The following is a 57671-nucleotide window of genomic DNA, read 5'->3' on the forward strand; positions in this document are numbered from 1 at the left end:
AACTATATGCAGGATATCCCCGTGTACCTGATTACCCATGAACAGCCGGGATTAATGGGGGCGGGAGCTTACCTGCGGCAGGTGCTGGGCAACGCGCTGTAAGTGAGTCTGCTCGTTGAACGCAATCAGGCAATCGCCTAATACGGCCCGCTTGCCTGATTGCATCATTGTTGGTTATGCCAGAATGCGAGTGCGGATGACATCGGCGATGCTGGGTTCCTCATTGCTGCCAATCACCAGATCGGCACGCGCTTTGATTTCGTCAGCGCTGTTGCCCATGGCGACTCCTAATCCTACGCCTTCCAGCATGCTGATATCGTTAAAGTTATCGCCGAATGCTACGACATCTTTCATGCTGATGCCCTGCTCGCCAAGCCATTGCTGAAGCAGTTTGCCTTTGCTGTTGCCGGTTTGAGCAATATCAACCTGATCTTGCCACGACCACTCGCAGGCCAGTCCGAGCTGCTTTTCTACCTCTGCGGCAAAATGATTCAGCGTGGGGACATCGGCGTGCGTGGTCGCGAATTTCCAGATAGCGTGCGATGCTTCCGTTTGACGCACCAGATTTTCCACCTGTACAAAGCGAGGGCGCTGCTGTTCCGGTAGGTTAGCGGCCCATGCCTGCGTGCGCACTACGTGTCCGGTAGGGTACTGATAATACATGTCGTCATCGGCATACATCAGTCCGTGAATATCAAATTCTTCTAGCAGCGTGATGACATTTTTTGCCTGTTCAACAGAGAGCGGATTGGTGTGCGATGCCTGGCCTTTCTGGTAATCATAGACATAGGTGCCGTTACAGCAGATAGCGGGCGTATCCAACTGCAATCCCTGATAAAAAGGGTGAATGGCAGAGTGGTGGCGCCCGGTGACGATCATCACTTTGATACCTTGCTGGCGGGCCAGCGCGAGTGCGCTAATCGATTCGGGCAGGATTTTTTTCTGTTGATTCAGCAGCGTACCATCAAGATCAAGTGCAATTACTCGGTAGGTCATAGTTGTCTCGCAAATAAAAATGTGAGTATCAAATAAGTCTTACGATAAAGGACGCGGCGAAAAATAGACAGACAACAACGAGATAAAAGTGCCTGAGGTCCATTTGATGACGAAAGGTGCCGTGCGCCGGCGAGAAATCAAGCTAAACGGACAATTTGGCAATGCCGTTGTCGATTTTCTATGCTTTCAACGGTTTATCATCTATTTTTTAAGCAGTTGACCAAAACGCGGCTTTACAATGTGCGATGGACTGTTTATAGTGCGCGTCATTGCGGAGGAGTGGCCGAGTGGTTGAAGGCACCGGTCTTGAAAACCGGCGACGCGAAAGTGTTCTAGAGTTCGAATCTCTACTCCTCCGCCAAAAAATTCAACGGGTTAGCTTAGGCTAGCCCGTTTTCGTTTTTGGTTGCTGGCATTGTGTTGGTATACCTTACTACGAAAATTGCATCACTATTCAGAAGGTTCTGGCGCTGACTAATCTAACATTGGGCCAATTTTGTCTTTCTGACGTATGCAATCCCCCTTGTCTTTTTGTTTTGTGGCCATTGAATAACTGTCTATCTCTGTTGCTCCCTTCATCGTCAAATATCGCCTTCGCTTTAATTCTGCATAAATGACATATCAATTCTTGCACCTGCTCAATCTCGACCTTTCTGCGAGCGTTGCCGCACGCGCCAGTTTTAAACCAGTTTCGCATATGGGAAAACGTCGAGTCGTTATTATTGGCCGCTAACTAAATTCAATGGGCTATTAAATTTAATGGCTCTTATAAATCCAGGGGCTAATTATGCCAGGTCACGTTACACCAAATGATTTACCACCGATTAATGAATTAGATGAGTACACTTCCCATATTCCCGAACTCCAAACCGATACGTCTGTTTTAGCGGGAAGCGGTGGCCCCGCAAATTTTCAGGCGAGTGCGTTAGCGAACCGAACAAAATATTTAAAACGTACTCTGGATTCAGTGAGTCAGGAATTAATTGAAATCGATCAATCGATAGCCGCAGCACAGCAATCAGCTGACGTGGCGAAACAGGGGGCTGACGCATCTATGAAAGTAGCAGCGAATGGTGCAGATATTGTTGACCCTGCTGTATTTCGCGCAAGTATTGGCCTGAGCAATGCAATGCTGCGGGGGGATCTCGGCTGGGGGAGCCAGGCGAAGAACATCGGGAACAATGTTAATCTGTTCGACTACTTCACTCGCGACAGACCTGCGGACGTTTACTGGGTTAACCAGACCGGAATCAACCGCCCACCAGATTTCGCTGACTGTGTATTGCTATGGAACCCTATCGAGCATGCTGATTTTTACGGTTGTTTGCTGGCTATCGGTTTTACTACTCACGGTGCAAAGACGGCAACGATTGGTGTCGCTAATGGTGTGTGGGAAACGTCATGGAATGTCGGCTGGGACGCCCGAAACTTGTCTCCCGTTACAGCAAACACAAATCAGGTCATCCATGCATTAAAAGTCTATATGGCTAATTGGGCATCATTGATTTTGATGCCCGAAGCTCCTGGTCAGCCCAGCTATTTACAAGGCAATGATTTCGATGGTTTAACGCGCTGGACTCTCGGCTATCAGGATATAAACACGAATCATCTTACGTTGCGCAACAACAAAGCGGGGGTTGCGATGACGATGCACTCCGATCGGAACATCTACATGTCGTGTGATGATTTCGTGCTGACAGATGCGAAAGGGTTTGTGAGGAATACCGCGGCTGAACCTGCTCTTGCCAACATCAGCGCAGTGCTGAATTACTATGCGTCCGAACAAAGCATGGGATCTACCAGAGATGACGCTGGGAACGTGTGGCGGACACATATATCAGCGCGCCATCGTGGCGGTAATGGTAATCAAGAGCCGACAGCCGACAGCCAGAATTTTGGTTTTGCTATTGTCGACGACAATATGACATCAGCGTATTACCAGATAAACGTAGTCAAACAGGTTAACGGCGTCTGGCAGCAAGCCGTTGGACTGTACCACACGGGTAACACAACCGCGGACGCCAATGGGTTTATTAAGGTCGCTTCGCCAGTGGTGAAGTTGTTCGGTGCTGGAATGTCTGAGCTCAATACAGAGAGTGAAGGAGTAGTAACTGCGCGAATAGATCGAGGTGTGTACCGGATTTCGGGCTGTCTCGGCCTTAATGCCGATCTGGCTTGGGGAGGACTTGAAGGGGGAATTGTTGGTCCGCGTTGTCGCAACGGGCTTGAACGCCTGTGGATTGATTATGACGTTGAGCAGGACGGATCTATCGTTATCCGCACGTATCACCGCACGCACCCGAATGCGATGCCGTTCGCACGCAACGCACGTGACGGCTATGTTGAGGGCGATCCGATTGATATCCCAACTGATACATTCCTGAGTATCCGCGTACAAATGCCTGCACGCGAGGCCACGCATTACGCGCCGATCGTGGAGCCTTCGGTCAGGCACAGTAATGTGTATTGCAACACCGTATCTCCTATCCAATGAGACCTAATGGGCCGCTTCATGCGGCCTTTTCATTTCTGGCGTTCAGGTGAGCAGAAATTCTTTCGCGTGCCGTTTGCGTAATCTGATCTATCGCTTTCACCGCCTATTCATGACTACCGCATCATCAGTGTCCGTTAGCTAAATCAATCATTACTTAAATCAGCCATTGCTTAAATCAATAGTAGCCTTGCGCTGTCTCTGTAGAATAGAGTGATTGGTCATTTATGGTATACCGTGCGTCAGGTTGAGCAAGTTCGTTATCCGTTCAATGAACCGCTTTTGAGCCTTCCTGAGCCGCCACATTCGCGTGAAATAAGGAGAATACGATGCAGCAAGTTGTTTATGTCGCCAGCCCGGAAAGCCAGCAGATCCACGTTTGGCAACTCGGTGCTCAGGGTAATCTGACATTATTGCAAACCGTTGATGTTCCAGGGCAAGTTCAGCCGATGGTGATCGCACCGAATAAGCGTCATCTGTATGTCGGGGTACGTCCTGATTTCAGGGTTCTGAGCTATCGTATTGATGAACAGGGTAAATTAACTCAAGCGGGTGTGGCGTCTTTACCGGGTAGCCCGACGCACCTGTCTACCGATAACGACGGACGTTTCCTGTTCAGCGCGTCTTACAGCGGCGCTTGTGTTAGCGTTAGCCCGATTGGTGCAGATGGCATCGTCGGCGAGCCGATTCAGCAACTGGACGGACTGGAAGGGTGCCACTCTACCAATATTGATCCAACGAATACTGTCGTGTGGGCACCTTGCCTGAAAGAAGACCGTATTCGTCTGTACGACCTCAGCGCTGATGGCAAACTGAGCGTGCATCGTCAGGCTGAAATGACGACGGTATCTGGCGCGGGTCCACGCCATATGGCTTTCCACCCCAATCAGCGTTTTGCCTATTGTGTCAATGAACTGGACAGCTCGGTGGATGTGTACCAGTTGGATGCAGCTAGCGGCGAATTGCAGAAAGTGCAAACGCTGGATGCCATGCCAGCAGGTTTCAGCGACACGCGCTGGGCGGCAGATATTCACATTACGCCGAATGGCCGTTTCCTGTATATCAGCGATCGTACTGCCAGCCTGCTGAGCGTTTTCCAGGTGTCTGAAGACGGCAGTACGTTAACGCTGACCGGTCATCAGCCGACCGAAACGCAGCCACGCGGTTTCAATATCGATCATACCGGTGAGTTCCTGATTTCAGCAGGCCAAAAATCTCAGCACATCGAGGTATATCACATCGACCAGAACACGGGCGATCTGCAACCTCTGGCGCGTTACGCTGTCGGTCAGGGACCAATGTGGGTGTCGGTGCTGGCGCTGGACTAAGCCAGACACAACATTGAGATTAAGCCCTGCATTGAATCCGCAGGGCTTTTTTTTCGATTAACCCCGGTATTCGATAATCGACAAACCTGCGTTGTAGTCTGTGCTGTAGATGATGCCGTCGGCATCAACAAACACATCGCAAGACTGGATAATCTGCGGCCTGCCGGGACGTTTATCGACCATTGTGGCTGGCGCAGCAGGCACCAGCGCACCGGTTTCTTTCGGCTGGTACGGATTACTGATGTCGTAAGCCCGCACTCCCGCATTTTGATACGTGGCGAAAATCAGTGACGAACTGATGAAGCTGCCCGGCCGGTTTTCATGCAGGTTATGTGGGCCAAAGTGTGCGCCTTTCTTCACATAATCCGCCTCTTTTGGCTGCGGGAAGGTGGCGATGCTCACCGGATTACTCGGATCACGAATATCGAACACCCAAATCAACTTCTCGCCATCTTCCTGATTATCCAAAACGGCTTCATCCAACACGATCAGCAGATCGCGGTCCGGCAACGGCAGCGCCGTGTGTGTACCGCCGCCAAACGGCGGGCTCCAGTTGCGGTGGCTGATGAGCTGTGGATTAGTGCGATCGCTCACGTCCAGCAGGGTCAGCCCGCCATCGCGCCAGCTCCCATAGGCGGTATCACCGCTGATGATGGCATGATGCAACGCGTAACGCTTACCTTCCGGCCAGCTTGCGCGTTCTCCACCGGCGGTGTGCATGCCGGGTAGCCAGTAGCGGCCCGCAACTTCCGGACGCTGTGGATCGGCCAGATCGATAGTCAGAAAGATGTAGTCGCTGTAGCCATCGAGCAGGGCGGAGACATAGGCCCAGCGCCCGCCCACGTACCAGATACGGTGAATACCGATGCCGTCCAGCGGCAGGAAGCTGATTTCGCGCGGTTTATCCGGCGTTGAAATATCGAAAATTCGTAATCCGGCGCTCCAGCTTTTGCCCTGCTGTTTGGTACTGACCGTGTCGGCGACGGAACGGGTGTAATAGACCTTTTCTTCGGCGAAGCTGGCTTCGGCAAACAAATCGCGTGCGTTAACGACAAGCAGCAGGTCATCGTGCGTTTGCAGGTGGATATTCCAGGTACCGGGCGGGGCAGCAATAAACCCCGCCGGCTTGGGATTTTTGGCATCGCGCACATCCACAATCGACACGCCTTGTGAAACCATATGCCCGATGTAAGCGTAGCCGCGATGAACCATCACCTGCACGCCGTCGGGTCTGCCGCCCTGATCGCTGTGTCCAATCAGCCGCATATTGCGGCTGTAATCGGGGGTGGGCAGAGGAGTCGATGCCATAACGTTATCTCCGTATTATTTCGCCTGTTTGGCTTCCAGTGTAGCAAACCACGGTGCGATAAAATCATCCGTGTGGCCCCAGCCTGGGATGATTTTCGCCAATCCGGCGACGTTGACCGCACCCGCCTGGCTGGCTAACAGCGCCTGCGGAATCGCAGCGGCGCGGAACTCGTAGGTTGCTGGCGTTGGTTCACCAGCTATCTTGTTGGCAACCAAACGCAGGTTAACTTTACCGATCAGTTTTGGATCGACGGCCACGCTGACTTTCCACGGGCTGCTCGCTTCGCGCATCAGCTGTAAATCCTGATTGGAGATGTCGATGCTGTACAGTTTAATTTCAGTCCGACCGTTTTCTTTCAATGCCTTATAAGCGCCCTGGCTGAAGGCATCCCACGATCCCCAGATTGCATCGATTTTGCCTTTCGGGTATTTCGCCAGCACCGCGCCGACTTTGTTGGCGGTATCTCCCTGTACGTCGGAGGACACGGCGCCAATCGATTCCAGTTCCTTGATGCCGGGGTTAGCTTTCAGGATCTGCTGATAGGCGAGCTGGCGGCGTTCCATCGGCGGGAAGCCTGCAACCCACAGCTTGATGATATTGGCGCTACCGTTGAAATCTTTCACCAGTTGGCCGAGTGATTCGTTAGTCAGTGAAGCGTCATCCTGTTGGGTGACGGTCACGCCTGGAATTTCGCCGTTTACGGCGGTATCAAATACCGAGACGGCAATGCCGCTGTCGACGATACGCTTAATCAAATCGGTAGAGTAGGGATCGCGGCCCTGCGACAGGATGATGCCGTCATATTTCTGGCTGATGGCCTGATTCACGAAATCCTGAAAGCGGGCATCGTCGCCGTTGCTCAGGAAGGTGCTGACCTTGAAGCCCAGCTTTTTGCCTTCTTCGAGTACGCCGGAAACAAACTGCGTGGTGTTGTCGTCCGATCCCAGATTACGGATAACCGCGATGCGAACCGGGCCGTCATGATTGGCGATAGCCGCTGGAACGGGAGCAATGGTGGCGTTCTGATTGGCCAGTGCCGGTAATGCGGTCAGTAAGCTCAGTGCAAGCAGGGCAGGCGTAAATTTCTTCATTATCAGCTCCATGGCGTTTTATAAAGGGATCTTGTGTTGACGATAGTGTGTTGTGTTGATGGCAGTATTGTTATGTTTTCTGCGTCACTACTTTATAGCTGTCTTTATGTCTGGATGTCTATTTAAAAATAATACTGCATCATAGCCATTGAGCGATAGTCGGGAAAGCGGGGAGAGTTATGACGTTTGGATGTAAGTTATAACGATTTGTGCTGACTGCGGATAAAAGAAAAATGCCCGCGAGGCGGGCATTTGAGACTGTTGAAAAACCGATTTGTCGAACGAAAACGGGAGTAGCGGAATAGAAGAGTAAAGCGTTTGCGCCAGGGATGGCGCAATCCGAGCTTACATGGACGTACTCGCAGCGTCTTTACGATCTATCCGTTACTACCGCACTACGGACTTTGTGAATACGGTGAGATCAAAAGCGAATGAATTATTTCTTCGCTTCTTTCTCTTCCATTTCACGTGCCCAGCGTGGGTGGTGTTTACGCGCCCAGCGTTTGGAAACTTTGCCTTCAATCATCCCTTTGATTGACCCTTTGACCCAGAACGCCATGTACATATGGATCAGGATGGCGTGGATAAGGACGATAGCCGCAACCGCATGAAGCAGGATGGCATAGCGCACGACATCAATCGGGAACAGGTGGGCAAAATAAGGGCGCCACATGATAATCCCGGTGATCAGCAGCACCAGCGTCAACCCCATGATGCTCCAGAACATCATCTTCTGACCCGGGTTGTATTTACCCACTTCAGCGACTTCATGCTCATTGCCTTTTAATACCTCAACAATATTGAGGAACCACGGCAAATCGCGCTTTTTCGGGATGTTATGGCTAACAAACCGGAAGAACATTGGGATCAGGCAGATGACGATCAGCACGCCAAAAAACGGGTGCAAAATACGTCCCATTTGTGGCGTACCAAACGTCTGCGTCAGCCATTGCAGGGTTGGGAAAAACAAAGCAATACCCGAGAGCGCGACCAGGAAAAAGCTAATCACCACAATCCAGTGACAGATGCGATCGATGAACTTGGTGCGCAAAATCATTTGTGGTTTACTCATGTTTGTCTCCCCCTTCTTTGTCTTCTCCCTCGTGCTCATGCTCCATTTCCTCGGTGTTAGGACCGACACCGACGTAGTGGAACATTAACCCGGCGAACGTGGCGACAAACCCTAACGCGGACAGTGGTTTCAGAATGCCTTTCCACAGATTGACCGGCGTGGAAATCTGCGGGTTGTCTGGCAGATTGTGATAGAGCGATGGTCTATCTGCGTGGTGCAGAACATACATCACGTGCGTACCGCCCACGCCCTGCGGATCGTAGAGGCCTGCGTGCTCATAACCACGGCTTTTCAGATCGGCGATGCGCTCTTCTGCCAGATGCTTCATCTCTTCTTTCGTACCGAAACGGATGGCACCGGTTGGACAGGTTTTCACACAGGCTGGTTCTTGCCCCACGCTGACTCTGTCGACGCACAGCGTACATTTATAGACACGGTTATCTTCTTTATTCAGGCGTGGAATATTGAACGGGCAGCCAGCGATGCAATAGCCGCAGCCGATACAATGCTCGGACTGAAAATCAACGATCCCGTTGGCATACTGAATAACGGCACCGGCAGAAGGGCAGGCTTTCAGACAGCCCGGATCGCTACAGTGCATACAGCCATCTTTACGGATCAGCCATTCCAGACGATCGTTCTCTTCCACTTCGGAAAAGCGCATCAGCGTCCAGGATTTGGCGCTCAGATCCGCCGGGTTGTCATAAACCCCGAGGTTATGGCCGACTTCGTCACGAATGTCATTCCACTCTGAACAGGCCACCTGACAGCCTTTACAGCCGATGCAGGTGGTGACATCGATCAGTTTTGCCACTTCGCTTTTGTCATTACGCACATGCGGAGGCGGTGTAAAGCCGTTGGTGGCCGAGCGTTTAATAATATCTTGTGATTGCATTGACATAGTTGGCTACCCTTACACCTTCTCTACATTAACCAAAAACGCTTTGTATTCAGGCGTTTGTGAATTAGCGTCGCCGACGCTCGGGGTGAGTGTGTTAGCCAGGAACCCTTTACGTGTGGTTCCCTCAAAGCCCCAGTGGCAGGGGATTCCAACGGTTTCCACGCTGCGTCCGGCAATTTCCAGCGTTTTGATACGCTTGGTGACCACCGCCTTGGCTTTGATGTAGCCACGCTGGCAGGAGACTTTGATTTCATCGCCTGCTTTAATGCCTTTGCTCTTCGCCAGATTTTCACCGATCTCAACAAACTGTTCCGGCTGCACAATCGCGTTAAGACGTGCGTGTTTTGTCCAGTGACGGAACAATTCAGTAATCGAGTACGTTGTTGCCACGTAAGGGAAGTCCTTCGCGGTGCCCATGGTTTTCGCATCACGGGCAAACAAGCGCGCTACCGGGCTGGAAATCACCGACGGATGCAGCGGGTTAGTGCCGATAGGTGATTCGATTGGCTCGTAGTGCTCAGGGAACGGCCCGTCGACCAGTTTGTCTACGGAGAACAGACGTGCCAGACCTTCCGGCAGCATGATGAACGGCCCGGTGTCTTTGCCCGGCGGTACGGTTGCGGCGAAATCAGGCACATCAATGCCTTGCCATTTCTGACCGGTCCATTCCAGCAATTTACGCTTGCTGTCCCACGGTTTCCCTTGCAGGTCGGCGGAAGCACGGTTGTAGAGAATGCGGCGGTTTTGCGGCCAGCACCATGACCAGTTTGGCGTACAGCCCAGACCGGCATCTGCGTTGTCGCGTTTATCCATCTGGTTACCTGCTTCTGTCCAGCTACCGGCATAGATCCAGCAGAAGCTGGACGTGGTGCCGTCATCGCGCAGCTGTGAGAAATCGGCAAGCTGCTGACCTTTTTTCAGGATCAGTTTACCGCTGTCGTCATAGATATCGGCCAGCGCCACACCGTTGGCTTCGCGGGCGATCTCTTCCGGATGCGGATCTTCCGGGTCTTTATAGTTCCAGTTGATGTTCATCACCGGGTCGGGATAAGCACCGCCTTCTTCTCTATACAGCTCACGCAGGCGCATCAGCAGCTTACCGAGGATTTTACCGTCGTGACGGGCTTCTCCTGGTGGCTCAGCCGCCGCCCAGTGCCATTGCAGCCAGCGACCCGAGTTGGCGATAGACCCATTCTCTTCGGCAAAGCAGGAAGACGGCAGGCGGAAGACTTCAGTCTGGATAGACTTTGTATCCACATCGTTGAATTCGCCATAGTTCTGCCAGAACGTAGACGTTTCCGTGACCAGCGGATCGATGATGACCATATACTTGAGTTTGGAGAGCGCTTCTGTCGCTTTATTCTTGTTGGAGAACGCGGCAACGGGGTTAAAGCCCTGAACGATGTAGCCGTTCATTTTGCCTTCCACCATCAGCTCGGTTTGCACCATGACGTCGTAGCTACGATCCCACTTCGGCAGCCAGTCATAACCCCAGTTATTCGACGCTTGAGCATTATCGCCGTAGAAACTCTTCATCATGCTGATAAAGAATTTTGGCGTGTTCTTCCAATAGTTAACCTGGTCAGGCAGCAGCGCGGTCGGCGTGATTTGTCCCAGATAGGTTTTCAGATCCGTCTGCTTTTCTGACGGCAGCGGCATATAGCCCGGCAGATTTAATGACAGCAGGCCCAGATCGGTATAACCCTGAATATTCGAGTGGCCGCGCAGCGCATTGATACCGCCGCCAGCCATACCGATGTTACCAAGTAAAAGTTGGATCATTGCCGCTGAGCGAATGATCTGTGCACCGTTGGTGTGGTGCGTCCAGCCTAAGGCGTACATGAACGTCGCCGTTTTGTTCGGCACACAGGTTTCGGCCAGCGTGCGGCAAATCTCTTCATAATCTTTGGCTGAGGTACCGCACAGGGATGTCACCATTTCTGGCGTATAGCGGGAAACGTGTTTTTTCAGCAGGTTCCACACGCAGCGCGGGTGAGATAGCGTGGTGTCGCGTTTGGCAAAGCCAGATTCATCAAGCTCATACTGCCAACTGGATTTATCATATTGACGTTTTTGTTCGTCGTAACCGCTGAACAAACCTTCGTCAAAGCTGAAATCTTCTCGTACGATCAGGCTGGCGCTGGTGTAGGACACCACATACTCATGATGAATTTTATCGTTTGTAATGAGGTAGTTAACGATACCTAACAGAAAGGCGGCGTCTGAACCTGCGCGAATGGGCGCGTAGAGATCGGCAACGGCCGCGGAGCGGTTAAAACGCGGATCGACAACGATCAGTTTTGCATTATTGTGCGTTTTCGCTTCAACGGCCCATTTGAAACCGACCGGGTGGGCTTCTGCCGGGTTGCCGCCCATGACGATGATGACGTTGGCGTTTTTGATATCAACCCAGTTGTTGGTCATGGCGCCACGGCCGAATGTCGGTGCCAGCGCGGCGACGGTTGGCCCGTGACACAGGCGAGCCTGGCAGTCGATGGCGACCATGCCGAGAGAGCGGGCAAATTTCTGGTCGAGAATACCGGTTTCGTTGCTGGCAGCAGAAGAGCACAGCATACCGGTAGTCAGCCAGCGGTTGACGGTTTCGCCTTTGGCGTTGGTACGTTCGAAGTTGGCGTCACGGTCAGCTTTCATCAGGCGCGCAATGCGTTCGATCGCGTCGTCCCAGCTGATTCGTTGCCATTTGTCTGAGCCTGGCGCGCGGTATTCTGGGTAGAGCAGGCGGTTTTCGCTGTGGATGTAGTCGACCAGACCCGCACCTTTCGGGCAAAGGGAGCCGCGGCTGACTGGGTGGTCCGCATCACCTTCGATATGGAAAACGGAAGGTTTTGCATTCTTGGCGCCATCTCCCAAGCTGTACATGAGCACACCGCAGCCGACCGAACAGTATGTGCAGTTGTTACGCGTCTCTTTTGCGCGTAACAGCTTATATTGACGTACTGATGCCATTGCTTCCGTGGGTGTAAAGCCCAATACCGCGAGAGTGGTTCCAGCCATCCCCCCCGCGCAAACTTTAAAGAAACCTCTTCTATTTAGTTGCATTAGTTTCCCTGTGTAATTATGTGTCATTTTTGTTGCGAGCAATTTAACAACACACAAGTTGTGGGCTTTGCGCGAAATCAAAATTTAAGTATTTAAACCCCCATTACACCTATAAAGAGGTATATTTTTTATTCGTTATATATTGTAATGCATAACGGTTTTGTTATTTCATGGTTACAAACTATGCGGAGCCGCGTGTCAGTCGGAAAGGAATAAACGGGGATTTGTGGAGAAATTGTTGCAAAAAAAAGCCGGATAAGAATCCGGCTTGATGTGATGATTATTTGACCTGCATACCCGGCTGGGCGCCGCTGTCTGGGCTTAGCAGGAAGATATCTTTCCCACCTGGCCCCGCAGCCATCACCATACCTTCCGATATACCGAAGCGCATTTTACGCGGTGCCAGATTGGCGACCATGACAGTTAAACGACCTTCCAGCTTCGCCGGATCGGGATAGGCTTCACGGATGCCTGAGAAGACCTGACGGGTTTCACCGCCTAGATCCAACGTCAAACGTAATAGCTTATCAGAACCATCAACCAGTTCAGCCTGCTTAATCAAGGCGATACGCATATCGACTTTAGCAAAATCGTCAAAGTTAATGGTGTCCTGCACCGGATTATCCGCCAGCGGACCGGACACGACCTTTTGCGCGGTGACCATGTCTTCTTTAGACGCGTCAACCATCGCGTTGACTTTATCCAGATCGATGCGGTTAAACAGCGCTTTGAATGGGCTAACCTGATGGCTCAGCAGTGGGGCGGTGATCGCGTCCCAGCTCAGTTCCGTGTTCAAAAACGCTTCTGTGCGCTGTGCCAGCGATGGCAGTACCGGCTTCAGGTACGTCATCAGCACGCGGAACAGGTTGATGCCCATTGAGCAAATAGCCTGTAGGTCGGCATCCCGACCTTCTTCTTTCGCCACAACCCACGGCGCTTGTTCGTCGACATAGCGGTTGGCAATATCCGCTAGCGCCATGATCTCACGAATGGCACGGCCTGATTCACGGCTGCTATAGGCTTCCGCAATGCTGACGGCAGCGTCGGTGAAGGTTTTGTACAGCTCGGCGTCGGCCAGTTTGTCCGCCAGTTTGCCGTCAAAACGCTTGTTAATGAAACCGGCATTACGCGACGCCAGATTGACGACCTTGTTCACGATGTCAGCATTCACGCGCTGCACGAAATCTTCCAGATTAAGATCGATGTCATCAATGCGAGAAGACAGTTTTGCCGCATAGTAATAACGCAGGCAATCGGCATCCAGATGCTGCAGGTACGTGCCTGCTTTAATGAAGGTGCCGCGTGATTTAGACATCTTGGCACCATTGACCGTGACGTAACCGTGTACGAACAGGTTCGTCGGTTTACGGAAACCGCTGCCTTCCAACATCGCCGGCCAGAACAGGCTGTGGAAATAAACGATGTCTTTACCGATGAAGTGATACAAATCCGCGTCTGAGTCTTTCTTCCAGAAATCGTCAAAATTCAGATCGCCACGTCTGTCGCACAGATTCTTGAACGACCCCATGTAGCCGATTGGTGCATCCAGCCAGACATAAAAATATTTGCCCGGTGCATCAGGAATTTCAAAACCGAAATACGGTGCGTCGCGGGTAATGTCCCACTGTTGCAGACCAGAGTCGAACCACTCCTGCATCTTGTTGGCGACTTGCTCTTGCAATGCACCAGAGCGCGTCCAGGCTTGCAGCATCTCGCTGAACGCGGGCAAATCGAAGAAAAAGTGCTCAGTGTCACGCATCTCTGGCGTGGCGCCAGACACCACTGATTTTGGTTCGATCAACTCTGTTGGGCTGTAGGTCGCGCCGCAGACTTCGCAGTTATCGCCGTATTGGTCGGCAGCCTTACATTTCGGGCAGGTGCCTTTGACGAAACGATCCGGCAGGAACATGCCTTTCTCTGGGTCATACAGCTGAGAAATGGTGCGATTTTTAATAAAGCCGTTCTCTTTCAGCCGACCATAAATCAGACCTGACAGCTCGCGGTTCTCTTCGCTATGCGTGGAGTGATAGTTGTCATAGCTGATATTGAAGCCAGCAAAGTCTTGCTGATGCTCCTGACTCATCGCCGCAATCATCTCTTCCGGCGCAATACCCATCTGCTGTGCTTTCAGCATGATTGGTGTGCCGTGGGCGTCGTCCGCACAGATAAAGTGAACCTGGTTGCCGCGCATTCGCTGGTAACGAACCCAAATATCGGCCTGAACGTGTTCAAGCATATGACCGAGGTGGATTGAACCATTAGCGTAAGGCAGCGCGCACGTTACCAGGATTTTCTTTGCGACTTGAGTCATGAGGAACTTGCTTTCTTTTGTGAATAGAGGGAGATCGATGTTAACCGATAGCGCCTTGCTGCGTAAACCGCTGGCGTGAGTAAAACGGCAGGAAACCACATGGCAGATTTTAATTTGCGTAGCGTTTCCACGTTTTTGACGCCGAAGGGCGTCAGGCTTCCCTCGCTCTGGTATGCTATATACGGTCTCAACGGTCAAATATGAGAATTTCAAGGAGCCGGAATGAACGCGACAGTCCCCGAACAACGCCCAGAAGCACTACGTGCGATGGTCACCGGGGTTTTATCTACTTTTCAGCACCCGACACTGAAAAATAACCTGACGACACTCAATGCGCTGCGCCATTGTGCGCTGCTGGATAACGTGCTGCATATCGAACTGACGATGCCGTTTGTCTGGCTGAGCGGTTTGGCAGTATTAAAAGAAACGGTGAGCGATGAGTTATTACGTTTATCAGGCGCAAAGGCGGTCGAATGGCGCTTAACGCATGATATCGCTACGCTGCGTCGTGTTAACGATCAGGCCGGCGTGAAGGGTGTTAAAAACATCATTGCCGTCAGTTCCGGGAAAGGCGGGGTCGGCAAATCGAGCACGGCGGTCAACATGGCGCTGGCGCTGGCGGCTGAAGGCGCGAATGTGGGCATTCTGGATGCCGATATCTACGGCCCTTCTATTCCCACTATGCTGGGGTCGGCCAGTGAGCGGCCAACCTCGCCGGACGGTCAACACATGGCGCCGATTATCGCGCACGGTCTGGCAACCAACTCGATTGGTTATCTGGTCACGGACGATAACGCGATGGTGTGGCGTGGGCCAATGGCCAGCAAGGCGCTATTGCAACTATTGCAGGATACGCTTTGGCCGGATCTGGATTATCTGGTGTTAGATATGCCGCCGGGTACGGGCGATATTCAACTGACGCTGGCGCAGAATATTCCTGTCACCGGTGCCGTCGTCGTGACGACCCCGCAGGATATCGCGCTGATGGATGCCATGAAGGGCATCGCGATGTTTGAAAAAGTCAGCGTGCCAGTACTGGGCATTGTTGAGAATATGAGTGTACATATCTGTAGCAACTGTGGGCATCTGGAGCCGATCTTCGGTACGGGCGGCGCGCAGAAGCTGGCGGAGAAATACCACTGTTCCCTGTTAGGCCAGCTTCCGCTGCACATCTCCCTGCGTGAAGATCTTGACCGCGGTGAGCCGACGGTCGTCAGCCAGCCGGACAGTGAATTCACTTCTCTGTACCGTGAACTGGCGGGGCAGGTTGCCGCTCAGCTTTATTGGCAGGGTGACACGATTCCCGGCGAAATTTCTTTCCGCGCGCTGTAGTCCGCTATAAGGCCGGGCTCTGTCCCGGCTTGACCTGCGCCAGTCCTCGTTTCTCTGGGGCGCAATACGCGGAAAGGGTGGCGTGAAGGGGGCTAACTCCCTATAATTGCCGCGTTAAAGCGCCTGTTGGCGCATTCCCCTCTCTTTATTTATGTTAATCAGGTCGTTAATACCATGACTGATCAGTCTCACCAGTGTGTCATCATCGGGATCTCAGGAGCATCCGCTTCAGGTAAAAGTCTTATTTCCAGCACCTTGTATCGGGAATTACGCGATCAGGTCGGCGATCAGCATATCGGGGTGATATCTGAAGACAGCTATTATAAAGATCAAAGCCACCTGACGATGGAAGAGCGGGTAAAAACCAACTATGACCACCCAAGTTCGATGGATCACAGCCTGTTGCTGAAACATTTGCAGATGCTAAAAGCGGGTCAGGCGATTGAAGTTCCGCAGTACAGCTATGTTGAGCACACTCGCAAGCAGGAAACGGTGCATATCGAGCTGAAAAAGGTCATTATCCTGGAGGGTATCCTGTTGCTGACGGATGCACGCCTGCGCGATGAGATGAATTTCTCTATTTTTGTCGATACGCCGCTGGATATTTGCCTGTTGCGTCGTATGCGCCGCGACGTGAATGAGCGAGGTCGTTCAATGGATTCCGTGATGGAACAGTATCAGAAAACCGTGCGTCCGATGTTCCTGCAATTCATTGAGCCATCCAAGCAGTACGCCGATATTATCGTGCCGCGCGGTGGTAAAAACCGTATTGCGATTGATATTTTGAAAGCCAAGATAAGCCAGTTCTTTGAATAAGATGTCCTGAATCATTCAGGTTGCGTGAAGGCGGCAATCGAGCGACAAATCGGTCTAACCGATTTGAACAGCGCTAGCGCTGGCCCGAAGGGTGAACCTCATAAAATGAGGTTCATTCATCCCCAGGAGCTTACTCAGGTAAGTGACTGGGGTGAGTAAGGGCGGCCAACGCGCAAGCAGCTTGAAGTATGACGGAGATAGATGAGGTTTATCTGATAGATACCGGTGTGGAATGGAGAATAAGATGAGACTGTGTGACCGTGACATTGAAGCCTGGCTGGATGATGGCCGACTGGTGATTACGCCCCGTCCGCCAACCGAGAGGATCTCTGGCGCGACCGTTGATGTTCGCCTGGGAAATCAGTTTCGTGTCTTCCGCGGACACACCGCGCCTTTCATTGATTTAAGCGGACCGAAGGATGAGGTCAGTGCGGCGCTGGATCGCGTCATGAGTGATGAAATCAATTTACCAGAAGGTGAGGCGTTCTTCCTGCATCCGGGAGAGTTAGCGCTGGCGGTGACGTTTGAGTCAGTTACGCTGCCTGATGATTTGGTCGGCTGGCTGGATGGTCGTTCTTCGCTGGCACGCCTGGGATTGATGGTTCACGTCACCGCGCACCGCATTGATCCAGGTTGGCAAGGAAGAATTGTGTTGGAGTTCTATAATTCAGGTAAGTTGCCGCTGGCATTACGCCCCGGCATGATGATTGGCGCTCTGAGTTTTGAACCGCTTTCAGGGCCGGCGGCTCGTCCATACAACCGTCGTCAGGATGCCAAATATAAAGACCAACAGGGTGCGGTAGCGAGCCGGATCGATAAAGACTGAGCGTCTGGCGACAGGCTTGCAAGGTAAAAAGCAGGTGGCCGTGCGTTTCGCAATGAGGATGGCATGAGAAGATTTCTGACGACGCTGGCAATTCTGCTTGTTGTGCTGGTAGCAGGAATGACGGCTTTGGTCGTACTGGTTAATCCCAATGACTTCCGCGCCTACATGGTGAAGCAGGTTGAGGAACGTAGCGGCTATCGCCTCCAACTGGACGGCGATCTGCGCTGGCATGTTTGGCCGCAGCTGAGCATATTATCCGGCGGGATGTCGTTAAGCGCGCCAGGTTCCAGCGTACCTATTGTCAGCGCGGAGAACATGCGCCTTGATGTGCAACTGTGGCCGCTGTTGTCGCATAAGCTCGCGGTCAAGCAAGTGATGCTGAAAGGGGCGATTATTCGCCTGACGCCGGAAAGCGAAGCCAAACAGGCCAATAATGCCCCAATTGCTCCGGCGGGTTCGCAAGCCCCATCTGAAGAACGACGCTGGCGGCTGGATATCGATAAGATAAAAGTCGCCGATAGCCTGTTGGTTCTGCAACGCAGCAACAACGAACAAATTAATGTTCGTGATATTAATCTTGCTATGGAGCAGAGCAGTGATCGGCAGGTCAACATCGAATTATCAAGCCGCATCAATCGCGATCAGCGCGATATTGCTTTCTCTCTTGCCGCAGATGTCGATTTGCTGCATTTCCCTCAACAGATCAATGCCAATATCACCAAGCTGGACTACCAGCTTCAGGGCGCGGGCATTCCGGCAAGCGGTATCAGTGGAACGGGAAGCGTTCAGGCAAGTTATCAACAGCAGCCTGAAAAAATCACCTTTAGCCAGCTTTCACTTAATACCAATAATAGTCAGTTGTCGGGGGCGGGCAGCGTGACGCTGGGAGATATCCCACATTACGATTTGGATTTGTTGTCTGAGAAGCTGGATTTGGATTCCCTGCTGGGAATCGAGGTAGCAAAGGCCAACAACGTCTCCAAGGCACCCGTTAAATCATCAGCCCCCGTCATTTCCAATGAAAGTGGGTTAACCAAGCCAGAAGATAGCTTACAGGCATTCACGGCGCGTCTGTCGCTACAGGCTGCGACGATGATCTACCGTGGGCTTGATGTCCGCCAGTTTACGCTACGGGCAGAGAATCAGCCGGGACTGCTGGATATTACAACGTTGAGCGGCGAACTGGGCAGTGGGCATTTCTCATTACCCGCTAAAGTCGTGACGAAGCCATCAACTAACATCACGTTACGCCCAGAACTCAAGGATGTTGAACTGTCTCAACTGATGTCCGCGTTTGCGCAGCCCGCTGAGACAGTCAGCGGAAAATTCTCGATGGCAGGACAGTTCAGCGGCAACAGCTTTACGCTACCTGCGTTGCTCCAACAGTGGCAGGGAACGGCAACGCTGCAGGCCAATGGTGTCCGCCTACAGGGTTTGAATATTCAGCAAATGGTGCAGATGGCTGTCGCACGTAGTAATGGTAATGTGCGAGGGCAAGAGCGCTACGAGCGTTACACTGAGCTACAACAGCTGACGGGAAAAGCCCAGTTGAACGCGGGTAAGTTACGCCTTACCGATCTCAATGGCCGTTCAGAACTGTTGTCACTAAACGGTGTTGGGCAATTCGATTTGCCTGCTCAGACCTGTGATGTCAATTTGAATGTCTCTATCACTCAAGGATGGCAGGGCGATGAGCAGTTGGTCAGCGTGCTGAGAAACACGGCGATCCCGTTACGCGTCTATGGCGAGTGGGATAAATTAAATTATCAGCTACAGGTAGATCAACTGCTGCGTAAACGCCTACAGGACGAGCTGAAGAAGCGCCTGAATGACTGGGCCAGCCAAAATCAGCAAAGCCAAAAGGGTAAAGACCTGAAGCAACTCCTCGATCGTCTTTAATTTTCTAAATACGCCGTTTTAGCTGGTTTGCTGACACCTGTCAGCAAACCAGCAGCCTTTCCCTAACGTTTTCCCCTGGTTTGTCATCCTTCTCCAGACCGGCTTTGTGCTCGGTGTCTCTTTTTTAATGTTACATGTTAATATTTTTCTCTTTTTTTATTTTCTAAAGCAGTAAACTTCGCTCCCTATTTTCGGTGCGGCGTTACTCCGCTGCCGGGGAATGTCTGTCAGATAATTTATTACTCAGGTATCAAAACACACTATGCTCGAACTTTTGATTGGTGTTGCTGTAACGATTCTGGTCGGTCGTTACATTATAAAAGGGTACTCCGCGACTGGCGTGTTGCTGGTGGGAGGCCTATTACTATTGGCAATCAGTGCCATGCTGGGAAAAAACGTATTGCCAGCCAGCGCGAAAGCGACAGGCTGGAGCGCAACGGATATTGTTGAATACGTAAAAATTTTGCTGATGAGCCGCGGTGGCGATCTCGGCATGATGATTATGGTGCTGTGTGGTTTTGCCGCTTATATGACGCATATCGGTGCCAATGATGTCGTCGTCAAACTGGTTTCCCGTCCGCTGAAAATGATCAACTCGCCTTATTTACTGATGATTGCGGCCTATTTTGTCGCCTGTCTGATGTCGCTGGCGGTGTCATCGGCAACCGGGCTGGGGGTGCTGTTAATGGCTACGTTATTCCCCGTTATGGTGAACGTCGGGATTAGCCGCGGAGCTGCTGCCGCAATCTGCGCATCTCCCGTGGCGCTAATCCTGTCGCCGACGTCGGGCGACGTAGTGCTAGCTGCTCAGGCATCGCAGATGAAATTAGTGGATTTCGCCTTTAAGGCCACGCTACCTATTTCTATCATGGCGATCGTGTGTATGGCCGTCGCGCATTTCTTCTGGCAGCGCTATCTGGACAACAAAGCGAATGTCAGCCATGAGATTCTGGACGTCAGTGAAATCAAGACCGATGCCCCGCGTTTTTACGCCATTCTGCCGTTTACGCCGATCATTGGTGTACTGGTATTTGATGGTAAATGGGGGCCGGAACTCCACATCATCACCGTGCTGGTGATCTGTATGGTGCTGGCTGCGGTGCTGGAATTTGTCCGCTCGTTCAATGCACAAAAGGTGTTTGACGGGCTGGATGTGGCTTATCGTGGTATGGCCGATGCCTTCTCTAGCGTTGTCATTCTGCTGGTCGCGGCCGGTGTCTTTGCTCAGGGACTTGGCACTATTGGCTTTATCAGCGGCCTGATTGGCCTTGCGCAGTCATTTGGCAGCGGCGGGCTGGTGATTATGCTGGTGCTGGTTGCGATCACGATGCTGGCTGCGATGACGACCGGTTCAGGCAATGCACCGTTCTATGCGTTTGTTGAGCTGATTCCGAAGCTGGCGTCGCAAATGGGCATCAATCCAGCCTATCTGGCCATTCCGATGCTTCAGGCTTCCAATCTGGGCCGTACCATTTCTCCGGTATCCGGTGTGGTGGTTGCTGTTGCCGGGATGGCAAAAATATCCCCGTTTGAGGTGGTGAAGCGTACATCGGTTCCTGTTCTGGTTGGGCTGATAGTGGTGGTTATCGCCACCGAGATCATGGTGCCTGCCTGATAGGTAATAGAAAACAGCCCCTACCGAACGGAAAGGGGCTGTTGATAAACGCGGTATTTTACGCCGCTATCACACTTCAAAATCAGTCTGTGGTTCGTCGTTTGGGGTGATGTGAACCTCCACGATCCGATGGCTTTCCACCGCCAGGATAGTGAACTGATAACCATCGATTGATAGTGTATCGCCCACCTGTGGAACCCGCTGCGCGTGCTCCATCAATAGTCCCGCCAACGTATAGTATTCGCGCTTTTCATCCAGCATCAGCGGAACATACATCGTCAGGTCTTCCAACGGAATATAGCCATTTGCGGTCCAACTGCCGTCGTCATTCTGCTGAATACTGTGGCGTGCATCGCGATCTTCTCCTTCGCGCGGCAGGTTGCCCGCGATGGTTTCCATCACGTCACTTAATGTAACAATCCCTTCCATCGAACCAAATTCATCAACGACGAACGCAAAATGTGTTCTTCCTTCTCTAAACTGTTCTAAAGCCTGCAAAAGCGAAAGCTGTTCGGGAAAAACCAGCGGCTGACGAATCAGAATGCGCAAGTTAAACGGCTCGCGGTTCAACTGCTGCTGGAGTAAATCAGCAACATATACGATCCCCAATGGCTCGTCAGAGGTACTGCTGTCGGTTACCACGAGCCGGGAGTGCTGGTTGGTTGTTAGCAGTTTAGCGAGCGCATCCTGTGTAATATTCAGCTCAACCGGTTCGATATCATGCCGCGACGTCATAATGCTGCTGATGGTTCGCTGTGCCAGTCCCAATACCCGCTTGATCATCCGGCGTTCCTGAAGGTTGAACACCTCCTGGCCTGCCCGGGTGTTGTCGGCAATCATGGATGAGGTTTGGTTGTCTAGCTCAGCTTCTTCGTGGTTGCCGCGCAAAATACGCAAAACGACCTCTGCGGTACGCTGGCGTAGTGGAACCGAAGAGGAAAGGAAGCGTCGACGGTTAAACATGGAAACCTGATTCAACATCTCAATCAGCACCGAGAAGCCTATTGCCGCGTAGAGATAACCTTTAGGGATGTGGTAACCAAAGGCGTCTGCGACCAGACTGAAACCAATCATCAGCAGGAAGCTAAGACACAGGATGACGATGGTCGGGTGTTCCGCGACAAAACGGGTCAGCGGTTTGCTGGCCAGCAGCATCAGGAAGATGGCAATGGTCACGGCGGACATCATGACCAGCAGATGATCGGTCATACCGACGGCAGTAATCACCGAGTCCAGTGAGAATATCGCATCCAGTACCACGATCTGTGCCACTACCGGCCAGAATCGGGCTCCTTTACGCTGGGCCTGCTGTTCTTCATCCTTACCTTCGAGGCGTTCATTGAGCTCCATCGTGGCTTTAAAGAGCAGGAATAGCCCGCCAATCAGCATGATGACATCACGAGCGCTGAATGTGTGCCCAAGGAGCGTAAAGAGGGGGGTAGTCAAAGACACCAGCCAGGAAATGGACGCCAACAGACACAGGCGCATAATCAGGGCAAGCAACAGACCGACGACTCTGGCTTTATCGCGTTGTTCTTTTGGTAGTTTCTCAGCCAGAATGGCGATGAAGATAAGATTATCAATGCCCAGAACCAGTTCCAGGACAACCAGCGTGGCCAACCCGGCCCATATCGTTGGATCAGCGATCCACTCCATATCTATTTTTTCACCTTTAAATGAAGATAACTTCGATAGCGTATCAGGGCAGACACAGATGAACCAGAATTTGCAGGGATATTCTTTTCTTTGCTGAGGCCAGCAGTGCCGTTGGTAGCCTGTCTATCCGCGTTTTCTCTCACTTTTATATGGCAGTTGACCTATATGAATGTTGTGTGACGAGTTGTTTAAAACAGCGTGAAAAAGCAGCGATAAGCAAGATTTTCAGAATTATGAGCGGGATAGGAAGCGTTAGTGTTTGATAGTGTTGGTAGACAACGCATAGAATACGTGTGCCGATTTAACAGGATTTTTACGACAGGGAGGCTCAGGTTTTTGCTATGATTTTTATCCGCAGCTTACCGCCTCCTGCCAAAAAGGTTTCTTTAGGCGGCGAGGTATCGGGGAAAGCGAAGTGCGTAGTCTTATTCTGAAAAGCTCGTCCTGGAACATCTTACCCTTGTACTCTTCGCTTCGTCGTCAATACTATTGGGGTGAAAAATTGGCTTTGTCGACTTGGCTATATTTTTATAAATAAACATATTGATGAGTAATATTTTGTTAGCAATGTCAGTTGGCTAGCAAATTTATGAAGTATTTACATAAAAGCAGAGGGCTTACGGAGCCGGATATGTAGCCACAGGATGGTGTTCCGTACGTTGTTTGACAGCGCATTGGTTGCTATAAGCCAAGGGCGGTAGCGTGTCTGATGCAAAACATTCACATAACGGGTTGATGATGGTGCAAAAATGCAAGAATTCATGGCGGTTTTCCTGTGTGCGTTTATTGCGTTGTTTCTGGCTAGAAAAGTAGCAATAAAAGTCGGGCTGGTGGATAAACCTAATGAGCGCAAGAGACACCGTGGTCATATTCCACTTGTTGGCGGTGTTTCTATCTATATGGCCCTGTGGGTTATGTATATTTTTGATCCCGCATGGCTCCCCGATTTCTCTCTTTACATGGTTTGTGCAACGGCATTATTAGTGGTTGGTGTTTTGGACGATCGTTTTGATCTTCCCGTTCTTCCTCGCGTTGGCTTACAGGCACTTGTCGCAGGTTTGATGATGTACTCTGGTCTATACCTTATCAGCCTTGGCAATGTGTTGTTTGGCTATGAGCTATTTTTGGGGATCTTTGGTTACACGGTTACTCTATTTGCGGTATGGGGTGCGATTAATGCTTTCAATATGGTTGATGGCATTGATGGCTTACTCGGTGCGCTTTCTTGCGTTACGTTTGGTGCGCTAGCGGTTGTTTTCTACCTCGGCGGGCGTCACGAATTAGCTCAGTGGAGCCTGTGCCTGCTAGCCGCGACACTGCCTTACATCCTATTGAATCTTGGTGTTCCATGGGGGGTAAAGTTTAAAGTGTTTATGGGGGATGCCGGAAGTACGCTCATCGGCTTCACCGTTATCTGGCTGCTCGTTTTGGCAACGCAAGGCAAAGAGGCCATCATCCACCCAGTGACGGCACTGTGGCTAATTGCGGTTCCTCTAATGGATATGGTGACGATCATGGTGCGCCGTATTCGCAGAGGTGATAGCCCCTTTAAGCCGGATCGTGAACATTTGCATCACATTTTGATGCGTGCAGGGCTGAGTTCTCGGCAGTCTTTGCTGGCAATTGTTTTGGCTGCTTTGTTTCTTGCCGCCGTGGGCATTGTTGGCGAGCTTGGCGGTGTGACGGAATCCATCATGCTGAGCGCGTTTCTGGTGATTTTTGTTGGCTATTTTTGGTCAATTACCCGAATATGGCGTCTACTGACGTGGTTCCGGCGTAGTAGTCATGGACACGTTGCTGTTGCAGAGAAAATGGAGCAACGGCGCTGATGCAATGAATTGGCTGTTTTTTACGTCCCACTCTGCGGGTTTATTCGAATAAAAGTCCTCTATAATAACGAGTTATTTTGTAGGGATTTGCGCGACATTTAATCATAAGCGATGGCATAAACAGGATGATAAAGCACAAGTTAAAATTGATACCCGTAGTGGTGTCCATAGCCCTGCTTAGTGGCTGCACTCTAATTCCCGGTAGCCATTTATCCACTGGTGGTAAAGAGGTTATCGAGCAGCAAGACGCTGATTTTAATATTAATAAGTTAGTCAATGTTTACCCGATGACGCCTTATTTAATTGAAAAGATGCGGCCTAAGCCATTGATTGCGCAAAATAACCCTGCGTTGGAGCGTGAATTAGAAGGTTACGAATATCGCATTGGTATTGGCGATGTCATCATGGTGACTGTGTGGGATCACCCTGAATTAACCACGCCAGCAGGGACATATCGTACGGCAGCGGATACCGGTAACTGGGTGCATTCTGATGGTACGATCTTCTATCCTTATATCGGAAAGGTAAAGGTAGCGGGTAAAACGGTTAGCGAAGTGCGTGATGAAGTTATGGGGCGTTTAGCCACTTATATTGAGTCCCCTCAGGTTGATGTCAGTATTGCTGCTTTCCGTTCGCAGAAGGCGTATGTCTCTGGCGAGGTCAGCAAATCAGGTCAGCAGCCGATTACCAATGTGCCGCTTACTGTCCTTGATGCGATAAATAACGCCGGTGGGCTAACCGAAAATGCGGACTGGCGAAATATTGTTCTTACCCATGATGGTAAAGAACAGCGAATTTCTCTTCAGGCACTGATGCAAAATGGTGACCTTTCACAAAACCACCTCCTCTATCCTGGTGATATCCTCTACATTCCTCGCAATGATGACCTGAAAGTGTTCGTCATGGGTGAAGTTAACAAGCAAAGCACTCTCAAAATGGATCGCAGCGGTATGACGCTGACCGAAGCATTGGGCAATGCAGAAGGCATGGATCAAACTCTGTCTGATGCAACAGGTGTATTTGTTATTCGTCCATTAAGAGGGACTCAAGGGCCAAAAATGGCGAATATCTACCAGCTTAATGCAGCAGATGCTACAGCCATGGTGATGGGAACGGAGTTCCAGCTTCAGCCCTACGATATTGTATATGTGACGAGCGCGCCGATAGTTCGTTGGAATCGCCTGATATCTCAATTAGTTCCAACTATTTCCGCATTCAATCAGTTGACGGAAGGTGGTTTACGTGTTCGTACCTGGCCATAGAGATAATTATGTTTGATTCAATATTGGTTGTCTGTGTAGGCAATATCTGCCGTTCCCCGACAGGGGAGCGGTTATTAAAGCAGGCTCTGCCTGAGAAAAAAATCGTTTCTGCCGGATTAGGGGCATTAGTTGGGAAGCCTGCTGACGCTATGGCAACTGAAGTTGCAAACCGACATAACCTTTCTCTTGAAGGGCATCAGGCGCAGCAATTAACGTCGGCTTTATGTCGTCAGTTTGATCTTATTCTCGTGATGGAAAAAGAGCATATTGATGGCGTATGCCGTATCGCTCCTGAAGTGCGTGGTAAGACAATGTTATTTGGCCGCTGGTCGGAACAGCAGGAAATTGCTGATCCTTATCGTAAAAGTCGCGAGGCCTTTGAGTTTGTCTATTTGCAACTTGAGCAATCTGCCCAAAAATGGGCACAAGCATTAAGCCGTTAACAAGTCAGGGAAACCCATGGCAGAGAAAATTTCAGTAAAAACAGCCGAAACGAATTCGGATGAGATTGATTTAGGTCGTTTGTTGGGAACACTGCTGGATAATCGTTGGTTAATTATTGGTGTAACGGCGGTTTTCACTATTATAGGTATTCTTTATGCCACGTTTGCGACGCCGATTTATAAAGCAGATGCACTTGTTCAGGTAGAACAAAGTTCAGGTAATGCGCTGCTGAAAGATATTTCTAGCACCTTGCCTGATTCAAAACCGGAATCAGCTGCCGAAATCGAAATTATAAAATCACGAATGGTCGTCGGTAAAACCGTAGATGACTTGTCGCTGGATATTGTTGTACAACAGAAATATTTTCCTGTTTTTGGCAAAGGTTTTGCCCGCTTGATGGACGAGAAACCTGGAAGAATAGCGGTTTCTAAGCTGGAAGTGCCTAAGTCATGGCGAGATGAGGCCATTACGTTACGTATTATTGATGCACAAACGTATGAGATTGAAGCCGGCGATGCAGTAAAATTCGAAGGTAAAGTTGGACAAATAGCGAAGCACGATAATATTTCTTTATTGGTCAGTGATATTCAAGCAGAGGCTGGTACGGTTTTTCGCCTGCAAAAATTAAATTCACTTACTGCAATCAATAATGTATTAAGTACCTTTGTCGTTGCTGATAAAGGCAAGGATACAGGGGTATTAGCTCTCAGTTTTGAAGGCGAGAATCCCGAATTAACTAATAAAATATTAAATAGCATTAGTAATAATTATTTACAGCAAAACGTTGAGAGAAAATCAGAAGAGGCAGGGAAGAGCCTTGAGTTTCTTAAACAGCAGCTCCCGAATGTACGTTTAAATCTCGATGATGCTGACAATAAATTAAATGCCTATCGTCAGGAAAATGAATCCGTTGATTTGTCGCTAGAGGCGAAAGCGGTTCTGGATACGATGGTTGCTGTTGAATCACAGTTGAACGAGTTAACGTTTAAAGAAGCTGAAATATCAAAACTCTATACTAAAGAGCACCCGGCTTATCGTTCATTGATGGAAAAACGAAAAACGCTGGAAGATGAGCGTGAAAAGATTAATAAACGTGTTGCTGCTATGCCAAAAACACAGCAGGAAATATTACGTTTAATGCGTGATGTTAATGTAGGGCAAGAAGTATACATGCAACTGCTGAATAAACAGCAGGAACTGAGTATCAATAAAGCCAGTACTGTGGGTAATGTCCGTATCATTGATCCATCTGCTATTCAGTTAAGCCCGGTCAAACCTAAGAAAGCTCTGGTTGTATTACTGGCAATGTTGTTGGGTGGGATGATATCAACAGCGTTTGTTGTGCTCAGAGCGGTATTGCACAAAGGTATTGAAAGCCCAGAACAGCTTGAAGAAATGGGCATAAATGTGTATGCCAGCGTGCCGTTATCTGAATGGCAACAGAAAAAGGACAGAGTGTTATTAGCAAGGTCTAATAAAAGTAATACACGGTCTACTGAATTGCTGGCGATTGGCAACCCGACTGACCTTGCTATTGAAGCGATTAGAAGCCTCCGTACCAGCCTGCATTTTGCTATGATGGAAGCTAAAAACAACGTACTGATGATTTCTGGTGCTAGCCCTGCAATTGGTAAAACATTTATCAGTGCAAACCTTGGTGCTGTTATTTCTCAATCTGGCCAACGCGTTCTTATTGTTGACTGTGACATGCGTAAAGGCTACGCCCATGAGCTGATGGGAACGCAGAGCGTTGATGGCTTGTCGGATATTTTATCTGGGCAGATAGAAGTAGAGAAAAGTATTCGGAAAACGGCAGTAGAGAATATGGATTTTATTCCTCGTGGCCAAATTCCACCTAATCCGTCTGAGCTTTTAATGCATAGCCGGTTCCCGCAATTTATTAAGTGGGCTGCGGAGCATTACGATATTGTATTGTTAGATACACCGCCGATACTCGCTGTAACGGATGCTGCGATTATTAGCCGTCACGCAGGAACTTCTCTCTTAGTTGCACGCTTTGAAGTGAATACACTCAAAGAAATTGAAGTCAGTATTCGTCGTTTTGAACAGAATGGTGCAGAAATAAAAGGCGTTATTCTGAATGCTATTGTAAAACGTGCGGCAAGTTACTACGGGTATGGAAATTATAATTACTATACCTATGACTATAAGTCAGAAAAATAATTAACTTTTTTAAAAGTTAAGATTTGTCCTTGTGATAGCCGGATGTTCGCATCCGGTTTTCCTTATCCCTCGCTTATAAATCATCTGTAATAATTTTTTTCTATCAAATTTTATACTAAAAAATTGATTTTCTATTGGAGTTAACCGTGAAAGGTATAATCCTTGCTGGTGGTTCAGGAACACGCCTTTATCCTATTACATTAGGTGTTTCCAAACAGCTGTTGCCTATTTATGATAAGCCGATGATCTATTATCCGCTATCTGTTCTCATGCTTGCTGGAATCCGGGATATTTTAATTATTACCACACCGGAAGATCTGAATGCGTTCCAACGATTACTGGGTACAGGCGAGGCTTTTGGCATTCGACTCTCTTATGCAGTCCAACCTAAACCAGAGGGATTGGCACAGGCATTTATTATTGGTGAAGAATTCCTGGATGGCGACAGCTGTAGCTTGGTATTAGGCGATAATATATTTTTCGGACAAGGATTTAGCCCAGTCTTGAAACGTGTTGCAGCCAAGAATACGGGGGCGACAGTATTTGGTTATCAAGTTATGGACCCAGAGCGATTTGGTGTTGTTGAATTTGATGAGAATAAAAATGTTCTTTCCATTGAGGAAAAACCTAAAAAAGCCAAATCAAATTGGGCAGTAACTGGCTTATATTTCTATGATAGCCAAGTTGTCGAATTAGCCAAACAGGTAAAACCCTCAGAAAGAGGGGAGCTGGAAATTACGACGCTGAATGAGATGTACCTGGAGCGTGGGCAACTGGAAGTAGAGTTTTTAGGGCGTGGGTTTGCCTGGTTAGATACGGGTACGCATGATAGCTTGATCGAAGCTTCTACCTTTGTTGAAACGGTAGAGAAAAGGCAGGGAATGAAGATCGCGTGTTTGGAGGAAATTGCCTGGCGTAATGGATGGCTAACTAATTCGCAGTTACTGGATTCAGCAAATAGGCTGATTAAAAACCAGTATGGCCAATATCTAGAGAGACTCGTCAAGGATTTTCGGGATTAATGCAATGCAGATAAGACTAATACAATTACAAACGCATGGCGACGATCGCGGTGCATTAGTTGCCCTTGAGCAAGATAAAAATATCCCGTTTGAAATAAAACGCGTTTATTACTTATTTAAAACGAAAGAAGGGGTTCGTAGAGGATTCCATGCTCATAAAGCGCTGAAGCAAGTAGCGATAGCGGTACGTGGATCTTGTCGTTTCTTATTAGATGATGGTACAGAGAAAGTAGACATACTGCTAGATAACCCTGCCCAGGGGCTTCTCATTGATTCGTGCATTTGGCGAGAAATGTATGACTTTTCTGATGATTGCGTATTAATGGTGTTGGCAGATCAACCTTATGATGAATCTGATTATATCAGAAATTATGATGAATTTTTATCAGGGATCTGAAAATGAATGTCATTGTTGCGGGTAAAAACAATATCGCAGTTGATGTTGTTGAATGGCTAATAGAAAAATACCCTGAAATAAAAATATTTGGTGTAACTAACAGCACTGATAATGGATGCGATACATTCCAACGGTCATACAAAAAATTTTGTAGTGCTAATGATATTCCAATTTTATCGTTAGAAGATGCATATCTGGTCGAAGGGATATTTATATCTTTAGAATTTGACAAGATTATTGATACGAATAAATTTAAGAAAAGTAACTGTTTTAATATTCACTTCTCTAATCTGCCTAAATACAAGGGGATGTATACATCAGCGTGGCCTATTATTAATGCGGAAGAAAAGGCTGGTGTTACGCTTCATGAGATCGATAACGGGATCGATACCGGTGACATTATTTCTCAGAAAGAGTTTTTGCTTGATGAGAATGAAACCGCAGGTTCTTTATATTTAAAGTATATCCGATATGGAACTCAATTAGTAAAGGACGTCTTTCCTGATTTGATAGAAGGGAAGTACGAAAGGAAAAAACAAAACCATATCAATTCAAGCTATTATTCGAAAAAAAGCATTGATTATAAAAATGTAAAAATAGAACTAAACAGAACCGCATTTCAAATAAAACAGCAAATTAACGCTTTCACTTTTCGCTATTATCAACTCCCTAAAGTTTTAGGGTATGATATTTTTGGTTCAAAAGTGTTGGAAGATAAATCAATATTGAAAGCTGGTTCTGTAGTCGAGGATAATTATAATTATGTTATTCTCTCTTCGATTGATTACAATATAATGTTGTTCAAAGATAATTTTTCTAAAATATTAGAGTTGAGCAAGAGTGCTACTTTTGAAGAACTTGTTTTAGAAGCACCTTTCCATAATATTTTGTTAGAAAAAAATGAAAAAGGATGGAGTCCTATAATTGTTGCGGCCTATCATGGCAACATCGAGCTTATAAAAAAATTGGTGGAGATTGGAGCTGATGTCAATGACACTAATTATAATGGCACGACCGTAGCAATGTACTTAAAGAATTATGTTGTAAAAAGTAAGGATTATCATCTGATGGAAGAACTAGTGGCATTAGGTGCTGATTTGAATATCAGAGATTATAATGGATTAAATATTTTTGATTATCTTGAGTTATCTAAAATAGATGAAGCTGAACAAAAATTTTTTAAGGAACTAAAATGATAAATTTTTTAGATTTAAAGAAAATCAATAATGAGTATAAAAAAGATTTATTGGCAGCTTTTGAAAGGGTTGTTGATTCAGGATGGTATATTCAAGGTTCCGAACTTGCTTCATTTGAAAAAGAATTCTCAAATTATTGTGGCGTAAAGCACGCCATCGGTGTAGCAAATGGGTTGGATGCACTTATTTTAACTTTTCGGGCATGGATAGAACTTGGGAAGTTAAAGGAAGGGGATGAGGTTATTGTCCAGGCTAATACCTATATCGCTTCAGTTTTAGCGATTACTGAGAATAATCTGGTTCCAGTACTAGTAGAACCTGATCCAGATACTTATAACTTATCTTCTGAAAAGATAAGAGCAGCGATCACCGATAAAACAAAAGCAATTTTACCTGTTCATCTTTATGGAAAAATAAGTCCAATGGATGACATCCTACAAATTGCTAAAGAATATGAGCTTTTGGTATTGGAAGATTGTGCTCAGGCTCACGGTGCTGCTTTTAATGGTAAAAAAGTAGGTGGGTGGGGAGATGCAGCCGGTTTTAGTTTTTACCCCGGTAAGAATCTTGGAGCACTTGGTGATGCTGGCGCGATAACAACAAACAGCGATGAATTGGCTGCAACACTAATGGCTTTGCGCAACTATGGGTCACATAAAAAATACGAAAACCTCTATCAAGGTGTTAATAGCCGACTGGATGAGCTTCAGGCCGCTTTTCTTTCTGTGAAGTTAAAATCACTAGATGAGAGTAATAGCAGAAGACAGGAAATTGCCAATCTTTATTGTTCTGGAATAAAGAACGATCTCATTAAATTACCTGTATTTCCTGAAAAATATGAAGAGCATGTTTGGCATCTGTTTGTTGTTGAATGCGATCGTCGGAGCGAATTGCAGGCTTATCTTACGGCCAACGGCGTGCAAACTTTAATTCATTACCCTACGCCGCCACATCTTCAAGAGGCTTACCGCAATTTAGGTCTTTCTGAAGGTGATTTCCCAACCACAGAGCGTATACACAAACAGATACTAAGCCTGCCAATGGGACCAACTCTGACGAACTCAGATGTGCAGAAAGTTATTGCTGTGATTAATGAGTTCCGAGGATGAAAAAACTACTTTCGGTGACTTTTTTCAGTGGGTTACTAACACTGGCAAGAATGGGAAGTGGTTTTATTATTGCTAAAGTCGTCGCCATTTATACTGGCCCAGCAGGAATGGCTATGCTGGGCCAGATCCAAAGTATGATTGTGAGCTTAAATGGGATTGTGAACGCTCCTGTCGGTAGTGGGTTAGTACGTTACACTGCTGAATATGAAAAACAGGGAATAGGCGCTTGTTCACCTTGGTGGAAGGCTAGTGCCTGGTGGTTGGCGGTTATTTTGTGCATTGTCGTGCCGACTGGGTTCCTGTTTGCAAGACCGCTTGCACAGTGGCTATTTCGCAATCCTGATTATGCATGGATAATCTGGGCTGCGTCAGCAATGTTACCATTGGCAGCTGTAGGGACATTAGTCAACTCTGTGGTTAATGGTTATCAGCAATATCGCCTTTACATCATTCTTGGTGCGATCTCTACTGCAGTATCATGCATATTAATGATCACTCTGGTTATTACATTTGGAATAACCGGAGCATTATTAGCTGCATCCATACAAACGGGATTAATTGGGATTGTGCTTTTATGCGGAGTCTTGCGCCAACCATGGGTTGCCTTACGCTTTTGGTGGGGAAATCAGGGGGTTGATAAGGAGCATAAAAAGAGAATAGGCGGCTATATTTTAATGGCCATTACTTCTTCTCTAACAGTTCCTATCGCGTTGATTGCAGTACGTAATATTTTGATATCTAATGTCGGTTGGGAAAGTGCGGGGCAGTGGCAAGCTGTATGGAAGATTTCAGAAGTTTATCTCGGTGTAATAACGATAGCACTGAGTACGTATTTCCTGCCTAAGTTGTCGACATTGAAGGATGTAAAGGATATAAAAAAAGAAATTAACCAAACGTTGCTCATCATTATTCCTATTGTGTCTTTGATGGCTGTTTGTGTTTATTTCTTAAGAGATGTCGCTATATCTTTGCTATTTACCGAACAATTTAGAGATGCTAGGGATCTGTTTGCTATCCAACTGGTTGGTGATGTGATAAAAATTGTCAGTTGGCTTTATGCCTATCCCATGATTTCTAAAGGTGCGACAAAATGGTTTGTTTTTACAGAAATATTTTTTAGTGGGTTATTTGTCGTTCTGGCATATTTCTTGATTGAAGCTTATGGCACGCAAGGAGCGAATTTGGCTTACTTGATTAACTACTTGTTATACATGATGTTTGTTAGTCTTAATCTAAATAGAGTTTGTCGCCATCGCCTTTAAATATAGTATCTTGGCAATTATTGGTGTGTGAAGTTAAATAAGGTTATTATGTCAAAAAATAATTTAGTCAGTGTTATTATTCCTGTATATAACCATGAAAGATATGTGGTGGACTCTATAACTAGCGTTTTAAATCAAACCTACTCGCCTGTTGAGATAATTGTTTTAAACGATGGCTCTACCGATAACTCTCATGAGAAAATTTCTGAATTAAAAAAACATCATGATTTTATTTATATAAATAAAGCCAACGAAGGACTATCTAAAACGCTAAAAAGAGGCCTTGAGTTATGTAATGGCGACTATTTTGCTATTCTAGCCTCAGATGATATGTGGTTGGAGAAGAAGCTTGAAGAACAAATCAAGTATATGACCGCTCATGATTCATGTGTCGCATGTTGTGCTCAGGTGAATGTGATTGATGAGTGTAATAATGTTACGCTAGGAGATGTTAGAGAAAAAGTTGAAGTGTTTGATTTTGAAAGGATTATGATTGAAGGGTATAAAATACCTCCTGCGACAATATTAATCCGTCGAGATAAATTGACCGAGAACAATTTCAGGGAGGACCTGAAAGTTGAGGATTTATTTTTATGGCTTAGTTTGACAGTAAATGGTGGTACATTGGATGTTTTACCTCAAAATTTAGCTAATTATCGTATCCATAGCCACAACACGACGGGCAACCTTGCCCTTATAGCTGAATATCATCATAAGACCATAGATCTTTTTAAGAATGAAAAAGTATACAAGCGCTCAAAAGTAGAGTGGAGTAAGTTTTCCTTTAGGCAATTAACTAGAAAATACAAAGCATACTCATTGAAATTTATTTTCCCGGATGCCCGGTTTTTTTTAAGCAGTAGCTTTTTGATCGGTTTTATTAAACTGGTTTTTATCTGGAAAAAATAAAATGATTGACTTGCGTTCAGTAAATAACAAACTGACAGGGCCCTTTGGAAAAGGATTCTATAAATTTATTTTTTTGTTTTTTTATGTGTATTTTATAATTATTCCGTTTGTATTGTCAGAGTTTGATATATATTCTATTTTTTCTTTTATAATATCCCTTACTGGCGCACTATCTTTCTTTTTAGCTTACTCTCATCATAGAAAATTTCTTTGGTTTGAGAGAGATCTTCTTTCCCGTAAAGAATTTATATTAAATGTATTTATAACTATTGCGTTTTTGTTTATTTTTTCTAGTTTGTTAGGGAGTTTTGTTCTTAAGGATAATTTGGTTGGGGATGACATTGATTACACCAGTTCATTCGCGGACAATAATCCCTACTTGACTATACTGTATATATTAAAAACTACTTTTATTACTCTTTTCCTATTTTTCTATATAAAAGGAAGTAGGGCAAGGTATTGGTTGTGCTTTTCATTGTCTTTACTGAGTGTGCTTGATTCCCCTACTCGAATGTTAATTATACAACAAATAATAATATGGGGTTTTTATGGTCACTACTTTAAAATGTTTACTGTGAGATTTTATCATTATTTGTTAATTGCGCTTTGTGCACCTTTCGTAATGCTTATTTTGCTTTTAAAACGCGGAAGGGGCGAGAATAATGATGTGATGTTTATCATTGATCGATTATTAGAATCTGATTTTTATGATATAAAAAATTTAATCGTAACTGCATTAGAGTCTTTTAATTCATTTGAGATGTATATCAATATTATAAAAGACTCATTTATAAGAATTGAAAACGGCGTTCTACGCACACCTTTCATGTTCGTGCCACGTAGTATATGGCCAGATAAACCCGAAAGTATATCCAGGGTGATTTCATTTAGTTATAACCCATCTCAGTATAATACAGGCGGCGGTACAGTCGCTACGTTATTTGGTGATATGTATATTAATGGTGGGTTTATCGCTGTCATTCTTCTTTGTGGGTTTTTAGGGTTCTTTTCAAGACTAATATATAATACGACGTGTTATACGAAAGAGTCTTATTATTCAGAGTGTTTTAAAGTGGCTCTTTATTCATTTTTTACATATTACACATTACACTTTTATCGTGGGTTCTTTAGCGAAATGCTATGGCAGTTATTGCTAGTGATAATTTTTCTTTTTTTTCTGCGAGTATTGTTTTTCAAACGAAGTTAGTAAAAACACCTTTTATTAATCATTCTGTTTTGATGTGAATTCTTGAATTAACATAAAAAGAGGCTGTATGTTTAGGTTCTTTGTTAGGATGCTACATAGCATCCTCCCGACATCTCGCTTTTTCTCTTTAAGACGGTTACTTCTCAAGCTTGTTAAAGTCCATGTCGGTGATAACGTCTGTTATTGCGGTGGCGGTGGTGTTTACGGTAATGGCGAAGTTTTGTTAGGGAATAATGTTTGGTTGAGCCCTAATGTCAGCATATATTCTAATGTTATGGCTATTGTGACAATAAAAGACAATTGCGATATTGGCCATGAAGTGAGTTTCATTACTGGTTCTCATGAAATCGGTGGTAGTGAAAGAAGAGCCGGCAAAGGAACCGCAGCCTCAATTACTGTAGAAGAGGGATGTTGGATTGGGGCTCGGGCAGTTATATTGGGTGGTGTTACGATAGGTCAAGGCGCTATTGTTGCTGCAGGCTCTGTCGTCACTGATGATGTGCCTCCAAATTCTCTGGTTGCTGGTGTGCCCGCTAAGGTTAAGCGTATTTTGCCATGAAGAAAATTATTATCGTTTGTAATGCTATTGATGATGTGGTTAGAAGTGAAAGAAGTATAACGACAGACAGCCCAGCAGCATCCAGAAAGGTATTTATGCTTGCTGATGCATTAGCTGATACTCACGTACATGTTGATATTATTAGCATGGGGCGAGGAAAAGCAAATGGCGGTTTTAAACTTTATAATCTCAAAAAAATAAAAAAAGGTAATGTAAATATTACCTATCTACCTTTTACACATATTCGTTTATTTTCTGAGTTACTGACCTTTTTTTATTTAGCCATTATTACTGCTTGTTCTATAGCTAAAGGTGGTTACACAGATAAAGCTGTGATCTTCTATAATCGCTTGCCTGCTTATATTTTAAGCCTATTTGTTTCAGTGATTTTTAGAACAAAAAGAATCATAGATATTGAAGATGGAGAGATTGTCTCTAATGAAGGCAAATCATTCAAAAAGAAAGTTAAGTCAATAGTTCCTTGGCTCTATGATACTTTTTGCAAAGATGGCGCAATGCTAGCGTGCTCTGCACTGTCTTCGATGACCAAAATAGAGCATACGACCTGTTATTACGGCACGGTGAGTCCTGTGTTAAGAGAGAATGCCGTATTTGGTAGAGACAACGTATCTATTTTATTATCCGGATCTTTATCTGAGGACACCGGAGCTGAGCGGCTATCTAGTGCGATTCGTTTGATGCGTTCAGATAGTCAACGTTGGCGTAATGTTCAGTTTGAGATTTCCGGGCAAGGTCCGTCTTTAGATAGCTTTAAAAATCTAATGAACGAGGAGGGATTCCCTGCTGTCCGTGTCCATGGAAGATTGAGCAACTCTGATTATCATGAGCTGTTGGTCAATTGTGATGTTGGACTTGCGTTGAAACCGATCAGCGGCGCTCTTGCTAACACAACGTTTCCATCTAAAGTTGTAGAATATGCGAATTCTGGTTTGTTGGTGATATCAACGGATATCAGTGATGTTCGCTATGTGTTGGGTAATAATGGTGCGATTTTTCTAAGTACTGATTCAGAAGACGAGATTATAAACGCTTTTGATAAGGTCATACATGACATAGCTTGGTCTAGAAAAACTGCTGAGGAAGGAAAAAGTAATGTCCTTAACTTACTGGCACCTGAGTGTGCAAGTAATAAATTGATGGATTTTATTTTTCGTAATTCTTGACTATCCAACGCCAGGTATTTTTATGTATGACATTATATTTGTTACTCACCTCCCTGCTTTTTACAAAATAAATCTTTATAACGAGATTGCAAAAAACAAAAAAATTCTTGTTGTTTTTATTTCCAGTGGTTCTGAAATAAGAAATGAAGATTTTATTAAAGGTACAATGAATTTCGAATATAAATTCATCAATCAAGGCGGTTTTGAGTTAAGACAGAAGTACGCTTCCTTGTTTCATTTGTTGAAATTATTAAGAGCCGTTGAGTATAAAAAAATTGTCATAGGTGGATGGGATCTTATTGAGTTTTGGGGGGTAGCCTTCGCTAGCCCGCGCGCGAAAAACTCCGTTGTGATCGAGTCTACTTGCTATGAGAGTGTGGTTTCTGGACTAAAAGGAAAAATCAAAAGGTTGTTTCTGAGTAGAATTTCAACAGCCTTTTGTAGCGGTGCACCTCATCGAGAACTCATTGAGTCACTGTATTTTCCAGGCGAGATTATCACTACCTACGGAGTGGGTTTGAATAATCACGCTATGGATAATCATGTTAAACATGATAAACACCGCTATCGTGGCCGATTTTTGTATGTTGGCCGATTAGCTGAAGAAAAAGGTTTGGATTTTCTTTTGAGTTTTTTCCGCGAACATTCGGAGTTGTCACTGACTATTGTTGGCGATGGGCCACAGAGAGAGTACTTGGAACGTAGGGCCGGTGAAAATGTTCAGTTCAAAGGATATGTTAATAATTCTGAACTAAACTCTATTTTTGTGGAGCATGATGTTTTTATTTTCCCCTCAACTTCTGAGCCGTGGGGATTAGTTGTTGAAGAAGCGCTTGCATATGGTTTACCTGTTATTTGTTCAGATAAAGTTGGATGTGGACAAGATCTGGTCGAAGCATACAAAGCAGGAATAATTTTCCCTGTTAATGATATGCTCTCGTTAAGTCATGCCATATCAGAAATGAGTGAGCGGTATGATGAGTTTTGTTCAAATATATCATTGATAAATTTTGATGAAATTAATAAAAAACAAATAGAGTCATATTACTAATGATTAAAGTGAAACTGATCTCCTTTTCCTTGTCTAAGGGAGGCGCTGCAATTGCGGCGAAAAAATTTGGATGTTTACTTTTAGACAATGGGTATAGAGTCGATTTTATTAATCAGGATAACTCTGGAAGGTGGTCTTTTTTTAAAAGAGTAATTTCTTTTATCTTAGTGAAGATGCAGGTTGATAATAATCCAATAAAACATTCTTTAAATCTTTTCTCTTATAAACCAGTTATTGACTCTTTCAATTGCATCAATGATGTTCATCATTTTCACTGGATAAATAATGATACGTTGAGCATTTTTGATCTTGATAAGACTCCGCAAGGCTCGATATTTACATTACATGATGAATGGCTGTACTGCGGTGTTGAGCATTATGCACAAGTTGATCTTGAGTGTAAAAATGACAATCCAGAGTTGGATCTTGATTTTATAAATGGGTATAAATTTTTCAAGAAAGGGATTAAAGGAATAAATTGGTCTTTTTATACCTGGAAAGTTAAAAAGAGAATATTGAGTAAAAGAAAAGATATCGTTTATACCGTTCCTTCTTTGTGGATGCTTGATCGAGCTAAAAAAAGCCAGATTTTAAAGGGTGCAGATATTAGATTATTACCTAATCCAATAGACGTTGATGTTTTTAAGCCATTGAGCGCTCAGGAACGCAACGAGTTTCGACATAAAATGGGTTTTTCCGAAGATGACTTTCTGATTATTTTTGGCGCGATTGGTGGTAATAAAAATCCGATAAAAGGCGGAAGACAGCTTGAGGAATCTTTGAACCATTTAAAGTCTTTGATATCAGAAAGCGATCTTCGCCGGATTCGCCTAATAATTTTTGGCAGTGCAGAAAAGTCATCGGAAGCGTTTTCAGGTTTTTCTTGTTCACGGGTTGGGCATATTACAGAGCCTGCGGAGCTATCAGCGCTTTATTCATGTGCAGACTGCGCTGTGATTCCTTCTCTTGTTGAATCTTTTGGACAAGTCGCTGCTGAGGCTTTGGCGAGTGAAACGCCGGTGATTTGTTTTGAAACTTCTGGTCTGAAAGATATTGTTATAAATGAGCGCACAGGATTTACTGTTGAGCAGTTTGATACTTGCGCTTTTGCTTACGCAATAAAGAATATGTTCCTCCTTTCGTCAGAAAAAAGGAAGAGTATGGGGCGCTTAGGAAGGGATTTTGTTGTGGAAAATTTCTCTTACCGCGTTGTCAGTGAAAATTATTTTTCATTAATTAATGAAGTCAATAGCAAGAAACTAAATAACCTTGTGAAATAGTTTTTTATTAGGAATATACATGAAAAAGGCAATTATTAGTGGTATTACTGGTCAAGATGGTTCTTATTTGGCAGAGTTTCTTCTAGAAAAAGGTTATGAAGTTCACGGTATTGTAAGAAGAGCATCTTCTTATAATACGACACGTATTGATCATATTAGTGAGGAATATGGTCAAAATCTTCATTTACATTATGGGGATTTGACGGATACCTCGAACCTGGTTCGTCTCGTTAAAGAAATTGAGCCCGATGAATTCTATAATCTCGGTGCCCAGTCGCATGTTGCTGTGTCTTTTGAGTCACCTGAATATACCGCTGATGTTGATGCTATTGGCACACTGCGTATTCTTGAGGCGATTCGTATTAATGGATTAGAGAAAAAGACGCGTTTTTACCAGGCATCAACGTCTGAACTTTACGGTTTAGTGCAAGAGATTCCTCAACGAGAAACTACACCATTTTACCCTCGTTCGCCTTATGCTGTAGCGAAGCTATATGCATATTGGATCACGGTAAACTACCGTGAATCATATGGAATGTACGCCTGTAACGGTATTCTCTTTAACCATGAATCTCCTCGTCGTGGTGAAACATTTGTTACTCGTAAAATTACTCGAGCTATTGCCAATATCTCTCAGGGACTAGAGTCTTGTCTGCATTTGGGAAATATGGACTCTCTGCGTGACTGGGGACATGCTAAAGATTACGTCCGTATGCAGTGGCTAATGTTGCAGCAAAATAATCCAGAAGATTTTGTCATTGCAACTGGCTACCAAATTACAGTACGTGAATTTGTTCGTATGTCAGCATTGGAAGCAGGGATTGAGCTCGAGTTTAGCGGTAGCGGTGTTGATGAAATCGCGACAGTAAAATCAATCACGGGAGATAATGCGCCTGCGGTTAAAGTGGGTGATGTTATCGTCAAAGTAGATCCACGTTACTTTAGACCTGCGGAAGTTGAGACCCTCTTGGGCGATCCGGCAAAAGCAAAAGAGAAATTGGGCTGGGTTCCGGAAATCACAGTAAACGAAATGTGTGCCGAAATGGTTGCTTCAGATCTGGATAACGCGAAACAACATGTCTTACTTAAGCAACACGGATTTGACGTATCTATTTCTGTGGAGAGATAAGAATGAAAAAACGCGTTTATGTTGCTGGCCATCGAGGTATGGTCGGCTCTGCAATTGTACGGCAGCTCCAGGCAAGAAATGATGTCGAGATAGTTGTTCGTACACGTGATGAGTTGGATCTCACATCACAGAACGCAGTAAGAGATTTCTTCGCCAAAGAAAATATTGATGAAGTTTATCTCGCTGCGGCCAAAGTAGGTGGTATTCATGCGAATAATACTTATCCGGCAGAATTTATTTATGAGAACTTAATGATTGAAAGCAATATCATAAATTATGCGCACCAATCTGGTGTGCATAAATTGCTTTTTTTAGGTTCGTCATGTATTTACCCTAAACTTGTTGAACAGCCGATGAAAGAGTCGGCTTTATTAACAGATATTTTGGAGTCGACAAATGAGCCTTATGCCATTGCCAAAATAGCAGGGATAAAATTATGTGAGTCATATAATCGACAGTATGGTAGAGATTATCGTAGCGTAATGCCGACTAATCTTTATGGGGAGAATGATAACTTCCACCCCGAAAATTCTCATGTTATTCCAGCTTTAATGCGTCGTTTTCATGAAGCTAAAGTTTCAAATGCTCCTGAGGTTGTAGTCTGGGGGAGTGGCAAGCCGATGCGAGAGTTCTTGTTTGTGGATGATATGGCGTCAGCCTCTATTCACGTGATGGAACTGGATAAGGCTGTCTATGATGCTCATACCGATCCTATGCTGTCACATATCAATGTCGGGACTGGCGTTGATTGCACCATCAGTGAAATGGCTAACACAATGGCAAGAGTGGTTGGATACCAGGGCAATGTGGTATTTGACGCCAGCAAGCCTGATGGTACACCAAGAAAATTAATGGATGTCTCCAGATTAAAACAACTAGGATGGCAATATAAAATAGAATTAGAAGAAGGGTTGTTAAAAACATACAACTGGTTCTTGGCTAATCAAAGTTCTTTTAGGAAATAATATGTCAGCGTTCCTGGAAAGAGATCTGTTTAAGACCATTGTTGAAAAGACGCCTCTGGTATCTATCGATTTTGTCATTGAGAATAAATCTGGTCATATATTGTTAGGAAAACGGCTAAACCTTCCTGCTAAAGATTACTGGTTTGTTCCCGGTGGCAGAATACGAAAAGATGAGACTATCTCTAGTGCTTTCACTCGGTTAGCGTTAGATGAGCTAAATGTTCATGTAGCATTTAGCTCAGCAGATTTCATTGGGCCATACGAACATTTTTATACGGATAATTTTTCTGGAGATGATTTTTCCACCCATTATGTTGTTTTGGCCTACAAGTTAAACCTTGATATTGATTTATCTCAGCTTCCGAATAAGCAACATGATAATTATAACTGGTTCGAAATTGACCAATTGTTGTCAAGTCCAGATGTTCATGAAAATACTAAGAATTATTTCTTGAAATAAGGGTTGTTTATGATTTTACCAGTTATTATGGCCGGAGGCTCTGGTTCTCGCTTATGGCCTTTATCGCGAACTTTATATCCAAAGCAATTTCTATCGTTAATCAGCAACTTAACAATGTTGCAAGATACTGTAATGAGATTGCATGATATAGAACACCAATCTCCTCTCTTTATTTGTAACGAGGCACATCGGTTTATTGTTGCGGAGCAATTGCGACAAAAAAATATAAAACATAGTGGGATTATTTTAGAGCCCGTAGGACGTAATACGGCTCCGGCTATTGCCCTGGCTGCGCTGCAGGCTATTCAAAATGGTGACGATCCTATCCTGCTGGTTCTGGCCGCCGATCATGCTATACAGAATGAAGATGCGTTTACCGCAGCAGTTTCGTCGGCGATTGCGCATGCATCAAAAGGTAAATTGGTGACTTTCGGTATTGTGCCTGATCGGCCTGAGACTGGTTATGGATATATTCGCAGGGGTTCATCGGTTGAGAGCGCTTTTACCGTATCTTCCTTTGTAGAAAAACCAGATGCAGCTAGTGCCCAAAACTACCTGGATACTGGTGAGTATTATTGGAATAGCGGTATGTTTATGTTTAAAGCATCTCGCTATTTGAAAGAGCTACAGTGTCATAGCCCTGAAATATATCAGGCATGTAGTAAGTCGATTGAAGGGATTAATAAGGATTTAGACTTCATTCGGTTAGATAGTAAGGCTTTCCACATTTGTCCAGATGACTCCATTGATTACGCGGTGATGGAAAAAACGAGTGATGCAGTGGTCGTCCCAATGGATGCAAGCTGGAGCGATGTCGGATCATGGTCCGCGTTGTGGGATATTGCAGAAAAAGATAAGAATGGAAATGCGATTCGTGGAGATGTTTTAACTGAGAAAACCAATAGTAGTTATATCTATTCTCAGAATAAACTTGTTGCAACGGTTGGTATTGATAATCTTATTGTCGTTGAGACAAAAGATGCTGTTTTAGTAGCGAGTAAAGATAGCGTCCAAGATGTTAAGGCGATAGTTGAGAAACTGAAACGTTCCGATCGCTGTGAATACCTACAGCATCGGGAAGTGTTTCGCCCATGGGGTTCTCATGATCAAATTGCGGAAGGTGAGCGGTATCATGTAAAACGGGTTGTCGTCAAACCGGGAGAAAGAACGGCGACACAACTTCATTATCACCGGGCAGAGCACTGGGTTGTCGTTTCAGGGACAGCTAAAGTTCATAAGGGAGATGAAGTGCATTTAGTATCAGAAAACGAGTCAATTTATATCCCAATTGGTACATCACATGCGATTGAAAATCCCGGAAAAGTGATGTTGGAAATTATAGAAGTTCGCAGCGGTGCTTATTTGGGTGAGGATGATGTATTGCGCGTCGGCACTATTAGCGTAGGGTATTAAAATGAAAGTAAGTATTATCACTGCGACATACAATAGTGCTAAGACAATATCTGATACATTAAATTCATTAAATGCGCAGACCTACCCTGATATAGAATATATTATCATCGACGGTGGTTCTAAAGATAATACGTTATCTTTAATTCAAAGCAGCTGTAGTAGAGTGTCGGTTATTGTGAGCGAGCCAGACAAGGGAATATATGATGCTCTCAATAAAGGAATATCGTCTGCGACTGGCGATATTATCGGCTTCCTGCATTCAGATGATTTTTTTGCTTACCCAGACGCCGTGATGGACATCGTCGAGGCCATGCGCGTATCAAATGCTGATGCCGTATATGGTGATTTAAACTATATATCCACGACAGACAGTAATGTTATTGTTCGTAAATGGGTAAGCGGTGGGTTTGATATAAAGAAAATGAAACTCGGGTGGATGCCACCGCACCCCACTTTTTATATGAAGCGTTCTTGCTATCAGCGTTTTGGCTCTTTTGACTTGTCATATAAAATATCGGCCGATTATGATTCTTTACTTCGCTATCTCTGGATTCATAAAATAACAGTAGCGTATATACCTAAAGTTATTATAAATATGAGGGTCGGTGGTGTAAGTAATCGCTCTTTATCCAATATGATTATGAAAACAAAAGAAGATGTTAAGGCGATGAAGAGTAATAAATTACCTTGGCTAAGTGCTGTTGCAGGAAAAAATTTATCTAAAATACCCCAGTTTTTTAAGAAGTGATAAATCATGGAAAAGTTAACTTGTTTTAAGGCCTATGATATTCGTGGTCGTTTGGGAAGCGAATTAAATGATGACATTGCTTACCGCATTGGTCGTGCCTATGGCGAATTGCTCAAGCCTACGCGTGTCGTTGTTGGTGGCGATGTTCGTTTGACAAGTGAGAGCCTGAAGTTGTCTCTGGCCAATGGACTGATGGACGCAGGTGTTGATGTGCTGGATATCGGATTATCCGGTACTGAAGAGGTCTATTTCGCGACTTTCCATCTTGAAGTTGATGGTGGTATTGAAGTAACAGCAAGCCATAATCCAATTGATTATAATGGTATGAAACTGGTTCGCAGTGGTGCGAAACCCATCAGTGGTGATACGGGGTTACGAGATATCCAGTTATTGGCTGAAAAAAATAACTTCTCCCCCGTCCAGCAGGACGCCCGTGGAAGCTACACCAAGATCTCGATACTTGAAAGTTACATTGAACATTTAATGGGTTACATTAAGCCTGAAAATTTCAAACCGTTGAAACTGGTTATTAATAGTGGCAACGGTGCTGCAGGTCATATTATTGATGCCCTAGAGGAACAGTTCAATAAATTAAATATCCCTGTAACCTTTATCAAGGTACACCACGAACCCGATGGTTCATTTCCGAATGGTATTCCCAACCCGCTGTTACCTGAATGTAGAAAAGATACTTCTGATGCGGTAATCGCACATTCAGCAGATATGGGGATTGCGTTTGATGGTGATTTTGATCGCTGTTTTCTGTTTAACCATCTTGGTGAATTTATCGAGGGATACTATATCGTCGGTTTATTAGCCGAAGCTTTCCTTCAAAAGGAGCCGGGTGCAAAAATCATCCATGATCCTCGGTTAAGCTGGAACACTATTGATATCGTCAACTCCCAGCAGGGTAAGCCGGTTATGTCAAAGACGGGTCATGCCTTTATTAAAGAACGCATGCGGCAAGAAGACGCTGTCTATGGTGGAGAAATGAGTGCCCACCATTATTTCCGTTCCTTTGCGTATTGTGACTCTGGAATGATTCCGTGGTTGTTGGTTGCGGAATTGCTCTGTGTAAAAGAGAAAAGCTTGCGAGATCTCGTAAGTGAAAGAATGCAGGCCTACCCGGCATCTGGCGAGATCAACTCTACGCTGAATGAACCCGCTAAAGCGATCGATCGTGTTAAAGCTGCATACTTACCGGAAGCGTTGTCTGTCGATGAAACCGATGGCATCAGTCTGGAATTTGAATGCTGGCGCTTTAATCTTCGCTCTTCTAACACTGAGCCTGTTGTTCGCTTAAACGTTGAGTCTAAAGCCGACCATGCTCTGATGATTGAGAAAACTGAGGATATTCTTCGGTTACTACGGCAGAACTGATTTTATAAGGTCGCTGACTCCTCATCTTAAAATAAGCCCCAGCTTACTCAATCGGCGCTTCGGTTCAGCATCGCCTGGTACCTTCTCTATTCCGATATTGCAGGTTGAATCTGCTATCAATGTGAGGGGGAGTAGAAAAAGTCGATTCCTGAGATCGCTTTGTGGCTGATTGGGTGTAATCTTAGTGTCATGCGTGGCGTTGGGCATTACCCTCGCAGGGTGAAAATGATCGGCCAGATCAAAACAGTTAGATAAAAACCATCAGATTGAAGAGAGTCAATCCATGACATCATTGAAAGCTATTATCCCTGTTGCAGGTTTAGGGATGAATTTGTTACCGGTGACCAAGGCAATTCCTAAGGAAATGTTGCCGCTGGTTGACCGTCCGGTGATAGAGAAGATCGTTAACGAATGCGTTAACGCGGGGATTAAAGAAATTGTTCTGGTGACGCATGCGTCGAAAAACGCGATTGAAAACCACTTCGATACCTCGTTTGAACTTGAATCTCTGCTGGAAGAACGTGCCAAGCGCCAACTGCTGGCCGAAGTACAGTCTATCTGTCCGAAAGGCGTGACGATCATGAACGTTCGCCAGGGAGAAACGCTGGGGTTAGGCCATGCGGTCTCTTGTGCCCGACCAATCGTTGGAAACAACCCGTTTGTGGTGGTGTTGCCTGATGTGGTGCTGGATGAAAGCACGGCCGATCAGACGAAGGAAAATCTGGCGTTGTTGATCTCCCGTTTTGAAGAAACAGGACGTAGTCAGGTGTTGGTGAAGCATCGTCCTTATGAAGTGCTGCCAGAGTACTCTGTCGTTGATTGTGAGCAACCGCTGGTAAATCCAGGCGATGCCGCAGCGATTACGTCGATGATCGAAAAACCCGAAGCGCCGTCTGAAACCGGGTCTGACCTTTCCGCGGTTGGGCGTTATGTCTTAACCGCCGATGCCTGGTCATTGCTGGAAAAAGCGGTGCCTGGCGCATGGGGACGTATTCAGTTAACGGATGTCATTGCCGATATGATTGCGACTCAGCAGGTTGATGCTGTGCAGATGTCGGGCAAAAACTTTAACTGCGGCCGTAAACTGGGTTACGCACAGGCGTTTGTGTCCTATGGATTACGTAATCCTGAGTTTGGCGCTGAATTTAAAGAAAGTATTAAGGCGCTGCTGAAAAAGTAATATTGAGTGATAACACGCTGTAAAACCGCAGATTGCTGAATGGTTCTGCGGTTTTTTCTTTTCCGCGCCCTATGCTCCTGCTGGGCAAGCTTTCGCTATCAAACCAATCACTATCCACTCACGCAAAGCTGAGTTACCATGTTGGCCTGTTTTTAAATTGCCTGCGGGGTCGCAACGCGAATCGTTGTCGTCGTTGCAGGCAGGTTATCCTTCAGACAGGAGTTGCTTTAATGTCCAAACAGCAAATTGGCGTTGTCGGTATGGCGGTGATGGGGCGCAATCTGGCGCTGAACATTGAGAGCCGTGGCTATAGCGTTTCCATCTTTAACCGTTCTTCCGATAAAACCGATGAAGTTATCGCGGAAAATCCGGGTAAAAAACTGGTGCCTTCTTACACCGTTGAAGAGTTTGTCGAATCCCTGGAAAAACCCCGCCGTATTCTGCTGATGGTGAAGGCCGGTGAAGCAACCGATAAAACGATTGAATCGCTGAAGCCTTACCTGGAAAAAGGCGATATTCTGATCGATGGCGGTAACACCTTCTATAAGGATACGATTCGCCGTAACCGCGAGCTGTCCGCTGAAGGGTTTAACTTCATCGGTACAGGTGTATCCGGTGGAGAAGAGGGCGCGCTGAAAGGGCCTTCCATCATGCCGGGCGGCCAGAAGGAAGCTTATGAGCTGGTTGCCCCGATTCTGGAGCAGATTGCCGCGCGTGCTGACGGCGAAGCCTGTGTGACCTACATTGGCGCTGATGGCGCAGGCCACTACGTCAAGATGGTGCATAACGGCATTGAATACGGCGACATGCAGCTGATTGCGGAAGCCTATGCGTTGCTCAAGCAGGCATTGAATCTGGGTAATGAGGAGCTTGCCACGACGTTCTCCGAGTGGAACAAAGGTGAGCTAAGCAGCTATTTGATTGAAATCACTGCCGATGTCTTCACAAAGAAAGATGAAGACGGTAAATATCTGGTTGACGTGATTCTGGATGAAGCGGCGAATAAAGGCACCGGTAAATGGACCAGCCAAAGCTCTCTGGATCTGGGTGAACCACTGTCTCTGATCACGGAATCCGTTTTTGCCCGCTACCTTTCTTCATTGAAAGATCAGCGTGTTGCGGCGTCTAAAGTGTTGACTGGCCCGACAGCTCAGCCATTCGGTGGTGATAAAGCCGAGTTTGTTGAGAAAGTTCGCCGTGCGTTGTATCTGGGTAAAATCGTTTCTTATGCACAGGGCTTCTCACAGCTGAAAGCGGCATCTGACGAGAATAACTGGGATCTGAATTACGGCGAAATCGCCAAGATTTTCCGCGCTGGCTGCATCATTCGCGCCCAGTTCCTGCAGAAAATCACCGATGCGTATGAGCAGAAAGCGGACATCGCTAACCTGCTGCTGGCGCCTTACTTCAAGAAAGTGGCAGACGAATACCAGCAAGCGCTGCGTGACGTGGTATCTTACGCCGTTCAGCAAGGTATCCCGACGCCAACGTTCTCTGCGGCGATCGCCTATTACGACAGCTACCGCTCCGCCGTGCTGCCTGCTAACCTGATTCAGGCTCAGCGCGACTATTTCGGTGCGCATACCTACAAGCGTACGGATAAAGAAGGCGTATTCCATACCGAATGGTTGGAATAATCGTTTCTTATGCTTAGATAGTGCTGTTTGTTAATAAAACGCCAGATTAGGAAATATCTGGCGTTTTTTTATATTGCTCAATGAACACATAGATATCGTTAAGATATCTATGACTTTTTTTCTGGAATACTGTAAATTTCATTAAAGAAATCTGCTTTTTTACCGAGATCATTGCTGTTTATTACATCGGGATCTTGCTATTTTTAACAGTGTTGCAAAAATTGAGTTGTAGTTTTACTTTCTGGTGTTGCTTGTCAGAGTGGGTTTTATCCCACAGATAGTTTTATCGCCATTGAACTGTAACTCATTACTGGGAGGATCCCGGTAACGGTCGGTGAACGAGGCAAAATAAGATATTTTGCCCTTGTACTGGCTGGAATGAAGGACGGGGTATGGTCTTTTCGACGGTACCCCACCCTGAAGTACTTCATGTTAAAAAGGAAATCGTAATGAAGAAAACGTTAATCACGCTGGCTGCGGTACTGGCCATGTCGTCAAACGCGTTTGCTGTTGATGGCGTCTCTAGCAGCACTGCTGCTGGTACCTCTACCACCACCACGACCGCTGGCGCTACCGCTGCTGGTGCCGCGGGTGCTGGTGGTGCTGGCTTTGCCGCTGGTACTACTGCTCTGATTGCTGTCGGTACTGCTGCGGCGATCGGTGTTGCTGTTGCAGTTGCTGTTTCCAGCAACGATAACAGCTCTCCTGCGGGAACAACGACGGCAACTACGGGTACTCGTAGTTAATTTCGTTTCAACTCCAAGGCCACTTCGGTGGCCTTTCTTTTTCCGGGCTACGCTGTTCAACGAGAACTGCATTCCATGACAAAAATAAAACGAATGGCAAAGGTGAGAGCGCTGATTGCCATACCTCTTTTATCGGTTGTGCTGACTGGCTGTTCCCAAAATGTGGATCAAGTGGGGAAAACGTTTAAATTGGCGTTCTTCGGTCAGGATGACACCCATGTGACAGCTACACAGGTTGCCAATACACCCTATGCATCGGCCTATCTGAAGGTAGGGAAAGCGCCACAGGCGTTTGTTGTGCTCGCTTTTGCCGAGCAGAATCAGTTGAAATGGATTGGGGCCGATAAAAATATGGTATCGACCCAGCATGGGCGCTTGGTGAAAACGCAGGGCTTCGGCGAAGACATTACCTATGTGGATAACCTGCAACAGGATCCCCTGACGTTAGGCTTATTGAAGACATCGACGCCAATGACATGGCAAAGCCGGGTTGAATGGGCTCAGGTCTTCCGTGGTGGTTACACTACGACGTCTGTTTTTCAGGCCCGCGGTAAAGAAACCGTAAAGATTCTGGATACCTCGCGTGAGCTGCTGCGCTTCGATGAACAGGTTACTGTCCCCACTTTGAATGAATCTTATACCAATAGCTATTGGCTGGATCCGGCTAATGGAAGTGTGGTCCAAAGCCAGCAGTATATGGGGCCGGGTATGGCATTGGTCACCTTCACCGTATTAAAACCCTACGTACAATAAGGGGCTGTAATGTTGGCACTCAATCGTATTGCTACCTTGTTGCTGCTGGTTTCCGGCGTCGCGACGTCTGCGCAACTGACGGTGAAATCGCCTCAAGAGACGATCGCCGTCGTTAAACTGGACGACGGTACGCGTCTTGAACAATTTTACGCACAGGTTTCCTGGCCACAGAATATCAACTGGCAAACGGCGTTTATTTCTGATTTTGCGACAACGCAGAAGGTACGCGCACAGGGGGATGTCTTGCTGCAAAAGCTGGCTGAGCTGGAAACGCGCTGGCGTAACTCTGGCGATGGCGATTTGGCTATTTCCGCCTGGCTTCTGAGAAAGACGATCGACCCGATTAATGTTGCTGGCCGTATCCGCACGGAGCTGGATCCCGATCGTGTGCGTGTCTATATAGAAAACAATCGCCCTTTGGTAGGGGAATATGCACTGTATGTGGCACCGCATGATGACAAGCTGTCGCTAATCGGCCTGGTGAATACCTCTGCTGATGTGGGTGAACTAGAGACATCGGGAAAAGTCGCGCTGCGTGCCGGATGGTCGGTCGAGAATTATCTCTCTGGACGTCGGCTTCTTGCAGGAGCGGATAACAGTTACGGCTATCTGATTGGGGGCAACGGTCAGTGGCGTAAAGTGCCGCTGGCGCTGTGGAATCGTCAGCATATTGAACCCGCTGCGGGCGAAACGCTCTTTATCGGCTTTGATCCCTCGGTTCTACCACAGGATATGTCATCACTTAACGATCAGCTTGCTGACTACCTTGCTAACCGGACTCCACTCGAATGACAAAGAACAGAAACGTTAAACTAGGCTGTCTGTCGTTGGCGATTGGCAGCATCTTGAGTGCACAGGCGATGGCGGCTGAAACAGAAAGCAGCCGTACTGCGACCAACCCGAATCTGCGCTTTCAGCCTGCGGGGGTATCACAGTCTGATTTTGGTGGCACAGGTCTGTTGCAGATGCCGACAGCACGTATGGCAGAAACGGGCGAATTTAGCCTTAACTACCGTGATAATGAGGAATATCGGCGTTATTCCTTGTCGCTCCAGCTCTTTGACTGGCTGGAAACGACGGTGCGTTATACTGACATCCGTACTCGTCCTTATAGTGATGACCCGAGTTTCAGCGGTAGCCAAACCTACAAAGATAAGTCATTCGATGTCAAAGCGCGTTTGTGGCAAGAAAGCTACTGGATGCCGGATGTCTCTGTAGGATTACGCGATATTGCTGGTACCGGCCTGTTTGATAGCGAATATCTGGTAGCCAGTAAGCGTATGGGGCCGTTTGATTTCACGCTGGGTATGGGCTGGGGCAACATGGGCCAGAGCGGCAATATTAAAAACCCTGCCTGTTCGTTGAAAGCGAGTTTCTGCCAGCGTAGTGAAGGTTTTTCAGGTACAGGTGGAGAATTTGAGGTCGGTAATTTCTTCCACGGACCGGCTGCACTGTTTGGTGGCGTTGAGTACCAGACACCCTGGGATCCTCTACGCCTGAAGCTTGAATATGACGGTAACGATTACAGTGCAGAAAGAACGTCATCCAATGGTGTGCCACAGAAGCTGAAACACGATTCCCCTTTCAACATCGGTGCGGTCTATCGGGTAGGGGATGTGCTGGATACCACGTTATCGTGGCAGCGCGGCAATACCCTGATGTGGGGCTTTACCCTCCGCACTAATTTCAACGATCTGAAGCCGAACTATTTAGATGATGCACCACCCGTCTATGCGCCAGTGCAGGATGGCAAAGGCACAAACTGGCAGCTCGTCTCGAAAGAGCTGAATGATAAGGCTGGCTTTAAAGACGCCGATATTTACGCGGACCAAAAGCAGGTCACCATTGTTGCCGATCAGACAAAGTATCGTGATAGTGAACAGGCAACACAGCGTGCCGCGACGGTATTGGCAAATCACGTACCGGGTAGTGTTGATGAATACCATATTGTTCAGCGCAGCCAGCGTTTACCGATTGCCAGCACGGAAGTGGATGCCAAAGCCTTCCATCAGGTTAAACAAGCTGCCGTCCCGCTGGGTCAACCGGAACCTGAAACGCATCGCAAAGAGCCGGTATCCGACGTACGTGGTCAGCAGGTGTTCCTCGCAGAACCCGATCGTTTGACGTATTCATTAGATCCGACGCTGACGCAGTCTTTCGGTGGTCCTGAATCCTTCTACATGTATCAGGTCGCATTGAAAGGCAACGTGGACTACCGTCTGAGCGAGCACTGGAGCGTAGGGGGAACCGCGACGCTGAACCTGGTGAATAACTACGACAAGTTCAACTACAAAACCCCACCGGCCGACGGCGCAGCGCTGCCGCGTGTCCGAACCTGGGTGCGTGAATACATTACCTCTTCCGATCTGCTGTTGACCAATCTGCAATTAACTCGCACTGATAATCCGGCGCAGGACTGGTATACCCAGGTCTACGGCGGCTATCTGGAAATGATGTACGCGGGGGTCGGCTCTGAAGTGCTGTATCGTCCGTTCGGTAAAAGCTGGGCGCTTGGTATGGATGTTAACTATGTTAAACAGCGCGACTGGAACGACATCATGAGAATGGCTGATTACGATGTGGTAACGGGCCATCTGACCGCGTACTGGGAACTGCCGTTTGTGGAAGGTGCGGTGGCAAAAGTGAGCGTGGGCCGCTATCTGGCAGGGGACAAAGGGGTAACCCTCGATCTGTCTCGCCGCTTTGACAGCGGGATTATTGCGGGTGCCTTTGCGACCAAGACCAACGTCAGCGCTGCTGAATATGGGGAAGGGAGCTTCACCAAAGGTTTCTATGTCTCCATACCGTTTGATCTGCTGTTCACTGAACCTACGGTGAAACGCGGTGCAGTCGGCTGGGTACCGCTGACGCGTGATGGTGGTCAAATGCTACAGCGCCGCAGCTCGCTGTATGGCCTCACCGAACACTAATCGATCCCCGTTCGTTTAGGGTGTTAATCAAGCCCGTCATGGTCAAGTGCCACGACGGGCTTTTTTGTGCGCCTGCACGGTACGGAATAGTTTTATGTAGTAACCAATATGAACTATTTCATTTGGTTATTGTTTGTATCTTGATCACGTCGAATCAGGCAGGGCGACGCTGGGCTGTTATTCCTAATTTGCTTGTAATTTAACAGTTTAATCGCGGTTATCGCGATGGGGCGGGACATTTCTAAGAGGAAGTGTGTCCTGTGGGTAATGATTGAAATAGTTTCGTCATGGAAGATTCATATAGCGAAATCTATTATCTCCTGCCGCAATGGCGAAAAAAACATAGACCTTCATGGTAGTGCTGACAGGAGAGTGCAATCCGATGAATTTGCCTATTTCCGCTGTTATCTCGTTAGTGATGAGTTCTGCCTGGTGCCTCCCTCTGCATGCGGCTGTGCAGGATAGTTCTCTTGGGATCTATCAACTGATTCAGGAGAGGATGGTACTGATGAAGGATGTCGCAGGGTATAAGGCCCGTCAACACCTGCCGGTTGAGGATCTGAAGCAAGAGGAACGTATTTTGAGTAAGGCGCGGGAGCAATCCGCTGCCGTGGGTTTATCACCTCAGAGTACGCAGCTGTTTTTTACGTCATTAATGAACGCGAGCAAAGCCATTCAGTATCGCTACATGGCGGACTGGCTTGCGACACCAGAAAACGACTGGACGCCGCTTTCACTGAATGACACGGTCAGACCCACGTTACTCACGATTGATGACCAGCTTCTGGTTAGCATTAAACGTTATCTCGCGAATGGCGGGCATTTTGCGCCTCAGCAAGAGGCTGCATTTCTTTCTTCTATTAATGTTGAGCATCTGTCACAGAACGACAAACGCCAGATTTATGCGGCATTGAGTCAAATTGAACCAGACGGCAAATAGCTGAGTGGAGAGAAGACGATGACTTACCAATTATTGAAAGGGAGTGAGCGCGGAAATATCGCTGACGCAGCGTATCGCGAACGCTGTGATGTTAATGAAAGCGTCAGAGTTATGCTGGTGCTGCGTTTTACTACGCCAGATGAAGAGTATTACACCGAACTGCACGATAGCATCGATCCGCAATTTGGCGGCATCAACGCTAACAGACCGCTGTCGCGTGCTGACTATGCCAGAAAGTTCAGCGCTGATGAGGCCGATCTCGAGCATGTCCGTGCGTTTGCGCGGCATCATCGGTTCTCTATCGAACGTGAACACGCCGCCAGCCGCACCGTTTTCTTAACGGGGACGGTGGGGCAGATGGAACAGGCGTTTCGCGTGAGCTTAGCCCGGTATGACCACAAACACGGGACATTCCGTGGGAGAGCGGGGGGAATTTACCTGCCGGAATACCTACAGGGCGTGGTGATTGCCGTATTGGGGCTTGATGAACGTCTGGCGACGAACTGCTGCCTGCATGTCAATGATACGTTCTCCAATACGGCAAAGCGTCCGTCGGGCTATACGCCGCTCGATCTGGCAGATCTCTATCATTTCCCGGAGCACGACGGCGCGGGGCAGTGTATTGGCATTATTGAGCTGGGGGGCGGATACCGCCTGCCGCAGTTAGAGCACTATTTTAAACGCATGGGTGTCACCCCGCCGCAGGTCGTCGATGTTTGTGTGGGCGGTGCCCAGAATGCCCCTGCTTCGTCAGAGGGCGATAAAGACGTGAGCCCGATTGATATCGAAGTGCAGATGGATATCGAAATCGCGGGTACGTTGGCGCCGGCCGCCAAAATTGTGGTGTATTTTGCCCCGAATACCGATGCCGGATTTTTGGAAGCGATCAACGCTGCGATTTATGATGAGAAAAATGCGCCGTCGGTGATTTCAATTAGCTGGGGATCCAGCGAACCACAATGGACGGCGCAATCATTACAAGTGTACAACCAGGCTTTTCAGACTGCGGCTGCGCTAGGGATTACGGTGTGTGTCGCGTCTGGCGATCGTGGTTCAAAAGATGGTGAACCCCATGGTTTGCACGTCGATTTCCCAGCATCCAGCCCCTATGTTTTAGCCTGCGGCGGCACTCGCTTGCAAAAAGCGATGGAAGAAACCACCTGGCATAGCCGGGACGGCAGCGCGACGGGCGGTGGCGTCAGCCAGTACTTTGCGCTGCCCGGCTGGCAGTTAGGGCTGTCTCTGGTAGACAAATACGGCGGTCACCACCCTTTGCAACACCGCGGCGTACCTGATGTCAGCGGCAATGCCGATCCCGAAACCGGCTATCTGGTTGAAGTTAACGGGGTGCAAGGCGTTGTTGGTGGAACCAGCGCCGTCGCGCCGCTGTGGGCAGGGTTATTAGCGCGTATGCTGGCGCTGACCCACTCAGCATCGCTGTTTATCCCCCCTTTGCTGTACCGTAACCGTAATAGCTGCAAGGATATCGTTCGGGGCAATAATGGCGCATTTGTGGCTTCTGAAGGCTGGGATGCCTGTACGGGGCTGGGATCGCCAGATGGCATGAAGCTGCTGAGGCTGTTGAAGCGGCTCGTGAGGCTCAATGGCGCACGGGAACACGACGATGGACACGAACAGTGAGCCTACCTTTCCGCTTTCTGGGATAGCGGGCACAGGGACAAATCCTACTCAGGCGAGGACATTATCGGTGATATTCATCACAGATTACCCGACCTCGGTTTGAGTCTACGGCGGTTAGCGGATATAACCCGATAAGCAGGACGTGATCGGGTCAAGGCCCGAGCGAAACCTGATACGACGCATGTTATTCAGACATGTTCGTATCAGGTTTTTTTTTGCCTGAATTCAGCCCGATCGCGCGCCACCCATAACATCAGTGATGTCTTGCTGACATGATCTCGTTAAGGAAAGGAGAAAACTGTGAAATACCGTCATCTTAAACGTTTCCCAGAGGGTTTTTTGTGGGGCGCAGCGACATCGGCTTATCAGGTGGAAGGGGCATGGAATGAGGATGGCAAGGGGCCGTCGGTGATTGATGCCAGAACGTCCTATCCTGAGGGCACCACGGACTTTAAAGTCGCCAGCGATCATTACCATCGTTACAAAGAAGATGTAGCGCTGTTTGCCGATATCGGCTTTAAAACCTACCGTTTTTCCATCGCCTGGAGCCGCATCATTCCCGATGGCAGCGGTGAGGTAAACCCGGCAGGGGTCGCGTTTTATCACAATCTTATCGATGAACTGCTGCATTACGGTATTGTGCCGATCGTCACGATGTACCATTTCGATCTACCGCAGGCGTTACAGGCCAAAGGCGGTTGGTACAGCCGGGAAACGGTGGACGCGTTTGAACGTTTTGCCAACGTGCTGTTTGATGAATACGGCGAAAAAGTGAAGTACTGGCTGACCATCAACGAACAGAACATGATGATTTTGCACGGTTCCGCACTGGGTACGCTGGATCCTACGCTGGAAAACCCGAAACAGAATCTCTATCAGCAGAACCACAACATGCTGGTGGCGCAGGCAAAAGCGATGAATGCGCTGCATGACAAAGTGCCCGGTGCAAAAATTGGTCCGGCACCCAATATTGCGCTGATTTACCCAGCGTCTTCCAAGCCTGAAGATGTGATGGCCGCGTTCAACTATAACGCGATCCGCAACTGGCTGTATCTGGATATGGCGGTCTATGGGCGTTACAACACCACGGCCTGGCGCTATATGGAAGAAAAAGGCTATACGCCGGAGATTCTGCCCGGTGATATGGATATTCTGGCATCGGCCAAACCCGATTTTATCGCGTTTAACTACTACACCTCGCAAACGGTTGAAGCCAGCAAAGGCGATGGTTCGGATGAAATTGCGCGCGGCGGCGATCAGCACCTGAAATCAGGTGAAGAGGGCGTACATCGTGGCGCAAGCAATCCATTTTTGCAGAAAAATGCCTTTGGCTGGGAAATCGATCCCATCGGCTTCCGCAATACGCTACGTGAGCTGCACGATCGTTACCATTTACCGCTGATCATTACGGAGAATGGGCTGGGCGCGTTTGATACGTTGGATGAAAACGGTGAGGTTCACGATGATTACCGCATCGACTACCTGCAACGCCACATTGAGCAAATTCAGCTTGCGATCACCGACGGTGTGGATGTCTTCGGCTATACGCCATGGTCGGCGTTGGATCTCATTTCCACTCACCAGGGATGCTCGAAACGCTATGGCTTTATTTACGTCAATCGTGAAGAATTCGACCTGAAAGATTTGCGGCGTATCCGTAAAAAAAGCGCATACTGGTATGCTGATGTCATTAAAAACAATGGGCTGGATAGCTCAGAAGCGTAAATGAGAAAAGCAGGCGCCTCGTCGATATCACGTTGAGGCGTTAAACGGTAGGGAAGGTCACAGTGTGCCTTCCCATCAGACAGGACGGCTGAGCGATGATAATTAAAAAAATATTGAGCAATAATGCCGTGCTGGTGCTGGCAGATGACCGACGGGAAATTGTGGCGATTGGTAAAGGCGTCGGCTTTGGTAAAAAAGTGGGCGACCCTATCGATCAACAGCGTATTGAAAGCCAGTTCGTGAAGAAAAGCGACGGTATGGCGGATGTGCTGTCACAACTGCTGGCGGATATTCCACCGGACTGTCTGGCCGTGACGCAGCAAATTATTACGCTGGCGCAAAAAACGCTGCGGCTTGACGTGCAGGACACGCTGTTTCTGGCGCTCAGCGACCACATTAACTTTGCCATTCAACGCCATAAGAAAG

General features: G+C 47.0%; 47 protein-coding genes and 1 tRNA gene (2 of these 48 running past the window's edge). 40 read left to right on the forward strand and 8 right to left on the reverse strand.

Going from position 1 to position 57671, the window contains the following annotated elements; translation table 11 throughout:
- Nucleotides 1-102, forward strand: the 3' portion of a protein-coding gene (glk, locus tag R9X49_RS02750) for a glucokinase (RefSeq protein ID WP_319847108.1). It extends 864 nt beyond the left edge of the window; the window shows 102 of its 966 coding nt (coding positions 865-966); its start codon lies beyond the left edge, outside the window; the stop codon is at nucleotides 100-102.
- Nucleotides 103-174: 72 nt separating this feature from the next.
- Here glk and R9X49_RS02755 read toward each other — a convergent pair whose 3' ends face one another.
- Nucleotides 175-996: a pyridoxal phosphatase gene (locus R9X49_RS02755; protein ID WP_319847109.1), complete on the reverse strand. Its 822-nt coding sequence runs from the start codon at nucleotides 994-996 to the stop codon at nucleotides 175-177.
- A 273-nt stretch (nucleotides 997-1269) separates the two neighbouring features.
- On the opposite strand from R9X49_RS02755, the gene R9X49_RS02760 reads away from it, so the two are divergent.
- From R9X49_RS02760 to pgl, 3 genes are all read left to right on the forward strand, one after another.
- A tRNA-Ser gene (locus R9X49_RS02760) sits at nucleotides 1270-1357 on the forward strand.
- A 426-nt stretch (nucleotides 1358-1783) separates the two neighbouring features.
- The gene (locus R9X49_RS02765; protein WP_319847110.1) at nucleotides 1784-3490 is read left to right on the forward strand and encodes a hypothetical protein; all 1707 of its coding nucleotides are present in this window, start codon (nucleotides 1784-1786) and stop codon (nucleotides 3488-3490) included.
- 326 nt (nucleotides 3491-3816) lie between these two features.
- Nucleotides 3817-4815 (forward strand): 6-phosphogluconolactonase, encoded by a 999-nt coding sequence (pgl, locus tag R9X49_RS02770; RefSeq protein ID WP_319847111.1) that lies wholly within the window; start codon nucleotides 3817-3819, stop codon nucleotides 4813-4815.
- Between the two features lie 57 nt (nucleotides 4816-4872).
- Here pgl and R9X49_RS02775 read toward each other — a convergent pair whose 3' ends face one another.
- The 6 genes from R9X49_RS02775 to metG all read right to left on the reverse strand — a co-directional run bounded on the left by R9X49_RS02775 (nucleotide 4873) and on the right by metG (nucleotide 14559).
- The gene (locus tag R9X49_RS02775) at nucleotides 4873-6123 is read right to left on the reverse strand and encodes an LVIVD repeat-containing protein (protein WP_319847112.1); all 1251 of its coding nucleotides are present in this window, start codon (nucleotides 6121-6123) and stop codon (nucleotides 4873-4875) included.
- Between the two features lie 15 nt (nucleotides 6124-6138).
- Nucleotides 6139-7215, reverse strand: a complete 1077-nt coding sequence (locus tag R9X49_RS02780) for a sugar ABC transporter substrate-binding protein (protein ID WP_319847113.1) — start codon at nucleotides 7213-7215, stop codon at nucleotides 6139-6141.
- 436 nt (nucleotides 7216-7651) lie between these two features.
- On the reverse strand, nucleotides 7652-8287 hold the full coding sequence (gene fdnI / locus R9X49_RS02785) for a formate dehydrogenase-N subunit gamma (protein ID WP_271873818.1): 636 nt from the start codon (nucleotides 8285-8287) through the stop codon (nucleotides 7652-7654).
- Nucleotides 8280-9188 (reverse strand): formate dehydrogenase subunit beta, encoded by a 909-nt coding sequence (gene fdxH, locus R9X49_RS02790; protein WP_319847114.1) that lies wholly within the window; start codon nucleotides 9186-9188, stop codon nucleotides 8280-8282. The genes fdnI and fdxH overlap by 8 nt, the downstream gene beginning before the upstream one ends.
- A 12-nt stretch (nucleotides 9189-9200) precedes the next feature.
- Complete coding sequence (gene fdnG / locus R9X49_RS02795) at nucleotides 9201-12248, reverse strand: formate dehydrogenase-N subunit alpha (protein WP_319847115.1); 3048 nt, start codon at nucleotides 12246-12248, stop codon at nucleotides 9201-9203.
- Between the two features lie 280 nt (nucleotides 12249-12528).
- Entirely contained in the window at nucleotides 12529-14559 is a 2031-nt protein-coding gene (metG, locus tag R9X49_RS02800; RefSeq protein ID WP_319847116.1) for a methionine--tRNA ligase, read from the reverse strand.
- Between the two features lie 222 nt (nucleotides 14560-14781).
- Between metG and apbC the strand changes: the two genes are divergently transcribed.
- The 5 genes from apbC to dcuC all read left to right on the forward strand — a co-directional run bounded on the left by apbC (nucleotide 14782) and on the right by dcuC (nucleotide 21047).
- Nucleotides 14782-15891, forward strand: a complete 1110-nt coding sequence (gene apbC / locus R9X49_RS02805; RefSeq protein ID WP_319847117.1) for an iron-sulfur cluster carrier protein ApbC — start codon at nucleotides 14782-14784, stop codon at nucleotides 15889-15891.
- Nucleotides 15892-16065: 174 nt separating this feature from the next.
- The gene (gene udk, locus R9X49_RS02810; protein ID WP_015839564.1) at nucleotides 16066-16707 is read left to right on the forward strand and encodes a uridine kinase; all 642 of its coding nucleotides are present in this window, start codon (nucleotides 16066-16068) and stop codon (nucleotides 16705-16707) included.
- A gap of 244 nt (nucleotides 16708-16951) precedes the next feature.
- Entirely contained in the window at nucleotides 16952-17533 is a 582-nt protein-coding gene (gene dcd / locus R9X49_RS02815; RefSeq protein WP_225087396.1) for a dCTP deaminase, read from the forward strand.
- A gap of 63 nt (nucleotides 17534-17596) precedes the next feature.
- The gene (gene asmA / locus R9X49_RS02820; protein ID WP_319847118.1) at nucleotides 17597-19432 is read left to right on the forward strand and encodes an outer membrane assembly protein AsmA; all 1836 of its coding nucleotides are present in this window, start codon (nucleotides 17597-17599) and stop codon (nucleotides 19430-19432) included.
- A 262-nt stretch (nucleotides 19433-19694) separates the two neighbouring features.
- Complete coding sequence (gene dcuC / locus R9X49_RS02825) at nucleotides 19695-21047, forward strand: anaerobic C4-dicarboxylate transporter DcuC (RefSeq protein WP_319847119.1); 1353 nt, start codon at nucleotides 19695-19697, stop codon at nucleotides 21045-21047.
- Nucleotides 21048-21116: 69 nt separating this feature from the next.
- Here dcuC and R9X49_RS02830 read toward each other — a convergent pair whose 3' ends face one another.
- Nucleotides 21117-22703 (reverse strand): TerC family protein, encoded by a 1587-nt coding sequence (locus R9X49_RS02830; RefSeq protein WP_319847120.1) that lies wholly within the window; start codon nucleotides 22701-22703, stop codon nucleotides 21117-21119.
- 749 nt (nucleotides 22704-23452) lie between these two features.
- Here R9X49_RS02830 and wecA point away from each other — a divergent pair.
- From wecA to licT, 31 genes are all read left to right on the forward strand, one after another.
- Nucleotides 23453-24532 carry a UDP-N-acetylglucosamine--undecaprenyl-phosphate N-acetylglucosaminephosphotransferase gene (gene wecA / locus R9X49_RS02835; RefSeq protein ID WP_319847121.1) on the forward strand — a complete coding sequence of 360 codons (1080 nt, stop codon included), beginning with the start codon at nucleotides 23453-23455 and terminating at the stop codon, nucleotides 24530-24532.
- A 125-nt stretch (nucleotides 24533-24657) separates the two neighbouring features.
- Complete coding sequence (locus R9X49_RS02840; protein ID WP_319847122.1) at nucleotides 24658-25794, forward strand: polysaccharide export protein; 1137 nt, start codon at nucleotides 24658-24660, stop codon at nucleotides 25792-25794.
- Between the two features lie 8 nt (nucleotides 25795-25802).
- Nucleotides 25803-26237, forward strand: a complete 435-nt coding sequence (locus R9X49_RS02845) for a protein tyrosine phosphatase (protein WP_319847123.1) — start codon at nucleotides 25803-25805, stop codon at nucleotides 26235-26237.
- A gap of 16 nt (nucleotides 26238-26253) precedes the next feature.
- Nucleotides 26254-28422, forward strand: a complete 2169-nt coding sequence (gene wzc / locus R9X49_RS02850; RefSeq protein ID WP_319847124.1) for a tyrosine-protein kinase Wzc — start codon at nucleotides 26254-26256, stop codon at nucleotides 28420-28422.
- A gap of 146 nt (nucleotides 28423-28568) precedes the next feature.
- Nucleotides 28569-29444 carry a glucose-1-phosphate thymidylyltransferase RfbA gene (rfbA, locus tag R9X49_RS02855; protein ID WP_319847125.1) on the forward strand — a complete coding sequence of 292 codons (876 nt, stop codon included), beginning with the start codon at nucleotides 28569-28571 and terminating at the stop codon, nucleotides 29442-29444.
- 4 nt (nucleotides 29445-29448) lie between these two features.
- Nucleotides 29449-29841: an FdtA/QdtA family cupin domain-containing protein gene (locus R9X49_RS02860; RefSeq protein WP_319847126.1), complete on the forward strand. Its 393-nt coding sequence runs from the start codon at nucleotides 29449-29451 to the stop codon at nucleotides 29839-29841.
- A gap of 2 nt (nucleotides 29842-29843) precedes the next feature.
- Complete coding sequence (locus R9X49_RS02865; RefSeq protein WP_319847127.1) at nucleotides 29844-31037, forward strand: formyltransferase family protein; 1194 nt, start codon at nucleotides 29844-29846, stop codon at nucleotides 31035-31037.
- Complete coding sequence (locus tag R9X49_RS02870) at nucleotides 31034-32146, forward strand: DegT/DnrJ/EryC1/StrS family aminotransferase (RefSeq protein WP_319847128.1); 1113 nt, start codon at nucleotides 31034-31036, stop codon at nucleotides 32144-32146. The genes R9X49_RS02865 and R9X49_RS02870 overlap by 4 nt, the downstream gene beginning before the upstream one ends.
- On the forward strand, nucleotides 32143-33408 hold the full coding sequence (locus tag R9X49_RS02875) for an O-antigen translocase (protein ID WP_319847129.1): 1266 nt from the start codon (nucleotides 32143-32145) through the stop codon (nucleotides 33406-33408). The genes R9X49_RS02870 and R9X49_RS02875 overlap by 4 nt, the downstream gene beginning before the upstream one ends.
- Before the next feature lie 48 nt (nucleotides 33409-33456).
- A complete protein-coding gene (locus R9X49_RS02880; RefSeq protein ID WP_319847130.1) occupies nucleotides 33457-34317 on the forward strand; it encodes a glycosyltransferase family 2 protein in 861 nt (286 codons plus the stop codon).
- Nucleotide 34318: 1 nt separating this feature from the next.
- The gene (locus tag R9X49_RS02885) at nucleotides 34319-35524 is read left to right on the forward strand and encodes an O-antigen polymerase (protein ID WP_319847131.1); all 1206 of its coding nucleotides are present in this window, start codon (nucleotides 34319-34321) and stop codon (nucleotides 35522-35524) included.
- Nucleotides 35525-35612: 88 nt separating this feature from the next.
- Nucleotides 35613-36083: a DapH/DapD/GlmU-related protein gene (locus tag R9X49_RS02890; protein ID WP_319847132.1), complete on the forward strand. Its 471-nt coding sequence runs from the start codon at nucleotides 35613-35615 to the stop codon at nucleotides 36081-36083.
- Complete coding sequence (locus tag R9X49_RS02895) at nucleotides 36080-37267, forward strand: glycosyltransferase (RefSeq protein WP_319847133.1); 1188 nt, start codon at nucleotides 36080-36082, stop codon at nucleotides 37265-37267. Before R9X49_RS02890 ends, R9X49_RS02895 begins: the two co-directional genes overlap by 4 nt.
- Nucleotides 37268-37289: 22 nt before the next feature.
- Nucleotides 37290-38318 carry a glycosyltransferase gene (locus R9X49_RS02900; RefSeq protein WP_319847134.1) on the forward strand — a complete coding sequence of 343 codons (1029 nt, stop codon included), beginning with the start codon at nucleotides 37290-37292 and terminating at the stop codon, nucleotides 38316-38318.
- Nucleotides 38318-39598: a glycosyltransferase gene (locus R9X49_RS02905; protein ID WP_319847135.1), complete on the forward strand. Its 1281-nt coding sequence runs from the start codon at nucleotides 38318-38320 to the stop codon at nucleotides 39596-39598. Before R9X49_RS02900 ends, R9X49_RS02905 begins: the two co-directional genes overlap by 1 nt.
- 19 nt (nucleotides 39599-39617) lie before the next feature.
- Nucleotides 39618-40727, forward strand: coding sequence for a GDP-mannose 4,6-dehydratase (gene gmd / locus R9X49_RS02910; protein ID WP_319847136.1), 1110 nt, complete (start codon nucleotides 39618-39620; stop codon nucleotides 40725-40727).
- Nucleotides 40728-40729: 2 nt separating this feature from the next.
- Nucleotides 40730-41692: a GDP-L-fucose synthase gene (fcl, locus tag R9X49_RS02915; protein WP_319847137.1), complete on the forward strand. Its 963-nt coding sequence runs from the start codon at nucleotides 40730-40732 to the stop codon at nucleotides 41690-41692.
- Nucleotide 41693: 1 nt separating this feature from the next.
- Nucleotides 41694-42152, forward strand: coding sequence for a GDP-mannose mannosyl hydrolase (locus R9X49_RS02920; protein ID WP_319847138.1), 459 nt, complete (start codon nucleotides 41694-41696; stop codon nucleotides 42150-42152).
- Between the two features lie 9 nt (nucleotides 42153-42161).
- Nucleotides 42162-43565, forward strand: a complete 1404-nt coding sequence (locus R9X49_RS02925) for a mannose-1-phosphate guanylyltransferase/mannose-6-phosphate isomerase (protein WP_319847139.1) — start codon at nucleotides 42162-42164, stop codon at nucleotides 43563-43565.
- Between the two features lies 1 nt (nucleotide 43566).
- The gene (locus R9X49_RS02930; RefSeq protein WP_319847140.1) at nucleotides 43567-44313 is read left to right on the forward strand and encodes a glycosyltransferase family 2 protein; all 747 of its coding nucleotides are present in this window, start codon (nucleotides 43567-43569) and stop codon (nucleotides 44311-44313) included.
- Between the two features lie 6 nt (nucleotides 44314-44319).
- Nucleotides 44320-45693 (forward strand): phosphomannomutase CpsG, encoded by a 1374-nt coding sequence (gene cpsG, locus R9X49_RS02935; protein ID WP_319847141.1) that lies wholly within the window; start codon nucleotides 44320-44322, stop codon nucleotides 45691-45693.
- 283 nt (nucleotides 45694-45976) lie between these two features.
- Nucleotides 45977-46873, forward strand: a complete 897-nt coding sequence (locus R9X49_RS02940) for a sugar phosphate nucleotidyltransferase (RefSeq protein ID WP_319847142.1) — start codon at nucleotides 45977-45979, stop codon at nucleotides 46871-46873.
- A 230-nt stretch (nucleotides 46874-47103) separates the two neighbouring features.
- Entirely contained in the window at nucleotides 47104-48510 is a 1407-nt protein-coding gene (gene gndA / locus R9X49_RS02945; RefSeq protein ID WP_319847143.1) for an NADP-dependent phosphogluconate dehydrogenase, read from the forward strand.
- Nucleotides 48511-48959: 449 nt separating this feature from the next.
- Nucleotides 48960-49256, forward strand: a complete 297-nt coding sequence (locus R9X49_RS02950; RefSeq protein WP_319847144.1) for a hypothetical protein — start codon at nucleotides 48960-48962, stop codon at nucleotides 49254-49256.
- 75 nt (nucleotides 49257-49331) lie between these two features.
- On the forward strand, nucleotides 49332-50009 hold the full coding sequence (locus R9X49_RS02955) for a YjbF family lipoprotein (protein ID WP_319847145.1): 678 nt from the start codon (nucleotides 49332-49334) through the stop codon (nucleotides 50007-50009).
- Nucleotides 50010-50018: 9 nt separating this feature from the next.
- Entirely contained in the window at nucleotides 50019-50801 is a 783-nt protein-coding gene (locus R9X49_RS02960) for a capsule biosynthesis GfcC family protein (protein ID WP_319847146.1), read from the forward strand.
- Entirely contained in the window at nucleotides 50798-52939 is a 2142-nt protein-coding gene (locus R9X49_RS02965) for a YjbH domain-containing protein (protein WP_319847147.1), read from the forward strand. The genes R9X49_RS02960 and R9X49_RS02965 overlap by 4 nt, the downstream gene beginning before the upstream one ends.
- Before the next feature lie 382 nt (nucleotides 52940-53321).
- A complete protein-coding gene (locus tag R9X49_RS02970; RefSeq protein ID WP_319847148.1) occupies nucleotides 53322-53879 on the forward strand; it encodes a chorismate mutase in 558 nt (185 codons plus the stop codon).
- Nucleotides 53880-53897: 18 nt separating this feature from the next.
- A complete protein-coding gene (locus R9X49_RS02975; RefSeq protein WP_319847149.1) occupies nucleotides 53898-55520 on the forward strand; it encodes a S53 family peptidase in 1623 nt (540 codons plus the stop codon).
- Nucleotides 55521-55820: 300 nt separating this feature from the next.
- On the forward strand, nucleotides 55821-57245 hold the full coding sequence (locus R9X49_RS02980; RefSeq protein ID WP_319847150.1) for a glycoside hydrolase family 1 protein: 1425 nt from the start codon (nucleotides 55821-55823) through the stop codon (nucleotides 57243-57245).
- 95 nt (nucleotides 57246-57340) lie between these two features.
- On the forward strand, nucleotides 57341-57671 hold the 5' end (the start) of the coding sequence (gene licT, locus R9X49_RS02985) for a BglG family transcription antiterminator LicT (RefSeq protein WP_319847151.1). It continues 506 nt past the right edge of the window; 331 of the gene's 837 nt are visible here — the first part of the coding sequence; its start codon is at nucleotides 57341-57343; the stop codon falls past the right edge of the window.

Source organism: Pectobacterium carotovorum, assembly GCF_033898505.1.
Lineage (GTDB): Bacteria > Pseudomonadota > Gammaproteobacteria > Enterobacterales > Enterobacteriaceae > Pectobacterium > Pectobacterium carotovorum_J.

Excerpts from the sequence above, each read along its gene's own strand:
- R9X49_RS02755 (WP_319847109.1), bottom strand. The coding sequence starts at position 996 with ATGACCTACCGAGTAATTGCACTTGATCTTGATGGTACGCTGCTGAAT.
- R9X49_RS02765 (WP_319847110.1), top strand. The coding sequence starts at position 1,784 with ATGCCAGGTCACGTTACACCAAATGATTTACCACCGATTAATGAATTA.
- pgl (WP_319847111.1), top strand. The coding sequence starts at position 3,817 with ATGCAGCAAGTTGTTTATGTCGCCAGCCCGGAAAGCCAGCAGATCCAC.
- R9X49_RS02775 (WP_319847112.1), bottom strand. The coding sequence starts at position 6,123 with ATGGCATCGACTCCTCTGCCCACCCCCGATTACAGCCGCAATATGCGG.
- R9X49_RS02780 (WP_319847113.1), bottom strand. The coding sequence starts at position 7,215 with ATGAAGAAATTTACGCCTGCCCTGCTTGCACTGAGCTTACTGACCGCA.
- fdnI (WP_271873818.1), bottom strand. The coding sequence starts at position 8,287 with ATGAGTAAACCACAAATGATTTTGCGCACCAAGTTCATCGATCGCATC.
- fdxH (WP_319847114.1), bottom strand. The coding sequence starts at position 9,188 with ATGTCAATGCAATCACAAGATATTATTAAACGCTCGGCCACCAACGGC.
- fdnG (WP_319847115.1), bottom strand. The coding sequence starts at position 12,248 with ATGCAACTAAATAGAAGAGGTTTCTTTAAAGTTTGCGCGGGGGGGATG.
- metG (WP_319847116.1), bottom strand. The coding sequence starts at position 14,559 with ATGACTCAAGTCGCAAAGAAAATCCTGGTAACGTGCGCGCTGCCTTAC.
- apbC (WP_319847117.1), top strand. The coding sequence starts at position 14,782 with ATGAACGCGACAGTCCCCGAACAACGCCCAGAAGCACTACGTGCGATG.
- udk (WP_015839564.1), top strand. The coding sequence starts at position 16,066 with ATGACTGATCAGTCTCACCAGTGTGTCATCATCGGGATCTCAGGAGCA.
- dcd (WP_225087396.1), top strand. The coding sequence starts at position 16,952 with ATGAGACTGTGTGACCGTGACATTGAAGCCTGGCTGGATGATGGCCGA.
- asmA (WP_319847118.1), top strand. The coding sequence starts at position 17,597 with ATGAGAAGATTTCTGACGACGCTGGCAATTCTGCTTGTTGTGCTGGTA.
- dcuC (WP_319847119.1), top strand. The coding sequence starts at position 19,695 with ATGCTCGAACTTTTGATTGGTGTTGCTGTAACGATTCTGGTCGGTCGT.
- R9X49_RS02830 (WP_319847120.1), bottom strand. The coding sequence starts at position 22,703 with ATGGAGTGGATCGCTGATCCAACGATATGGGCCGGGTTGGCCACGCTG.
- wecA (WP_319847121.1), top strand. The coding sequence starts at position 23,453 with ATGCAAGAATTCATGGCGGTTTTCCTGTGTGCGTTTATTGCGTTGTTT.
- R9X49_RS02840 (WP_319847122.1), top strand. The coding sequence starts at position 24,658 with ATGATAAAGCACAAGTTAAAATTGATACCCGTAGTGGTGTCCATAGCC.
- R9X49_RS02845 (WP_319847123.1), top strand. The coding sequence starts at position 25,803 with ATGTTTGATTCAATATTGGTTGTCTGTGTAGGCAATATCTGCCGTTCC.
- wzc (WP_319847124.1), top strand. The coding sequence starts at position 26,254 with ATGGCAGAGAAAATTTCAGTAAAAACAGCCGAAACGAATTCGGATGAG.
- R9X49_RS02860 (WP_319847126.1), top strand. The coding sequence starts at position 29,449 with ATGCAGATAAGACTAATACAATTACAAACGCATGGCGACGATCGCGGT.
- R9X49_RS02865 (WP_319847127.1), top strand. The coding sequence starts at position 29,844 with ATGAATGTCATTGTTGCGGGTAAAAACAATATCGCAGTTGATGTTGTT.
- R9X49_RS02870 (WP_319847128.1), top strand. The coding sequence starts at position 31,034 with ATGATAAATTTTTTAGATTTAAAGAAAATCAATAATGAGTATAAAAAA.
- R9X49_RS02875 (WP_319847129.1), top strand. The coding sequence starts at position 32,143 with ATGAAAAAACTACTTTCGGTGACTTTTTTCAGTGGGTTACTAACACTG.
- R9X49_RS02880 (WP_319847130.1), top strand. The coding sequence starts at position 33,457 with ATGTCAAAAAATAATTTAGTCAGTGTTATTATTCCTGTATATAACCAT.
- R9X49_RS02885 (WP_319847131.1), top strand. The coding sequence starts at position 34,319 with ATGATTGACTTGCGTTCAGTAAATAACAAACTGACAGGGCCCTTTGGA.
- R9X49_RS02890 (WP_319847132.1), top strand. The coding sequence starts at position 35,613 with ATGCTACATAGCATCCTCCCGACATCTCGCTTTTTCTCTTTAAGACGG.
- R9X49_RS02895 (WP_319847133.1), top strand. The coding sequence starts at position 36,080 with ATGAAGAAAATTATTATCGTTTGTAATGCTATTGATGATGTGGTTAGA.
- R9X49_RS02900 (WP_319847134.1), top strand. The coding sequence starts at position 37,290 with ATGTATGACATTATATTTGTTACTCACCTCCCTGCTTTTTACAAAATA.
- R9X49_RS02905 (WP_319847135.1), top strand. The coding sequence starts at position 38,318 with ATGATTAAAGTGAAACTGATCTCCTTTTCCTTGTCTAAGGGAGGCGCT.
- gmd (WP_319847136.1), top strand. The coding sequence starts at position 39,618 with ATGAAAAAGGCAATTATTAGTGGTATTACTGGTCAAGATGGTTCTTAT.
- fcl (WP_319847137.1), top strand. The coding sequence starts at position 40,730 with ATGAAAAAACGCGTTTATGTTGCTGGCCATCGAGGTATGGTCGGCTCT.
- R9X49_RS02920 (WP_319847138.1), top strand. The coding sequence starts at position 41,694 with ATGTCAGCGTTCCTGGAAAGAGATCTGTTTAAGACCATTGTTGAAAAG.
- R9X49_RS02925 (WP_319847139.1), top strand. The coding sequence starts at position 42,162 with ATGATTTTACCAGTTATTATGGCCGGAGGCTCTGGTTCTCGCTTATGG.
- R9X49_RS02930 (WP_319847140.1), top strand. The coding sequence starts at position 43,567 with ATGAAAGTAAGTATTATCACTGCGACATACAATAGTGCTAAGACAATA.
- cpsG (WP_319847141.1), top strand. The coding sequence starts at position 44,320 with ATGGAAAAGTTAACTTGTTTTAAGGCCTATGATATTCGTGGTCGTTTG.
- R9X49_RS02940 (WP_319847142.1), top strand. The coding sequence starts at position 45,977 with ATGACATCATTGAAAGCTATTATCCCTGTTGCAGGTTTAGGGATGAAT.
- gndA (WP_319847143.1), top strand. The coding sequence starts at position 47,104 with ATGTCCAAACAGCAAATTGGCGTTGTCGGTATGGCGGTGATGGGGCGC.
- R9X49_RS02950 (WP_319847144.1), top strand. The coding sequence starts at position 48,960 with ATGAAGAAAACGTTAATCACGCTGGCTGCGGTACTGGCCATGTCGTCA.
- R9X49_RS02955 (WP_319847145.1), top strand. The coding sequence starts at position 49,332 with ATGACAAAAATAAAACGAATGGCAAAGGTGAGAGCGCTGATTGCCATA.
- R9X49_RS02960 (WP_319847146.1), top strand. The coding sequence starts at position 50,019 with ATGTTGGCACTCAATCGTATTGCTACCTTGTTGCTGCTGGTTTCCGGC.
- R9X49_RS02965 (WP_319847147.1), top strand. The coding sequence starts at position 50,798 with ATGACAAAGAACAGAAACGTTAAACTAGGCTGTCTGTCGTTGGCGATT.
- R9X49_RS02970 (WP_319847148.1), top strand. The coding sequence starts at position 53,322 with ATGAATTTGCCTATTTCCGCTGTTATCTCGTTAGTGATGAGTTCTGCC.
- R9X49_RS02975 (WP_319847149.1), top strand. The coding sequence starts at position 53,898 with ATGACTTACCAATTATTGAAAGGGAGTGAGCGCGGAAATATCGCTGAC.